This is a genomic window from Zavarzinia sp. (assembly GCF_041650655.1).
GTDB lineage: Bacteria > Pseudomonadota > Alphaproteobacteria > Zavarziniales > Zavarziniaceae > Zavarzinia.
On sequence record NZ_JBAZKR010000038.1, the window covers coordinates 1 to 41,140 of the forward strand.

Annotated in this window: 36 protein-coding genes and 1 pseudogene; 25 read left to right on the plus strand and 12 right to left on the minus strand. The window is 66.7% G+C overall.

What is annotated here, in order from left to right; genetic code table 11:
• The 18 genes from WC493_RS10580 to WC493_RS10665 form a co-directional block, all read left to right on the plus strand.
• Positions 1 to 684, plus strand: a 684-nt coding sequence (locus WC493_RS10580) for a GMC oxidoreductase (protein ID WP_373065357.1), incomplete at its 5' end; no start/stop codon positions are given.
• Complete coding sequence (locus WC493_RS10585) at positions 681 to 2,267, plus strand: aldehyde dehydrogenase family protein (RefSeq protein ID WP_373065359.1); 1,587 nt, start codon at positions 681 to 683, stop codon at positions 2,265 to 2,267. The genes WC493_RS10580 and WC493_RS10585, both read left to right, overlap by 4 nt.
• A 21-nt stretch (positions 2,268 to 2,288) precedes the next feature.
• Complete coding sequence (locus tag WC493_RS10590; RefSeq protein ID WP_373065361.1) at positions 2,289 to 2,963, plus strand: sterol desaturase family protein; 675 nt, start codon at positions 2,289 to 2,291, stop codon at positions 2,961 to 2,963.
• 8 nt (positions 2,964 to 2,971) lie between these two features.
• Positions 2,972 to 3,997, plus strand: a complete 1,026-nt coding sequence (locus tag WC493_RS10595; RefSeq protein ID WP_373065363.1) for an NAD-dependent epimerase/dehydratase family protein — start codon at positions 2,972 to 2,974, stop codon at positions 3,995 to 3,997.
• A gap of 363 nt (positions 3,998 to 4,360) precedes the next feature.
• A complete protein-coding gene (locus tag WC493_RS10600; RefSeq protein WP_373065365.1) occupies positions 4,361 to 5,503 on the plus strand; it encodes an aromatic ring-hydroxylating dioxygenase subunit alpha in 1,143 nt (380 codons plus the stop codon).
• A 140-nt stretch (positions 5,504 to 5,643) separates the two neighbouring features.
• Positions 5,644 to 6,732, plus strand: coding sequence for an ABC transporter ATP-binding protein (locus WC493_RS10605; protein WP_373065367.1), 1,089 nt, complete (start codon positions 5,644 to 5,646; stop codon positions 6,730 to 6,732).
• Positions 6,733 to 6,778: 46 nt separating this feature from the next.
• Positions 6,779 to 7,834 (plus strand): ABC transporter substrate-binding protein, encoded by a 1,056-nt coding sequence (locus WC493_RS10610; RefSeq protein WP_373065369.1) that lies wholly within the window; start codon positions 6,779 to 6,781, stop codon positions 7,832 to 7,834.
• 22 nt (positions 7,835 to 7,856) lie between these two features.
• Complete coding sequence (locus WC493_RS10615) at positions 7,857 to 9,083, plus strand: ABC transporter permease (protein ID WP_373065371.1); 1,227 nt, start codon at positions 7,857 to 7,859, stop codon at positions 9,081 to 9,083.
• A gap of 4 nt (positions 9,084 to 9,087) precedes the next feature.
• A complete protein-coding gene (locus WC493_RS10620) occupies positions 9,088 to 9,903 on the plus strand; it encodes an ABC transporter permease (RefSeq protein WP_373065373.1) in 816 nt (271 codons plus the stop codon).
• The gene (locus WC493_RS10625) at positions 9,900 to 11,006 is read left to right on the plus strand and encodes an aromatic ring-hydroxylating dioxygenase subunit alpha (protein ID WP_373065375.1); all 1,107 of its coding nucleotides are present in this window, start codon (positions 9,900 to 9,902) and stop codon (positions 11,004 to 11,006) included. The genes WC493_RS10620 and WC493_RS10625 overlap by 4 nt, the downstream gene beginning before the upstream one ends.
• Before the next feature lie 10 nt (positions 11,007 to 11,016).
• A complete protein-coding gene (locus WC493_RS10630; RefSeq protein WP_373065377.1) occupies positions 11,017 to 11,802 on the plus strand; it encodes a phytanoyl-CoA dioxygenase family protein in 786 nt (261 codons plus the stop codon).
• Between the two features lie 106 nt (positions 11,803 to 11,908).
• Positions 11,909 to 13,438 carry a 4-hydroxyphenylacetate 3-hydroxylase family protein gene (locus WC493_RS10635; RefSeq protein WP_373065379.1) on the plus strand — a complete coding sequence of 510 codons (1,530 nt, stop codon included), beginning with the start codon at positions 11,909 to 11,911 and terminating at the stop codon, positions 13,436 to 13,438.
• Positions 13,438 to 13,941, plus strand: coding sequence for a flavin reductase family protein (locus WC493_RS10640; RefSeq protein ID WP_373065381.1), 504 nt, complete (start codon positions 13,438 to 13,440; stop codon positions 13,939 to 13,941). Before WC493_RS10635 ends, WC493_RS10640 begins: the two co-directional genes overlap by 1 nt.
• An 8-nt stretch (positions 13,942 to 13,949) precedes the next feature.
• On the plus strand, positions 13,950 to 14,363 hold the full coding sequence (locus WC493_RS10645) for a RidA family protein (protein WP_373065383.1): 414 nt from the start codon (positions 13,950 to 13,952) through the stop codon (positions 14,361 to 14,363).
• 7 nt (positions 14,364 to 14,370) lie between these two features.
• Positions 14,371 to 15,045: a DUF1028 domain-containing protein gene (locus WC493_RS10650; RefSeq protein ID WP_373065385.1), complete on the plus strand. Its 675-nt coding sequence runs from the start codon at positions 14,371 to 14,373 to the stop codon at positions 15,043 to 15,045.
• A 12-nt stretch (positions 15,046 to 15,057) separates the two neighbouring features.
• Positions 15,058 to 16,014, plus strand: coding sequence for a LysR family transcriptional regulator (locus WC493_RS10655; protein WP_373065387.1), 957 nt, complete (start codon positions 15,058 to 15,060; stop codon positions 16,012 to 16,014).
• Between the two features lie 85 nt (positions 16,015 to 16,099).
• Entirely contained in the window at positions 16,100 to 17,332 is a 1,233-nt protein-coding gene (locus WC493_RS10660) for an oxygenase MpaB family protein (RefSeq protein ID WP_373065389.1), read from the plus strand.
• Between the two features lie 172 nt (positions 17,333 to 17,504).
• A complete protein-coding gene (locus tag WC493_RS10665; RefSeq protein ID WP_373065391.1) occupies positions 17,505 to 18,650 on the plus strand; it encodes a Rieske 2Fe-2S domain-containing protein in 1,146 nt (381 codons plus the stop codon).
• Positions 18,651 to 18,758: 108 nt separating this feature from the next.
• On the opposite strand, the gene WC493_RS10670 is transcribed toward WC493_RS10665, so the two are convergent.
• Entirely contained in the window at positions 18,759 to 19,685 is a 927-nt protein-coding gene (locus tag WC493_RS10670) for a LysR family transcriptional regulator (RefSeq protein ID WP_373065393.1), read from the minus strand.
• Between the two features lie 232 nt (positions 19,686 to 19,917).
• Between WC493_RS10670 and WC493_RS10675 the strand changes: the two genes are divergently transcribed.
• Complete coding sequence (locus tag WC493_RS10675; RefSeq protein ID WP_373065395.1) at positions 19,918 to 21,906, plus strand: SDR family oxidoreductase; 1,989 nt, start codon at positions 19,918 to 19,920, stop codon at positions 21,904 to 21,906.
• A 79-nt stretch (positions 21,907 to 21,985) separates the two neighbouring features.
• Here the strand turns inward: WC493_RS10675 and WC493_RS10680 are convergent, their stop codons facing one another.
• On the minus strand, positions 21,986 to 22,723 hold the full coding sequence (locus WC493_RS10680) for a UTRA domain-containing protein (RefSeq protein ID WP_373065397.1): 738 nt from the start codon (positions 22,721 to 22,723) through the stop codon (positions 21,986 to 21,988).
• 86 nt (positions 22,724 to 22,809) lie between these two features.
• Between WC493_RS10680 and WC493_RS10685 the strand changes: the two genes are divergently transcribed.
• Positions 22,810 to 23,619, plus strand: a complete 810-nt coding sequence (locus tag WC493_RS10685) for a phytanoyl-CoA dioxygenase family protein (RefSeq protein WP_373065399.1) — start codon at positions 22,810 to 22,812, stop codon at positions 23,617 to 23,619.
• Positions 23,620 to 23,834: 215 nt separating this feature from the next.
• Here the strand turns inward: WC493_RS10685 and WC493_RS10690 are convergent, their stop codons facing one another.
• Genes WC493_RS10690 through WC493_RS10705 form a run of 4 tightly spaced genes read right to left on the minus strand, consistent with a single transcriptional unit; the run spans position 23,835 to position 28,669 of the window.
• Positions 23,835 to 25,448, minus strand: a complete 1,614-nt coding sequence (locus WC493_RS10690) for an ABC transporter ATP-binding protein (protein ID WP_373065401.1) — start codon at positions 25,446 to 25,448, stop codon at positions 23,835 to 23,837.
• On the minus strand, positions 25,445 to 26,272 hold the full coding sequence (locus WC493_RS10695; protein WP_373065403.1) for an ABC transporter permease: 828 nt from the start codon (positions 26,270 to 26,272) through the stop codon (positions 25,445 to 25,447). Before WC493_RS10695 ends, WC493_RS10690 begins: the two co-directional genes overlap by 4 nt.
• Positions 26,273 to 26,279: 7 nt before the next feature.
• Positions 26,280 to 27,281: an ABC transporter permease gene (locus WC493_RS10700; RefSeq protein ID WP_373065405.1), complete on the minus strand. Its 1,002-nt coding sequence runs from the start codon at positions 27,279 to 27,281 to the stop codon at positions 26,280 to 26,282.
• Complete coding sequence (locus tag WC493_RS10705) at positions 27,278 to 28,669, minus strand: FAD-binding oxidoreductase (RefSeq protein WP_373065408.1); 1,392 nt, start codon at positions 28,667 to 28,669, stop codon at positions 27,278 to 27,280. The genes WC493_RS10700 and WC493_RS10705 overlap by 4 nt, the downstream gene beginning before the upstream one ends.
• Before the next feature lie 254 nt (positions 28,670 to 28,923).
• Here WC493_RS10705 and WC493_RS10710 point away from each other — a divergent pair, with 254 nt between their 5' ends.
• On the plus strand, positions 28,924 to 30,036 hold the full coding sequence (locus WC493_RS10710; RefSeq protein WP_373065410.1) for an aminotransferase class I/II-fold pyridoxal phosphate-dependent enzyme: 1,113 nt from the start codon (positions 28,924 to 28,926) through the stop codon (positions 30,034 to 30,036).
• A gap of 7 nt (positions 30,037 to 30,043) precedes the next feature.
• Here the strand turns inward: WC493_RS10710 and WC493_RS10715 are convergent, their stop codons facing one another.
• A complete protein-coding gene (locus WC493_RS10715) occupies positions 30,044 to 31,042 on the minus strand; it encodes a succinylglutamate desuccinylase/aspartoacylase family protein (RefSeq protein ID WP_373065412.1) in 999 nt (332 codons plus the stop codon).
• Between the two features lie 89 nt (positions 31,043 to 31,131).
• Here WC493_RS10715 and WC493_RS10720 point away from each other — a divergent pair, with 89 nt between their 5' ends.
• On the plus strand, positions 31,132 to 31,929 hold the full coding sequence (locus WC493_RS10720; RefSeq protein ID WP_373065414.1) for a GntR family transcriptional regulator: 798 nt from the start codon (positions 31,132 to 31,134) through the stop codon (positions 31,927 to 31,929).
• A 195-nt stretch (positions 31,930 to 32,124) separates the two neighbouring features.
• Here the strand turns inward: WC493_RS10720 and WC493_RS10725 are convergent, their stop codons facing one another.
• A complete protein-coding gene (locus WC493_RS10725; RefSeq protein ID WP_373065416.1) occupies positions 32,125 to 33,177 on the minus strand; it encodes a Rieske 2Fe-2S domain-containing protein in 1,053 nt (350 codons plus the stop codon).
• A 119-nt stretch (positions 33,178 to 33,296) separates the two neighbouring features.
• Between WC493_RS10725 and WC493_RS10730 the strand changes: the two genes are divergently transcribed.
• From WC493_RS10730 to WC493_RS10740, 3 genes are all read left to right on the plus strand, one after another.
• Positions 33,297 to 34,196 carry a LysR substrate-binding domain-containing protein gene (locus tag WC493_RS10730; RefSeq protein ID WP_373065418.1) on the plus strand — a complete coding sequence of 300 codons (900 nt, stop codon included), beginning with the start codon at positions 33,297 to 33,299 and terminating at the stop codon, positions 34,194 to 34,196.
• A gap of 149 nt (positions 34,197 to 34,345) precedes the next feature.
• A complete protein-coding gene (gene hutH / locus WC493_RS10735; RefSeq protein WP_373065420.1) occupies positions 34,346 to 35,881 on the plus strand; it encodes a histidine ammonia-lyase in 1,536 nt (511 codons plus the stop codon).
• A gap of 22 nt (positions 35,882 to 35,903) precedes the next feature.
• Positions 35,904 to 37,019: an aromatic ring-hydroxylating dioxygenase subunit alpha gene (locus WC493_RS10740; RefSeq protein ID WP_373065422.1), complete on the plus strand. Its 1,116-nt coding sequence runs from the start codon at positions 35,904 to 35,906 to the stop codon at positions 37,017 to 37,019.
• Positions 37,020 to 37,038: 19 nt separating this feature from the next.
• On the opposite strand, the gene WC493_RS10745 is transcribed toward WC493_RS10740, so the two are convergent.
• The 4 genes and pseudogenes from WC493_RS10745 to WC493_RS10760 form a co-directional block, all read right to left on the minus strand.
• On the minus strand, positions 37,039 to 38,394 hold the full coding sequence (locus tag WC493_RS10745) for an LLM class flavin-dependent oxidoreductase (RefSeq protein WP_373065424.1): 1,356 nt from the start codon (positions 38,392 to 38,394) through the stop codon (positions 37,039 to 37,041).
• Positions 38,395 to 38,495: 101 nt separating this feature from the next.
• On the minus strand, positions 38,496 to 40,052 hold the full coding sequence (locus WC493_RS10750) for an ABC transporter substrate-binding protein (RefSeq protein WP_373065426.1): 1,557 nt from the start codon (positions 40,050 to 40,052) through the stop codon (positions 38,496 to 38,498).
• 241 nt (positions 40,053 to 40,293) lie between these two features.
• Positions 40,294 to 40,911: a HutD family protein gene (locus WC493_RS10755; RefSeq protein ID WP_373065428.1), complete on the minus strand. Its 618-nt coding sequence runs from the start codon at positions 40,909 to 40,911 to the stop codon at positions 40,294 to 40,296.
• A 10-nt stretch (positions 40,912 to 40,921) separates the two neighbouring features.
• Positions 40,922 to 41,140: pseudogene (locus WC493_RS10760) on the minus strand (urocanate hydratase); the annotation flags it as partial.

Here is a 41,140-nt window from a genome sequence, read left to right on the forward strand (position 1 = left end):
TGCTACGCCGCCCCCGCCTCGCTTCAGCAGTCGATGCAGCGCATGGTGCCCGTGCTGGCCCTGCCCGGGCGGCTCTACGGCATCAAAGCCCTGCGCCGGCTGATCCGCGGCCTGGTCGACCTCGCCTTCAAGCTGCCGCCGCTCCGCCGTTTCGTCGGCTCGATCTTCGGCATCGTGGTGATCCTGGGCAAGCCGAGTTCGCGCGGCGCGATCCACCTCACCTCGGCCGACCCCGCGGTGCCGCCCCGGATCGATCCGGCCTATTACGCGACCGAGGAAGACCGCGCCGTGCTGCGCGCCGGCATCGCCCGCGCCCGCTCGATCGCCGCCAAACCGTCGCTAGCCGCCGCCGGTGTCCGCCCGCTCTCCGCCGGGGCCAAGCCGGTCTCGGAAAAGGCGCTGTGGAAATGGATCCATGGCGCCACCATGACGACCTTCCATTTCTGCGGTTCCTGCCGCATGGGCGACGACGCCGGCAGCCCGCTGGACGACCGGCTTCGGGTCAAGGGCCTCGCCAATGTCCGGGTCGCCGATGCTTCCGCCGTGCCGGAAATCCCGGTCTCAGCCCTCAATGCGCCGAGCATGATGATCGCCTGGCGTGCCGCCGACTTCATCCTGGCCGACCGGCAGGAAGAGACGTCTTTCGTCCCACAGCGCCGCGCCGTCGCAGGAGAACCGGCATGAATATCGTCCCCCTCCCCCAGGCCGCGGCGAACACCGGCCCGCGTTCTTCGGCGAGCGTGATCCATTGCATCAATCCGGCGACCGGCGAATCCCTCGGCGAAGTATCCGTGGCGAGCCCGGACGATGTCCGCGCCGTGGTCGAGCGCGCCCGGCAGGCGCAAGTGGCCTGGGGCCGGAGCAGTTTCGCCACCCGCCGCGCGGTGCTGAACCACCTGCTCGACGTCGTGCTCGAGCGGATGGACGAGATCTGCGCCGCGGTGGTCGAGGACAGCGGCAAGACCTTCGAGAACGCCCTGCTCGGCGAGGTCATGCCGGTCTGTAACAAGATCCGCTGGGTGATCAGGAACGGCGAGAAATTCCTCAAGCCGGAGCGCGTGCCGTCCGGCATCCTGCTGCACAAGAAGGGACGCATCGAGTATCGGCCGCTCGGCGTCGTCGCCTGCATCGTGCCTTGGAACTATCCGTTCCAGAACATCTTCGGCTCCTTCGTGGCGCCCTTGATGGCGGGCAATGCGGTGGTGATCAAGGCATCCGAGGCGGTCGCCTGGTCCACGATCTTCTTCCAGAAGATCATCGACGAGGCACTGGCCCGCGCCGGCCAGCCGGCCGACCTGGTGCAGATCGCCAACGGCTTCGGCGAGACCGGCGCCGCCCTGGTGCGCGCCCGGGTGCAGAAGATCCTCTTCATCGGCTCGGTCGGCAACGGCCGGCGTATCATCGAGGGCAGCGCCGAGCACCTGACCCCGGTGGTGATGGAACTGGGCGGCAAGGACCCGATGATCGTCTGCGAGGATGCCGACCTCGACCACGTGGTCCATTCGGCGCTGGGCGGCTGTTTCATCAACCTGGGCCAGAATTGCATCGCCTCCGAACGGCTGATCGTGCTCGACGGCATCTACGACCGCTTCGTCAAGGAATTCGGCGCCCGCGCTGCCGCCCTTCGCCAGGGCGTGCCGCAAGCGCCCGGCACGCTCGACGTCGGCGCGATCAACACGCGCCAGCAGATCCGCGTCATCGACGAACTGGTGAGCGATGCCCTCGCTCACGGCGCCCGCGCCCTGACCGGCGGCAAGCTGCCCGATGGTCCCGGCCATTTCTACCCGCCCACCGTGCTGGTCGACGTGACGCCGGAGATGCGCATCGCCCGGGAAGAGGTCTTCGGCCCGGTCGCCCTGATCATGCGGGCGAAGGACGACGCCGAGGCGATCGCGATCGCCAACGGCATCGACTTCGGCCTGCATTCCTCGGTCTTTTCCAAGGACCGCGCGCGGGCGGAACGGATCGCGGCCGCCCTCGACGCCGGGGCCACCTGCATCAATGATTTCGGCCTCTGCTACCTCAATCAGGACCTGCCCTTCGGCGGGGTCAAATATTCGGGCTTCGGGCGCATGAACGGGCGCGACGGGTTACGCGCCTATACCAACGCCAAGGCGGTACTGAGCGACCGCCTGCCCCGCTCGATCCCGCCCAAGCTCTATCCCGTGAAGCCGGGCGACTATGCCAAGGCGCGAAACACCATCCGTCTCCTGTTCGCCCGCGGCATCGGCGCCAAGTTGCGCGCCCTGTTCGCCCTGATGCGTTGACCGTTCCGAGAGGCATTCCCGATGGACACGACTTTCTTCATCGTCTGGGGCGTCACGCTGGGCGTGAACGGCCTGATCATGGCCGTCTTCAACTGGATGTCGAACAACCGGCGCTTCGACCAATACCGGATCCGCATTCCGAAGAGCCCGCAGATCCCGCCCCTGCGGAAGTGGATCAACGTCAGCCTGAACGGTCTGTTCTCGACCGTGCTGATGATCGGCTTCTTCTATTTCTTCGGCGAGAAGATGATCTACCGGGGCTTTCCCACCGTGGCCGGCTTCGTCGGTGAGACGCTGGGCGTCCTGCTGCTCTATGATTTCATGTATTACTTCCTGCACCGCTTCATGCACGCCAGGCTGGTGCTGAAATATGTCCACCGGACACACCACCTGATCCGCTTCCCGACCGCGCCGGAGAGCATCTATCTCCACCCGGCGGAGAATTTCGCCGGCCTGGCGCTCCTCCTCCTCGCCATGTGGGCCCTGGGGCCGGTGTCGCAGACGAGCTTCCTGATCGTCTTCTTCGTCTATTCGGTGATCAACGTGCTGGTGCACACGAACTTCGTTTTCCCGCACCCGGCCTTCCGTCTCTACAACTTCTGGACGACGAAGCACGACACCCATCACTTCCGCATGAACTACAACTACGCCTCGATCTTCCCCTTCTGGGACCAGGCCTTCGGCACCGACAAGTGAGACCGACAATGAAGAAGAAGATATTCGTCACGGGGGGACAGGGCTTCGTCGGACGGGCCCTGGTGGACCGCTTCGCCGACCTCGGCTACGAGGTGACCTGCGGCGACATGAACGACAAGCCGTTCAGGCCCGACGTCCGCTTCGTCAAGCTCGACATCCGCGACGCCGCGGCGGTCGATGCGGCGCTTGCCGGCATGGACAGCGTGATCCACAACGCCTCCCTCGTTCATACCAAGCACAACCGGGTGGAGGACGTCTGGGCCGTGAACCTGGGGGGAACGGAGAACATCCTCGCCGCCTGCGCCAAGAACCATGTGCCGCGCCTCGTCTATATCTCGTCGGCCAGCGCGGTCTACGAGGGCGGCGACATCGAGAACGGGGACGAGAGCCTGCCCTATTCCTCGATCTCCCAGGCCCCCTATGCCGACAGCAAGATCGCGGCCGAGAGGAAGGCGCTCGCCTTCAACGGCACCGGCGGCACGCTGACCTGCGCGATCCGCCCCCATGTCATCTTCGGCGCGGGCGACAACCGCTTCATCCCGGCGATCCTGGACAAGGCCAAGGCGGGCAAGCTCAACCGCGCCGTGGGCAACAGGGACAAGCTCTCCGACTTCACCTATATCTCGAACCTGGTCGATGCCGTGGTCGCGGCCGAGGAGCGGCTGGTGCCCGGCTCGCCCGTCGCGGCCCAAGCCTATTTCATCACCAATGGCGAGCCGATTGCCTTCTTCGACTTCATCGAGAAGCTGATCCTCGAACTCGGCTATCCGCCGATCCGGGGCAAGGTGCCCTACTGGCTCGCCTATGGCGTCGCCGCCGTGGCGGAGGCGATCGATACGCTGAAGGGCGGCACGCTGAATGCCGAGAACGGCCTGACCCGCTTTTCCGTCCGCTACATGGTCACGCACCATTATTTCAACATCGCCAAGGCGAAGCGCGACCTCGGCTGGACGCCCAAGGTCGACCTCGCCGAGGGGATCAGGCTCACCGTGCAGGAACTCGTGAAGCGGCAACCCTCGCTCAAGGTGGCGTGAGGGGGCCCCTGAATCCGTAGCATCGTCAAGGCCGGGCTCGTCCCACGGCTATACGGTTGAGCTGAAGATCACCGTGGCAGGCCAGAAAGCGGGCGGGATTTGCCCCCGCGCATCGACCGGAAAACAATCCTCTATCGTCATGGCCGTGCTTGACACGGCCATCCACGAGAACACCGAGCCGGGCGGAGAGGCGTGGATCGCCGGGTCGAGCCCGGGCATGACGACAGAGGGGCGACTTCCGGCCGCAAGGTCGTAGCCGGCCCGGCAGTTCGGAAAGGCCTCGGCACTGCTTCGTCAAATGCGAATGAGAAAAAGCCCGAGCGCGCCCTAGGCTTCTCTCCGGAACCAGTGAGAGAGGCCGAAATGTCGTCCCTGCGTATCGAACCGACCGTTGCCGATCCCGTCGCCGCCCTGAAGGCGACCGTCGAAAAGCCGTTCGAGGATGCACGGGCGATGCCGCCGGCGGTCTATACCTCGGCCGAGGTGCTGGCCGCCGAACAGGCGCGGATCTTCGCCCGGCAGTGGATCTGCCTCGGCCGGGCCAGCGCGCTGGCCAAGCCCGGCGACTATCTGACCGACGAGATCGCCGGCCAGCCGATCCTGGTGCTGCGCGACAAGGACGGCGAGATCCGCGGCATGTCCAACGTCTGCCTGCACCGGATGTCGACCCTCTTGGAGGGCCGGGGCAATGTCCGCACCATCGTCTGCCCCTATCACGCCTGGACCTATTCGCTCGACGGCTCGCTGCGCGGCGCGCCGATGATGGAAAGGCAGTCCGGCTTCTGCAAGGACGCCTACCGCCTGCCGCAGGTCCGCACCGAAGTCTGGGAAGGCTGGATCTATGCGACGCTGGACGCCGACCTGCCGCCGGTCGCCGAGCAGTTCGCCGACCTCACACCGATGATCGCCCGCTATGGCATGGCCGACTATGTCGAGACCTTCCGCGAGGAGCATGTCTGGAACACCAACTGGAAGATCCTGGCCGAGAATTTCATGGAGAGCTACCACCTCCCCATGCTGCATCGGGCGACCGTCGGGCCGCATTCCAAGCTCGAAGAAATGGAATGTCCGCCCGGCCTGCCGGCCTTCAACTACCATTGGATCACCAAGGAAGCCTCGCTGGCGATCGGCAACGCCCATCCCGACAATACCCGCCTCGAAGGCGACTGGCGGAAGACGACGGCGCTGCTCGCCCTCTATCCCTCCCATCTGATCACCCTGACGCCGGGCTATTTCTGGTATCTTGTGCTGCGCCCCGTGGGCGTCGACCGGGTGCACATCCTGTTCGGCGGCGGCCTGTCGCCCGAATTCGTCGCCGATCCGCGCGGCCCCGAATATATGGCGACGTTGAAGACCCTGCTGGACGAGGTGAACGCCGAGGACCGGCGCGGCGTCGAGGCCGTCTTCCGCGGCGTCAGTTCACCCCTCGCCCGGCCGGGGCATCTGAGCCATCTGGAGCGGCCGAATTACGACTTCGCCCGTTATCTCGCCGGCCGGCTCGGCTGAAATCCCAGGGAATCCGCCAGTTTCGGAAAAGCCGAACCAGGGCTGCGCAAAAGCATATTTTTTCAATTCCAGATCTCCGGGGACGATCGTTGCAGCGCGGCCGATGCCGCGGCGAGCGGCGGATGCAAGTGGTGGGTCAAGTGAAGCCATTCGTTACATTCACCGGCGTGGCCAAGACTTACGACGGGCGCCAGAACGTGGTGCAGAATCTCGACCTCGAGATCGGCCGCGGCGAATTCGTCTCCCTGCTCGGCCCGTCCGGCTCCGGCAAGACCACCACGCTGATGATGCTGGCCGGTTTCGAGACCCCGACCGAGGGCGAGATCGCGCTCGACGGCAAACGGCTCAACGACCTGCCGCCGCACAAGCGGAACATCGGCATGGTGTTCCAGAACTATGCCCTGTTCCCCCATCTGACCATCGCCGAGAATGTCGCCTTCCCCCTCTCCGTCCGCGGCGTGCCCAAGGCGGAGCAGAAGACCCGCGTCGCCCGCGCCCTCGCCATGGTCGAGCTGCCGCAGGTCGCGAACCGGCGGCCCGGCCAGCTCTCCGGCGGGCAGCAGCAGCGGGTGGCGCTGGCCCGGGCGCTGGTCTTCGAGCCCTCGCTCGTCCTGATGGACGAACCGCTCGGCGCGCTCGACAAGCGGCTCCGCGAGACCATGCAATATGAGATCAAGCGCCTGCACCACGAGCTCGGCCTCACGGTCGTCTATGTGACGCACGACCAGGGCGAGGCGCTGACCATGTCGGACCGGGTCGCGGTGTTCTTCGACGGCCGCATCCAGCAGATCGCGGCGCCCGACGTGCTCTACGAAGATCCGCAGAACGCCTTCGTCGCCAATTTCATCGGCGAGAACAATGGGATCGCCGGCACCGTCCGCCATGTCTCCGACGATTGGGCGGTGATGGAGGTGGGCGGCGTCGCGATCAGCGGCAAGACCGGCCGTGACCTCGCCCCCGGCGCGCCGGCCGTGCTGGCGCTCCGGCCCGAGCGGGCCTTCCTGCTGCCGCCCCCGGGGGCGGAGCTCAATCGCCTGCCCGGCACGGTCGCCGACGTCACCTATTGCGGCGACCACCGCCGCCTGCTCGTCCGCCTCGCCGCGGGCGGTGATTTCGTCCTCAAGGCCCCCAATACCGACGGCCATGTCCTGCCCCCGGCAGGCACCGCCGTCGAGGTCGGCTGGCGGCCGGCCGATTGCAAGATCCTCACGCCGCCGCCGGTGGCGTGAGGCGCGTTTCGTTATCCATCGAGTTCCACGACGGGAGAGAGTGACCATGACGATCGAGCGGTTCACGGGCAAAGTGGCGGGAGCGGCGCTGGTCGCCGGTCTCTGCCTGGCAGGCACGGCGCGGGCGGCCGAGACGATCTCGGTCGTCACCTTCGGCGGCGCCTATGAGGCAGCCGCCACCAAGGCCTATTTCGAGCCCTTCACCAAGGAGACCGGCGTCGGCTTCGCCAAGGAAGCCTATGACGGCGGCCTGGCCAAGCTCTCGGCCATGGTCGAGGCGAAGAACACCACCTGGGACCTGATCGATCTCGAATCGAACGACGCCATCACCGGCTGCGACGAGGGGCTCCTGCAGAAGCTCGACCTCTCGGCCCTGGGCGATACCAGCGACTTCATCCCGGGCTCGATCACGCCCTGCGCGATCGCCACCATGGTGTGGTCGACCGTCTTCGCCTATGACTCGACCAAGCTGGCGACGGCGCCGAAGTCGATCGCCGACTTCTTCGACACCAAGACCTTCCCGGGCAAGCGCGGCCTGCGCAAGAGCCCGAAGGCGACCCTCGAATGGGCCCTGCTGGCCGATGGCGTGCCGGCCGCCGAGGTCTACAAGGTGCTGGGTACGCCGGAAGGCGTCGACCGCGCCTTCAAGAAGCTCGACACCATCAAGAAGGACATCGTCTGGTGGGAAGCCGGCGCCCAGGCGCCCCAGCTCCTGGCCGACGGCGCCGTCGTCATGACCCAGGCCTACAACGGCCGCATCTCCAACGCGGTCAAGGAACAGGGCAAGCCCTTCGTCACCGTCTGGGACGGCCAGGTCTACGACTTCGAATGGTGGGGTGTTCCGACCGGCGCCAAGAACGGCGACGCCGCGAAGAAATTCATCGCCTTCCAGGCCAAGCCGGAAATCCTGTCGCAGCTCGCGAAATACATCGCCTATGCCCCGCCGCGGACGAAGGCGGTCGATCTGATCGACGCCGAGACGCTGAAGGGCATGCCCACGGCGCCGGCCAACTTCGGCAATGCGGTGCAGATCGACGTGCCGTTCTGGACCGACAATTTCGACGCCCTGAACAAGCGCTTCACCGCCTGGCTGGCGCAGTGAACCGCGGCCGGCCCGGACGAACATGACAGTCGCGACTGACAGAGACGACCGGGCCGGCGCCTTTCGCCGGGCCCGCCGGCGCGATGCCCGGCGGGCCTTCGCCCTCGCCTTGCCCCTGCTCGCCTTCCTGCTGGTCACCTTCATCGCACCGATCGCGCTGTTGCTGACCCGGGGCGTGCAGAATCCCGAACTCGGCCAGGCCATGCCCGGCCTCGCCGCCGCCCTGAAGAGCTGGGACGGCACCGGCCTGCCGGATGAGCGGATCGCCGCCGCCCTCGCCGCCGAGCTGCCGAAAGCCCAGGCCGAAGGCACGCTCGGCACGCTGGCCCGCCGGCTCAATTTCGACCTGCCCGAATTCCGCAGCCTGCTCCTGAAGACCGCGCGCCGCCTGCCCGCGACGTCCGACAATTGGATGGCGGCCCTCGCCGCGATGGACGAGCGCTGGTCGAAGCCCGAAGTCTGGCACGTGCTGCGCCGGGCTGCGATCGACCCGACGCCGGACTATCTGCTGGCCGGGCTCGACGCCAAGGTGGGCCCCGAAGGGGGCGTGGTCTCCGCCCCGGCGGGCGAGGCAGTCTATGTCGACGCCTTCGCGCGCACCTTCTGGATCAGCGCGGTGGTGACCCTGCTCTGCCTCCTGCTCGGCTATCCGGTCGCCTGGCTGCTGGCCAATCTGCCGCCCAAGCCGGCGGGACGGCTGATGATCCTGGTCATCGTGCCGTTCTGGACCTCGCTCCTGGTCCGTACCACCGCCTGGTACGTGCTGTTGCAGCCGGGCGGCGTCGTCAACAGCCTGCTCCTCTCCCTCGGCATCGTCAGCGAACCATTGGCCCTGGTGTTCAACCGGACCGGCGTGCTGATCGGCATGACCCATATCCTGCTGCCCTTCATGATCCTGGCGATCTATTCGGTGATGAAGGGGATTTCGCCGGTCTATATGCGTGCCGCCCTGTCCCTGGGCGCCCATCCGGCCGTCGCCTTCCTGCGCATCTACCTGCCGCAGACGCTGCCCGGCGTCGGTGCCGGCTGCTTCCTCGTCTTCGTGCTGGCCATCGGCTACTACATCACCCCCGCCCTGCTCGGCGGCGCCGGCGACGAGATGATCAGCCAATTGATCGCGATCCAGACCAACCAGCAGCTCAACTGGGGCCTGGCCGGCGCGCTCTCCGCCTATCTCGTGCTCTTCACCCTGGTCTTCTATTTCATCTTCAACCGCCTGGTCGGGGTCGACCGGCTGCGCTTCGGTTGACGCCATGGCAACGCATAACGTCACGACGACCGAGAAGCTGGCGGCGCGCGGCACGCGCTGGGTCGCCACCCTGGTGGTCGTCTTCCTGATGGCGCCGATCCTGGTGATCGTGCCGCTGTCCTTCAATTCGGGCAGCTATTTCTCCTACCCGCTCGAAGGCTTTTCGCTGCGCTGGTACGAGGCGGTGTTCACCGCCCCCGACTGGCGCCACGCCTTCGCCAACAGCCTGATCATCGGCACCGCCTCGACCCTGTTGGCGACCGCCCTCGGCACGCTCGCCGCCCTCGGCCTGGCACGATCGGAATTCCCCTTCCGCTCGGTCGTGATGCCCTTGCTGATCTCGCCCATGATCATCCCGATCGTGGTGGTCGCGGTCGGTCTCTATCTCGTCTTCGCGCCCCTCGGCCTGATCGACAATTACCTGGGCGTGATCCTGGCCCATACGGCGCTGGGCACGCCTTTCGTGGTGATCACGGTGACCGCCACCCTGCTCTCCTTCGATCGCAGCCTGACCAGGGCGGCGGCCAGCCTGGGGGCCAATCCCTGGACCGTGTTCCGCCGCATCACCCTGCCCCTGATCACGCCCGGCGTCGCCACCGGGGCGATCTTCGCCTTCGCCACCTCCTTCGACGAGGTGATCGTGATCCTGTTCATCGGCGGCACCGACCAGCGCACCGTGCCGCGCCAGATGTGGACCGGCATCCGCGACCGCATCGATCCCTCGATCCTGGCGGTCGCAACCTTGCTGATCCTCTTCGCGATCGCGCTTTTCCTCACGCTGAACCGGCTCCGCGCGGGGGCCGAACGGACCCCCTCATGACCGCCATCCTGGACCATCTGAACGCCTTCGCGGCTGGCAAGATCGCGCGCAGCCACGCCATGCCGGGCGCCTTCTACACCGATCCGGCCCTGCTGGAGATCGAGAAGGAGAAAGTCTTCCGGCGCGAATGGATCTGCATCGGCCATGCCGACGAGGTGAAGACGCCCGGCGACTATTTCACCACCGACCTGGTGGGCGAGCCGCTGCTGGTCACGCGCAATGCCGCGGGCGAGGTCAACGTGCTCTCCAACGTCTGCCGCCACCGCGGCAATATCGTGGCCGAGGGGCGCGGCAAGCGGAACCTCCATGTCTGCGCCTATCACGCCTGGAGTTACGACCGCGACGGCCGCCTGGTGCGCGCGCCCCTGATGGAACAGGTGGCGGATTTCGATGCCGCCGCCTGCAGCCTGCCCAGGATCCGCAGCACCGTCTGGCAGAAGTTCATCTTCGTCAATCTGGACGGCTCGGCCTCTCCCCTCGAAGGGCGGCTGGCGGCGCTGGAGCCCCAGGTCCGCAACTATCACAACGAGGAGCGCCACCTCTATTTCGAGCGCGAGGAAGTCTGGGCCACCAATTGGAAGTGCCTGGCCGAGAATTTCATGGAGGGCTATCACCTCGACGCCACCCATCCGCAGACCCTGAAGCCGGTGACGCCGACCGGGCTTTGCGAGCGGGTGCCGGGCAACGGTTTCTTTTCGGCCTACAAGGCGCATTACACGCCGGAATCCGAACAGCGCCGGCCCTTCCATCCGGACCTGACGCCGGCCGAACAGCGCTACAGCTTCCTGTTCAGCGTCTTCCCCGCCTTCGTCGTCACCTATATGCCGCATCTGACGGTCTATCTGTGCCTGCGGCCGGTCGACACCGATCACGTCGCCATCCGCTGGGGCATCGCCGGCCATGCCGAGACGATCCCGGCCGAGGCCCTGGCCGCCCATGTGAAATTCGCCGACGACTTCAACGCCGAAGACCGGGTGAAGCTCGAAACCCTGCAGCGCGGCCTGAAGTCCCGCTTCTACCGCCCGGGGCCGCTCGCCGCCGACGACCTCGAAGGCACCATCCGCGATTTCTACGATTACATGGCCCGCCTGCTGACGGCCTGAGGAGAGTGCGATGCTGAGCCCGGAAACCGTCGAACGCTACGAGGCCGATGGCGCCGTCATCCTGCGCGGGTTGTTCAAGGATTGGATCGAGCCGCTGCGCGCCGGTGTCGAACGCAATCTGGCCGAACCCGGCCCCCTGCACCGCGACTATACCAAGGGCGGCGGCCGCTTCTTCGGTGACTACTGCAACTGGCCGCGCATTCCCGAATATCGCGCCTTCGTCGAGCAGGGGCCGGCCGCCGCCATCGCCCGCGACCTGATGAAGTCGAGCGTGGCGCGGATCTTCCACGAGCATCTGCTGGTCAAGGAACCGGGCGCCGACGTGCCCACCCCCTGGCACCATGACGAACCCTATTACTGCGTCGAGGGTCCGAAGACGGTGAGCTTCTGGCTCCCGCTCGACCCGGTGCCGCGCGACATCTGCCTGGAACTGGTCGCCGGCAGCCACAAATGGGGCAAGCTGTTCCGGCCGCGCCGCTTCAACGGCGTCGCCTACGACCACAAGTCCGACCGGCTCGAAGAAATGCCGGATATTTCCGGCAACCGGGCGGATTACACCATCCTCGGCTGGGATCTCGAGCCGGGCGACTGCATCGCCTTCAACTTCATGACCGTGCATGGCGCGCCGGGCAATCTCTCGGCCGGGCGGCGGCGGGCTTTTTCCAGCCGCTGGTTCGGCGACGACACGGTCTATGCCGATCGCGGCGGCGAAACCTCGCCGCCCTATCCCGAACTGGCGGGGAAGCTGAAGGCGGGCGACGCGCTGCCCGTCGATCTCTTCCCGGTGATCGCCTGACGCTTCCGCTTTCCTGAAGCCGAAGCTCCGAAACCGATATTTTCCATCATCGACTGCCAGGCCCAGGATGGAAGCCTGAACACAGTCGGAAACGAGAGGCGAGACGATGATCCGTACCGGCGCAGAATACAGGGACTCGATCCGCGACGGGCGCGAGGTGCACATCAACGGCGAGCGGGTGAAGGACGTCACCACGCATCCGATGTTCAAGCCGCTGGTCGACATCCGTGCCCGCATCTACGACCTGCAGCACGATGCCGAGAAGGCGCATATCATGACCTATCGCGAAGGCGACGAGGTCAGCGCGATCGGCAACAAGCTGCCCCTCGTGCAGAGTGATTGGTGGGACAAGCGGCGTGCCACCGATACCGTGCTCGAAGAAATCGGCGGCGTGGTCACCCGCGTCGGCGACGAGACGGTGGGCGAGATGTGGTCGCTGTTCGACGGCCAGGACGTGCTGAACGAGGTCGACCCGCAGTTCTCGGTCAACATCCGCAACCACATCCACAAGGTCGTGCATCACGACCCGTTCCATGTCTCGGCCAATACCGATCCCAAGGGCGACCGTTCCAAGCCGCCGCAGGACCAGGACCCGGACATGCTGCTCCATGTCGTCAAGGAGACGGATGCCGGCATCGTGGTGCGCGGCGCCAAGTTCGAGACCGCGGCGGCTTACGCGAACCAGGCCTTCACCAAGCCGACCATCGCCAATTGGGGCAATGCCGCCTATTCGGATTATGCCGTCGGCTTCGTCTGCGACCTCGGCTCGCCCGGGCTCAAATACATCTGCCGCACCGGTTTCGCCGGCCGGGCACCGGCCGAGGATTACCCCCTGTCGAACCGTTTCGACGAGGTCGACACCCTGGTGATCTTCGACAATGTCCTGATCCCCTGGGAGAACGTGCTGTTCTACCGCCACACCAAGGCGGCCATGTTCATCCGGGCGACCCTGCACCGCTATTCGGCCTTCGCCTTCGTCCAGCGCAACCTGAAGCTGGCCGACCTGATGATCGGCGCCGCCCTGTTCAACGCCCGCCAGACCGGCCTCGACAAGCAGCAGGCGGTGCAGGAGAAGCTGGCTCAGCTCGCGGTCTACCGCGAGGGCATCAATGCCCATCTGACCGCGGCCATCGCATTGGCCGAGCGGAGCCCGGGCGGCCTTCTGATGCCGAACCAGTCCCTGCTCTATACCGGCCGGGTGCTGGCCTGTTCGCAGCTTCACGAGATGATGCATATCGCCCGCGAACTGTGCGGCGGCCAGATCTGCATCACGCCGGATGCCGCCGCCTTCCGCGATCCGGAATCCGGCCCGTGGCTAGAGAAATACTACACGATCAACGAGGACTGGGTGGCCGAGGACCGGCGCAAGCTCCTGGCCTTCGCCCGCGACCTGCTGAATTCGGACTATGCCGGCCACCGGCTGACCTTCCAGCTCTTCGCGCAGAGCCCGCCCTTCGCCCATCTGGCCGCGGTCTACCGCAATTTCGACTGGGACGGCCCCCTGGACCTCGTCCGCAAGTCGGCCGGCCTTTCGGACAAGGTGCTGGGCCAGACCACCCGCACGCCGGGCGATTCCGCGGTCAGCCAGTGGTTCAACACCGATCCCGCCGCGGTCGGCAAGAAGGCGGCCGAGTGATGGACGGCTGCCGCAGCGCCTTCCTCGACGGAATGAGCCGGGCCGCCTGCACCGTCTCGGTGGTGACCACCGACGGGGCGGCGGGCCGCGCCGGGGTCACGGTTTCGGCCATGGCCTCGGTCTCGGCCGATGCGCCGGGGCCTTGCCTCCTGGTCTGCATCCATGAGAAGAGCCCCGCCGCCGCCGCGATCGCGGCCAACGGCGTCTTCTGTGTCAACGTGTTGGGGGCCGGCCAGGCCCATGTCTCCGACACCTTCGCCGGCCGCATCAAGACCGCCGACGGCGACAAATTCGCCCCCTTCGACTGGGGCACCATCGAGACCGGGGCGCCTGCGCTGGACGACGCGATCACCGTCTTCGACTGCCGGGTGAAGCAGGTGGTCGAGATGGGCACCCACAAGGTCGTCTTCGGCGATGTCGTCGCCGTCCGCAACGGCACGACGGAACTGCCCCTGATCCATGTGAACCGGCATTATGGCGCCCCGGCGCCGCTGAACCCCTGAGCGAGACCATGTTCCACAAGCGCATCCGCACCTTCAACACGGCCAAAACCTATCCCGAGCAGAAGCTGGACAACGACCTTTGCCAGGTCGTGGTCGCCAAGGGCACCATGGTCTTCGTGCGCGGCCAGATCGGCCAGGACCTGGACACCTCGGCCAATGTCGGCGTCGGCGATGTCGAGGCCCAGGCCGAACAGGCCATGGCCAACATCAAGATGCTGCTCGACGAGGCCGGCTCCGAACTCGGCCATATCTGCAAGATCGTGATCTATCTGGTCGATCCCCGTTACCGCGAGACGGTCTATCGCGTGGTCGGCAAATGGCTGAAGGGCGTCTTCCCGGTTTCGACCGGCGTCGTCATCTCCGCCCTCGCCCGGCCGGAATGGCTGGTCGAGATCGACGTCACCGCCGTCATCCCGGAGTGAACCGCCCATGACCTTCTCGATCGCCGCCCGCTGTGCCGAGACCGGCATGTTCGGCATCGCCATCGCCTCGTCCTCACCCGCCGTCGCCTCGCGCTGCGCCTGGGTGCGGGCCGGCGTCGGCGCGGTGGCGACCCAGAATGTCACCGACCCGACCCTGGGGAACCGCGGCCTCGACCTGATCGCGCTGGGCGCAAGCGCCGCCGACGCGCTGAAGGTGATCGTCGAGACCGCCCCCTTCGTCGAATACCGCCAGCTCGCCCTGATCGACACGGCGGGGCGGACGGCGGTCTATTCCGGCGTCCGGGCGCTCGGCACCTTCGCCACGGCGGAGGGGCGTGACTGCGTCGCCGCCGGCAACATGCTGGCGACCGAGAAAGTGCCTGCCGCCATGGTCGCCGCCTTCGAGGGGGCCAAGGGCCCTCTGGCGGAGCGCCTGCTGGCCGCCATGGATGCCGCGCTCAGCCTCGGCGGCGAGGCCGGGCCGATCCATTCCGCCGGGCTCGAAGTGGTCGACAAGGCGAGCTGGCCTATCGTCGATCTCCGCATCGACTGGGCGGAGGAAGCCCCCCTCGCCCTGCTGAAGCGGGCCTGGGAGGTCTATGCGCCGCAGATCCCCGCCTATGTCACCCGCGCGCTCGACCCAAGGGACGCGCCCAGCTATGGTGTCCCCGGCGATCTCTGACGACGGGCCTCGATGCGTTTCACCCTGCGGCATCTCGAATATTTCGTCGCGGCCGGTGAAACCGGCAGCGTGACCCTGGCGTCGGAACGCATCAATATTTCGCAGCCGTCGATCTCGACCGCAATTTCGCACCTCGAAACCGAGTTGGGCGTGCAGCTCTTCGTGCGCCACCATGCCCAGGGCCTGTCGCTGACGCCGGCCGGCCACCGCCTGCTGCGCGAGGCGAAGAGCCTGCTCGACCAGGCGCACAATCTCTATACCGTGGCCTCCGAGACGACGACCGAGGTGCGGGGCGAGCTGACCGTCGGCTGCATGCTGACGCTGGCGCCGATGATCATCCCGGAACTCTGCCATTCCTTCATGGCCTCCTTCCCGCGCGCCATGCTGCGTCAGCAGGAAGGCAACCAGGAGGAACTGATCGACGGCTTGCGCCGGGCCAAGCTCGACGTCGCCCTGCTCTATGATCTCCAACTGCCCAAGGACATCGTGCTCGAAGGCCTGGTCGACCTGCCGCCCTATGTCTTGGTCAGCGAAATCCACCCGATGGCGACGCGGACCACGGTGAGCCTGAAGGAACTGTCGGACGAGCCCTTGATCCTGCTCGACCTGCCGCTCAGCCGCGAATATTTCCTCGCCATGTTCGAGCGCGACGGGCTGCAACCCCGGATCGCCGCGCGCTCCGCCTATCCTGACGTGATCCGCACCATGGTCGCCAACGGCTATGGCTATACGCTGGTCAATGTGCGGCCGCGCTCCGACTTGGCGCTGGACGGGCGGCGGCTGGTGCGGCTTCGCCTGGCGGGCGGCCACCGGCCCATGAAGATCGGCATCGCGACCCTGGACGGGGTCCAGAAATCCCGCCTGCTCCAGGCCTTCGAGACCCATTGCCGGACCTATATCTCCGACGGCTACATCCCCGGCATGGTCCCGCCGCGGCTCGACGCCAGGATCGGCGAGGAAGTCGGCTGAGGCGGCGGCCGTCAGGTCCGACCGGAATGCGATTTGAATATGAGTAATTGATCATATTATCCTCGGGCAAAGGGGAGGAAAGCCGATGCCCGAGGCCGCGACGATACCGAAACGCCACGCCGGGCCGACCCCGGTGGCACGCCGTGCCGTGGCGCGGCTGAAGCTGCTGATCCGCGGCAATCCGGAACCCAGCGTCGAAGACTGGCGCGAACTCGGCCAAGCGCTGACCCGCGGCGACCCGGCGGCCGACGCCCTGGTCGCCTGGATGGCGGACTATGGCCCGGTCCCAGCCCGCGCCCTGTTCGAGCGGGCGCTGGCCGAAGGGATCGACGCCCTGCCCGACGCGCCTGTGCCCTTACGCGATTTCTTCCGCACGGCGGAAGCCGATCCGCCCTGGCTCGACCGCGCCCTGCTCGAGCGCGGCGCCGAGGCCTGCCGCCTGTGCGGCAACGTCGGCTCGCAAGTGTTGCGCGACGGCGCCCTGATGGGCGGCTATCAGGCGGCCGGGCTCAATCGCGTGCTGATGCTGACCGGCGCCTTGGAGAAGGGCGCCGGCAAGAGGATCGCCGAAACCAGCCAATGGTGGATGGATTGCACGGCACCCGGCGGCATGGCCTGTTTCGGCACGGGCTGGCGCCAGTCGCTGCGCGTCCGCCTGGTCCATACGCTGGTACGCCGCCATGTCGCCGCCCTGCCCGGGTGGGACCCGGCGCAGGATGGCACGCCGATCAACCAGATGGACATGGCGGCGACCCAGCTCGCCTTTTCCGCTCTGTTCCTGGTCGGCGCACGCGCCCTCGGCATCCTGCTTTCGGCCGCGGACGGGCGGGCGGTGATGCACCTGATGCGTTACGCCGGCTGGCTGATGGGGATCGAGGAGCGTTTCCTGCCGGACTCCGAGCAGGAGGGTCGCCGCCTGCTCTACCAGATGGGCCTGTCGCTGACCGCGCCGGACGATTCCGGCCCCCGCCTTGCCCGTGCCCTGGCGGACGAGCCGCTGGGCCGCCCCTACCCCCGCTTCCGGGCGCTCCGCCGCTTCTACGAACGTGAGCGCAACCTGTCGATCAACCGATTCTTCGTGGGCGGCCAAGGCATGAGTATCCTCGGCCTGCCCTGGCGGCCGCTGCCCTGGTATCCTGTGCTGGCGCTGCCGGTGAACACGCTGCGTTTCCTGGCGGGGACGCGAAACGCCGCCGCACGGCAGCGTTTCGCGGCGGCCGGCAGGCTCGCCCAGGAAGCCTGGGTCGCCTCCCTGGTGGGGGCCATGACACATGAGATCGGCGGCGCCGTCCGCCACATCACGGAGGCGGCGCCCTGACCTCGGCGCCGAACCGAAAAGGCGGCGAAACACAGCGTTTCCGTGCGGCGCCGAATAGGTAAATACCCCTAGTCCATATAGGTGATGATGCCTGTTGCGGGGGCTCTTACCTTCGCCTCAAGTAGATGACGGCCCCGGAGACGGGCCCATCCACGGTCTGTGGGAGGACGACATGGCTGCAGTCGAAAATGACGTCAGGATCATCAAGGCGGACCGCCCGCCCCAGCGCTTCGCCCGCGGTTGGCACTGTCTGGGCCTCGCCGACAGCTTCCGGGACGGCAAGGCCCATGCCTTCGACGCCTTCGGTACCCGGCTCGCCATCTTCGCGGACTCGACCGGCAAGCTCCATGTCGTCGACGGCTACTGCCCGCATATGGGCGCCAGCCTGGCCGACGGCGAGGTCAAGGGCGACAACCTGGCCTGCCCCTTCCACGGCTGGCAATGGGGCGGTGACGGCAAGTGCAAGGCGATCCCCTATGCGACCCGCGTGCCGCCGCGCGCCCGGGTGAAATCCTGGCCGACGATGGAAGAGAACAAGCAACTCTTCGTCTGGCACGACGTCGAGGGCAGCCTGCCCGATCCGGCGGTGAAGATCCCCCGCATCGAAGAACTCTTCACCGGCGAATATTCAGAATGGATCTGGGAAACGGTGACGATCAACACGAATTGCCGTGAATTGATCGACAATGTCGCCGACGTCGCCCATTTTTATTACGTGCACGGCGCCCGCGCGACCTACTTCAAGAACACGTTCGAGAAGCATGTCGCCCGCCAGGAAATGCGCGGCAAGCCGCGCGCCGACCAGCAGGTGGCCGGCGCCACCGAATTCGGCGGTTCGGCCGTGACGATCGAAGAACTCTATTCGGTCGCCACCTATTACGGCCCGGCCTACATGATCGATCAGCTCTCCTCGACCGTGAACGGCATGAAGGTCGAAGCCTATCTGATCAACTGCCACGTACCGATCGATCACGACAGCTTCATCCTGCACGTCGGCCTGGCGGTCAAGAAGCTGCCCTTCCTCGACGACGAGATGAACGCCCAGATCGCCCAGATGTATGCCAAGGGCAATCGCGACGGCTTCTTCCAGGACGTCGCCGTGTGGAAGACCAAGTGCCGCATCGACAATCCCCTGCTGTGCGAGGTGGACGGCCCGATCTACCAGCTGCGCCGCTGGTACGAACAGTTCTATGTCGATGTCGCCGACATCGCGCCGGACATGGTCGACAAGTTCGAGGTCGAGGTCGACCTCGCCAAGTCGAACCAGCTCTGGGACGTCGAAGAGGCGGCCAATGCGGCCGCCCAGGCGGCGGAATGATCTCTCTTCGGTAGTTGTACGCGTCGCTTTTCTCTCACTGGCTCCCTGACTACGCCGCCCCTCACCGGGCGGCGTCTTTTTTGGCCGGCAGCGAGAGGCCAGCCCCGCTCAGTCGACCATGTCCTGCCAGTCCTCGGGCAGGGGCTGTTCCGGACGCTGGTGGGTCTTCTGGAAGCGCTGGGTCAGGAAGTTCAGCAGGAGCTGGACCTTGAGCGAGAGATTCTGCTTGTGACCATAGACGACCCAGACGTCGCGGTCGTAAAAGGTCCAGGGCTCTTCGAGGGCGATGAGCTGGCCGGTACGCAATTCCTTGCGGACGAAGATGACGGGCAGTTGGGCGAGGCCGAGGCCGCAGCGCGCGGCGGCCAGGATCCCCGAGCCGTCGTCGCATTTCCAGGTGCCGTTCACCTTCACCTTCATGGTGCCGCCGGTCGAATTGAACTGCCAATAGCCGGTCCGGTTGGTCAGGCAATTGTGTTCCTTCAGCTCGGCCAGATTGGTCGGCTTGCCGAATTTCCGGAAATAGGCCGGCGTCGCGCAGAGGCAGAAGGACTGGTGCCCGATCGGCCGGGCGTAGAGGCTCGAATCCTCCTGCTGGCCGTAGCGGATGGTGACGTCGATGGCGTCGCCCACGAGATCGCTGTCGGTCAGTGAGGTCACCACCTCGACCGTCAGACGGTCGTAGATCGAGGCGAATTCGGCGACCGCGGTGGCCATGAATTCGACACCGTAAGTATTGTTCAGGGCGATGCGTAAGAGCCCCGTGGGCTTTTCCTGCATCTCGGAGACGAGGTTCTGCGCCCGCTCGAAGGCACCCACCATCTCGCGACACTGGCGATAGAAGACCTCGCCCTCGGGTGTCAGGGAGACCTGGCGGGTGGTGCGCTGCAATAGCCGCACGCCCAGCCGGTTCTCGAGATCGGTCACCTGTTTCGAGATGAAGGATTTCGACACGCCGAGGTTTTCGGCCGCGCGGGTGAAGGAGCCGATCTCCACCACCTGCACGAATTCGTGCACGCCGTCCCAAGGTGTCATATATCGTTGCCTCCCGCCCCGTGATAACAAGGACAGAACGTCCTTGCACCCCCCAAATGGACGGGCCCGCCAGACCGCCGCGGCATGCGGTTGACTCGCGCGCCGTGGCAGGCCAGACCTGCCGAAGTTGTACCGCGTCAGCGTCCACCCCCGATTTGCGTATACCCTCTCGTGCTTGCCCCGTGTTGCGCGGGCGAACCCGATCCCAGAAGAATCACAGAGGCCTTCCGCGATGAACTATTTCGTCACTGGCGCCACCGGTTTCATCGGCAAATTCCTCCTCGAGCGGCTGTTGGCCAGGCCGGGCGCGCAGATCTACTGCCTCGTCCGGGAAGGCTCGCGCGAGAAGTTCGACGCCCTGGCCGAGCGCTTCGGTGACGAGGCGGAGGGCCGGCTGCACATGGTCGAAGGCGACGTGACCCGGCCGGGCCTGGTCTCCGACGCCGATCTCGCACGGCTGAAACAGGCCGGGATCGACCATCTCTTCCACCTCGCCGCCGTCTATGACATGGGCATGGACGACGAGACGGGCGACCGCATCAACAACGAGGGCACGCGCAACACTGTCCAATTCGCCGAGGCGCTGGGCGGCAAGGTGATCCTGCACCACGTCTCCTCCATCGCGGTGGCCGGCGACGGCTATGCCGGCGTCTTCACGGAAGACATGTTCGACGAGGGCCAGGACGTCTCCCACCCCTATTACCGGACCAAATTCCAGTCCGAGAAGATCGTGCGGGAAGAGTGCAAGGTGCCCTTCCGCATCTATCGCCCGGGCATCGTGGTGGGCGACAGCCGCACCGGCGAAATGGACAAGATCGACGGCCCTTACTACTTCTTCAAGACGATCCAGCGCCTGTCCCACGCCATTCCGAAGTGGCTGCCGCTGCTCGGCGTCGAAGGCGGGCGGATCGCCCTGGTGCCGGTGGATTATGTCGCCGCTGCCATGGACGCCATCGCGCACAAGCCCGGGCTGGACGGCAAGGCCTTCTTCCTGATCCAGTCCCCCTCGCCTTCCGTCGGCGAGTTGCTGCAGACCATGATGACGGCCGCCCACGGGCCGGAATTCGCCAGGCGCCTGGAGCTGCCCGTCGTCTCGCGTGTCGCGGGCGAGGTCACCAAGCGCTTCGGCAAGCTGATTCCGGACGGTATGAAGCGCCAGGTTTCCAAGGCGATCGGCATGCCCGTCTCCGTGCTGGGCCAGGCACTGAACCGCACCGTCTTCGACGACAAGCAGGCCCGTGCCGCCCTCGAAGGCACCGGCATCCGCTGCCCGGACCTGCGCGACTATGCCGACAAGCTTTGGCAATATTGGGAGACCAATCTCGACGTCGAGACCAACATCTCGCCCCGCCTGCTGAAGAAGCTCCAGGGCAAGGTCGTGATGGTCACCGGCGCCTCCTCCGGCATCGGCTTCGTCACCTCGAAGAAGCTGGCGGCGGCCGGTGCCAAGGTGATCCTGGTGGCGCGCACCCGGGAGAAGCCGGAAGCGACCCAGAAGGTGATCCAGAAGGCCGGGGGCGAAGCCTATGTCTACCCTTGCGACCTGAACGACCTCGAGGCGATCGATGCCCTGGCCGAGCGGGTGCTGGCCGATTTCGGCCATGTCGACGTGCTGATCAACAACGCCGGCCGCTCGATCCGCCGCGCCGTGTTCGAGAGCCTGGATCGGTTCCACGATTTCGAACGCACCATGCAGCTCAACTATTTCGGGCCGGTGCGCCTGATCATGAAGCTGCTGCCCTCCATGTCGGAGCGGAAGGACGGCCATATCATCAACATCTCGTCGATCGGCGTGCTCTCCAACATGCCGCGCTTCTCGGCCTATGTCGCTTCCAAGGCCGCGCTGGATGCCTTCAGCCGCTGCCTCTCGGCCGAGGTGAAGGCCAAGAATATCGAGATCACGGCGATCTACATGCCCCTCGTGCGCACGCCGATGATCGCACCGACCAAGCTCTATGACTATATCCCGACCTGGAGCCCGGAACGCGCCGCCAACACCGTGATCAAGGCGATCGCCGAACGGCCGAAGAGCATCGCCACCGGGGTCGGCACCGCGGCGGCGCTGTCCTATGCCGTGTGGCCCAAGCTGAACGACTATATCCTGTCTCAGGGCTTCCGCCTGTTCCCCTCTTCCGCCGCCGCCAAGGGGATGAAGGAAGGGGCGAAGCCATCGGTCGAACAGGTGGTGTTCTCCAATGTGTTCAAGGGCGGTCATTGGTAAGACCGCACGGCAAGCATCATGGCGTCATGTCGTTGAACACCCCGGGGGTTCCCACGAGTCAGCCCTTCGTGAAGCCGGCCTAAAGTCGAGGCAGCGAAGCCGCCAGCGGCGGCAACGCGCCGCTCACGCCGGAAAAGCGGTAGCGGCTGCTCGGGGCCGTGATGCGGGCGATGGAGGCCACCCGGTCGAAGGACCAGGTGCGCCGGCGCAAGACGATGCAGGGCTCCCCCGCCGGCATCTGCAACAGGCGGGCGAGGTCCGGCCCCGGCAGATCCGCCTCGAAGACCTGTTCCGCCGCCTGAAGGGGCCCGAGCGACATCAGGTGGTCGTAAGGCGTCACGCGGGTGAAATCCTGGTCGAGGAATTCCGGCGCGAAGGCGAGATTGGCGCAGCGATCCTCGTGCTGGACCGGCACGCCGTCGGCCAGGTGCAGCAACACGGCGCGGCCGTAGCGCTCGCCCGGGGCGAGGCCCATGGCCGCCGCGACTTCCGGTGCCGCTTCGGCGCCGAGATGGACCACCCGGCAGGCGTAGGCGCGGCCGCCGGCCCGGATCGCGGCCGCCACATTGCTGATCTCGAACAGCGCCTGTTCGGTCTTGGGCGTCGCCACGAAGGAGCCGACGCCCTGTAGCCTGGTGACCGCCCCCGCCTGTTCGAGCTCGCGGAGTGCCCGGTTGGCGGTCATGCGCGAAACGCCGAAGCGGCGGATCAGCTCGAGTTCCGAGGGAATCCGGTCGCCCGGGCGGAGCCGGCCGGCCGCAATTTCGCCGGCGACGAAATCCTTCAGGCGCTGGTAGTGCGGCAGCGGATCACTCATCGGCCCATCCCGGTCGAGCACTTGACATGACATGTATATACATGTTCCGATCCCTGACAAGTGCCGCCTTGCAAAGGAACTCCGCCGTGGCCCATGCCGAGATCACCCTGCCCGATGCCGCAACCGTTGGCTCCTTCGCCCGCGACGGTGCCGTGGTGCTGCGCGGCGTGTTCAAGGATTGGGTCGAGGAATTGCGGGAAGGCACCGCGGCCCTGATGGCAGCGCCGAGCCCGCTCGAACGCTCCTACCAGCCGAAGGACGGCAGCGCGCCCTTCTTCCAGGACCTGTGCAACTGGCAACGCATTCCGGAATACCGGCGCTTCGTCGAAACCTCGGGCGCCGGACGGGTCGCCGCCGCCCTGATGCAGTCGACGAGCGCCCGCTTCTTCCACGACCATATCCTGGTCAAGGAGCCGGGCAATTCGATCGTCACCCCCTGGCACCAGGACCTGCCCTATTATTGCGTCTCGGGCGAGCGCAGCGTTTCCATGTGGATCCCGCTCGACCCCGTGCCGCGGGAGATCACGCTCGAACTGGTCGCCGGCTCGCACCGCTGGGGCCGCAGCTACAAGCCGATGCGCTTCGACGGCACCGAACTCTATGCCGGCGATCCGGCGACGCCGATGCCGGACATCGACGGTAATCGGACCGATTACGATATCCTGGGCTGGGCGGTCGAGCCGGGCGATGCCGTCTGCTTCCATTTCGGCACCGTGCATGGCGCCCCGGCCAATCTCTCGACGCAGAACCGGCGCCGCGTCTTCTCCGCCCGCTGGGTCGGCGACGGTGCCGTCTTCATCGACCGCGGCGGCAAGGGCTCGCCCCCCTTCAAGCACCTGAGCCTGAAGACCGGCGACGCGCTGGACGGCCCGGATTTTCCGGATCTGGCGGCCTGATCGTCCAGCGCCTGCGCCCCACACCCGACCGTCATGCCCGGGCTCGTCCCGGGCATCCACGTCGAAAACGACAGCCCTAAATCGACATCGCCGGGCTCGACCCGGCGATCCAGGTCTCTCGGCCAAGCTCGGTGTTCTCGTGGATGGCCGTGTCAAGCACGGCCATGACGCCGGCGGGGTGAGTGTCACCAAACCATACGGCGGATCGGGGCCGGTCAGCCGCGCGCCGCCAGCAGGTTGTCGAGCCAGCGGGTGTCCATCTCGGGGACCGAGTCGAGCAGGGTCCGCGTGTAGTCGCGGCGCGGCGGGAACAGGACTTCGGCCTTGGTGCCACGGTCCACGACCCGGCCGTGGCGCATGACCACGACGTCGTCGGCGATCGCCTTCACCGTCGCCAACTCGTGGGTGATGAAGAGATAGGACAGCTTCATCTGGCGTTGCAGCCGCATCAGCAGCTTCAGGATGCCTTCCGCCACCAATTGGTCGAGGGCGGAGGTGACCTCGTCACAGATCACCACCTCGGGCTCGGCCGCGAGCGCCCGGGCGATGCCGATCCGCTGCTTCTGCCCGCCCGAAAGCTCGCCCGGATAGCGCCCGGCGAAATCCGCCGGCAGCTCGATCATCTCCAGCATCTCGGCGACCCGGGCCTTCACCGCGGCGGGCTCCAGCCCCAGGTAGAATTCCATCGGCCGGCCGATGATGTCGCCGATCTTCTGGCGCGGATTGAGCGCCGTGTCGGCCATTTGATAGATCATCTGGATGCGCTGGCGGTCTTCCCGGTTGCGTCCGGCGAGATCGGGCGAGAGCGGCCCGCCGTCGATCGTCACCTCGCCCGCGACGGGCGGCAGCAGGCCGGCGATGACACGGGCCAGGGTCGACTTGCCGGAACCGGATTCGCCCACCACGGCGACCGTGCGGCCCCGGTGCAGGTCGACGCTGACATCGTCGAGCACGGTGACGCCGCGGCCGTAAGCCGCCGTCACATTGCGGACCGAGAGCACGGGATCCAGTTTCGGCGCCGCTGCCGCCGGTTTTTCCAGATGGCGCACGGCCCAGAGCGAGCGGGTATAGGCTTCGCGGGGTTCGGCCATCATGGTCGCGGCCGGCGCTTCCTCGACCTCGCGGCCATATTGCAGGACCTTGATGCGGTCGGCCATCTGGGCCACGACGGCGAGATCGTGGGTGATATAGATCGCCGCCGTGTCGAACTGGCGGACCACGTCCTTGATCGAAGCCAGGACCTCGATCTGGGTCGTCACGTCGAGCGCCGTGGTGGGCTCGTCGAAGATGATCAGGTCGGGCCGGCAGGCCATGGCCATGGCGGTCATCGCCCGCTGCAACTGCCCGCCCGAGACCTGGTGGGGATAGCGATAGCCGATATGCTCCGGATCCGGCATCTGCATCCGGCGGTAGAGCGCCTTGGCATCCTCATAGGCCTGGGCCTTGGTGCGCACGCCGTGGCGGACCGGCGCCTCGGCATATTGGTCGATCAGGCGCTGAGCCGGGTTGAAGGCGGCCGCCGCACTCTGCGCCACATAGGCGATGCGGGCCCCGCGCAGGCGGCGCTTCGTGCCCTCGCCCGCGGTGGCGAGGTCGACGCCGTCGAAGCGGATGGAACCCCCGGCGATCCGGCAGCCCTCGCGGGCGTAACCCATGGCGGCGAGGCCGATGGTCGACTTGCCGGCGCCGGATTCGCCGATCAGGCCGAGGATCTCGCCCCGGTGCAGGTCGAGGTCGACGCCGTGGACGATCTCGTTCCAGGCGCCGCCGGCCGTGCGTGCTTCGATGCGGAGGTCGCGGATTTCGAGGAGGAGGCCGCCCTTGGTCATGCCCGTCCCCCGCTCGCCTTGCCCAGCACCCAGTCGACGATGAAATTGACCGCGATGGTCAGGATCGCGATGGCGAGGCCGGGCAGCACCGGCGTGATGTCGCCGAAGGTGATCAGCGTCGCATTGTCCCTGACCATGGAGCCCCAGTCGGCCGTCGGCGGCTGAATGCCGATGCCGAGGAAGGACAGGGCCGAAATGAACAGGAAGACGAAGCAGAAGCGGACGCCGAATTCCGCGATCAGCGGCGGCAGCACGTTGGGCAGCACCTCGCGCCGCACGATCCACCACAGCCCCTCGCCCCGAAGCCGCGCCGCCTCGACGAAATCGAGCACGACGACATTCATGGCGACGGACCGGGCGAGGCGGAACACCCGGGTCGAATCGAGCAGGGCCACGACGGCGATCAGCACCGGGACTGCCGTCCCGAAGATGGTGAGCAGCAGGAGCGCATAGATGAGCTGCGGGATCGCCATCAGGATGTCCACGAGCCAGCAGAGTGCCGTGTCGATCCAGCCGCCGCGCACCGCCGCGAACATGCCGAGCAGCCCGCCGGCCGAAAAGGACAGCAGCGAGATCAGCAAGGCGATGCCGACCGTGTTGCGCGCGCCGTAGATCAGGCGGCTGAACATGTCGCGGCCGATATTGTCGGTGCCGAGCAGGAAGGCACCGCCCCAGGGATCATATTGGCTGCTCACCACTTCGGATTCGCCGAAGGGCGCGATCCAATGGGCGAAGACGGCGACGAAGCCATAGGCGAAGACCACGGCCATGCCGAGCAGCGCCGTCGGCGGGATGCGGAGGATGCCGCGGAACAGGGGGATCATCGCCGCCTCAGCGCGGATGGAGCAGGCGCGGGTTGCTGACGATCGACAGCACGTCCGCGAGCAGGTTGAGCAGGATATAGGTCGCCGCGAAGATCATGCTGGCGACCTGGACCACCGGAAGATCTCGCTTCGAGACGGAATCGACCAGCAGTTGGCCGAGGCCCGGATAGACGAAGACGACCTCGACCAGAACGACGCCGACGATCAGATAGGCGATGTTGACCGCGATCACATTGATGATCGGGGCCAGCGCATTGGGCAGCGCGTGCTGCACGATGATGCGCCAGGGCGCTATCCCTTTGAGCCACGCCATCTCGATATAGGGCGTCGACAGCAGGTTGATGATGGCGGCCCTGGTCATCCGCATCATATGGGCCGTGGTCACCATGGTCAGGGTCACCGCCGGCAGCAGGCAGACATAGAGCCGCTCGCCGAAGGGCATGTCGGCCGAGACCTGCGCGAGGCTCGGAAACCAGCCGAGCTGAATCGCGAAGACCAGCACCAGGACATAGGCGACGAAGAATTCGGGAAAGGAGATGGCGCCCAGCGTGACGATGTTGATCACGCGGTCGAGCAGGCTGTTCCGATGGAGCGCCGCGACGATGCCGAGGCTGACCGCGAGCGGCACCGCGATCACCGCGGCATAGGCCGCCAGGAAGAAAGTGTTGAACAGGCGCCCGCCCAGGATGTCGGCGATGCGGATCTCGCCCGAGAGCGAGGTGCCGAGATCGCCCCGCAACATGCCGCCGAGCCAATGCAGGTAGCGGATATGGGCCGGCAGGTCGAGGCCGAGGCGGCTGCGCAGGGCCGCCACCGTCTCCGGCGTGCCGGACTGGCCGAGCACGGCGGCGGCGAAATCGCCCGGCAGCAGCTCGACCCCGAAGAAGATGACGAGCGAGACCATGAACAGGGTGATCAGCCCGATGCCGAGCCGCCGCGCCACCATGACGGTGAGCGGCGACAGGGTGAAGCCGCGGAAGCCCGCCGCGCGATCGCCCCTTGCACTCACGGCAGCATCTTCCCCGGGTTCATCAGGTTGTGCGGATCGAGGGCGGCCTTGATCGCGCGCATGGTGGCGACCGCGGGATCGCCCAATTCCTCGATCATGAATTTCCGCTTGCCGAGGCCGACGCCATGTTCGCCTGTGCAGGTGCCCTCCATGGCGATGGCGCGCGCCGCCAGGTCTTCGCTGATCCGCATCGCCTCCGCCGCCTCGCGAGGGTCGTCGGGATCGAACAGGATGTAGAGATGGAAATTGCCGTCGCCGACATGGCCGACAAGGGGCGCCGGCAGGGACGAGCGATCGAGATCCGCCTTGGTCGCGGTGATGCATTCGACGAGGCGCGAGATCGGCACGCAGACGTCGGTCGACATGCCACGCGCGCCCGGCTTCAGCAGTTTCGAGGAGGCAACCGCCATGTAGCGTGCGTGCCAGAGGGCGCGGCGCTCCTCCTCGTTGGCGGCCCAGCGGAAATCGCTGCCGCCGTTCGTCTGGGCCAGATCGCGCACGATCTCGATTTCGGCCGCGACACCCTTGGCGTTGCCGGCGAATTCGAGGAACAGCATCGGCTGCTCGGGGAAGGCGGTCTTGCAGTAGAGGTTGATCGCCTTGAGCTGAACCTCGTCGGCGACCTCGATGCGCGACATGGCGATGCCGCATTGCAGGATCTCGACCACCGTGCGCACCGCCCGCTCCATGTCCGGGAAGGAACAGGTGGCGGCCGAGACCTGCTCGGGAATGCCGGCGAGCTTCAGGTTGAGTTCGGTGATGATGCCGAGGGTGCCTTCGGCGCCGATGAAGAGACGGGTCAGGTCATAGCCGGCGGAGGATTTCTTGGCCCGCTGGCCCGTGCGCAGGATGGAGCCGTCCGGCAGCACGGCGCGGAGCGACAGCACCATGTCCTTCATCGTGCCATAGCGGACCGCATTGGTGCCGGAGGCGCGGGTCGAGGCCATGCCGCCGAAGGTCGCCTCCCCCGCCGGATCGACCGGGAAGAACAGGCCCTGGTCGCGGATGAAATCATTGAGCTCGACCCGCGTCACGCCGGGCTCGACCGTGCAGTCCATGTCGTCCGGACGGACGGCGATGATGCGCTTCATGCCCGAGAGATCGATCGAGACACCGCCCTGCACCGCCTGCACCTGGCCCTCGACCGACGTGCCGGCACCGAAGGCCACGATGGGCACGCGATGGGCGGCGCAGATCGAAACCGCATCCGCCACCTCCGCCTCGCTCGCGGCGAAGAAGACGGCGTCGGGCAATGCCGTCGGGTGCCAGGATTCGCCATGGCCGTGCTGGTCGCGGATCGCGGCGGCGGTGCTGACCCTGTCGCCGAACCGCGCGGACAATGCGGCGATCGCCGCCCGCCTGTCGCCCGTCATCCCGTCACCCGCCATTCCGTCACCCGTCGTCCTGCCGCAGCCCTCGACAGCGGCCGCGGGCGCGATCTTCGCACCCGCGGCACCCGCCGTTCAATCCCGGGCCGCCGCCCGGGGCACGGTCAAATCTTTGGCCAGGGCATTAGAATTGTAAATACATAAATCTGCGAAACACCCGCATGAATCCTCTGACAGCCCGTCACGATACGGTCGACAAGCGCTTTATTGTCCGTACAATGAAGCGGCAACGTGCAGCGTGAAGGATCGATGCCATGGCGCCCCCCACCCCGATGATCCGCGACGAGGTCTCCTCGCTGCCGGCCTATAATGCGGGGATGCACCCGGAGAAGCTGCGCCGCCAGCTCGGCCTCGACCGGATCGTGAAGCTGGACAGCAACGAGAGCCCCTTCGGCCCCTCGCCCACCGCGATCGCCGCGGTGACCGCTGCCGCTTCGGGCTTCGGCCGCTATCCCGACCGCGACGAATCGGCCCTGCGCGGCCTGATCGCGGCCGACCTCGGGGTCGATCCCGAAACCCTCGCCTTCGGCGACGGCTCGGAGGATCTGATCGGCATCCTCTATCGCATGGTGATGCGGCCGGGCGAATGCGCGGTCACCACGGTGCCGAGCTTCGGCCTGCATCAGATCTGGGCCGAGGTGCTGGGCGCCCACGCCCTGCTGCTGCCCTTCGAGAAGGATTGGCGCTTCCCCATCGAGGCGATCGAGCGGGCGCTGACCGATAATCCACGCGTGCTGATCCTGGCGAGCCCGTCCAACCCGGTGGGCGCCGTGATGACGGAAGCGGATGTCGACCGCGTGCTGGCCGCCTGCGGGCCGGACACGCTGCTGATCTTCGATGAAGCCTATGTCGAATTCGTCTCGCCCGCCGCCCGGGTCGACGTGCTCGCCAAGCTGCGCCGTCGCCGGGCGCCCTGGGTGGTGCTGCGGACCTTCTCGAAGGCTTATGGGCTGGCGGGGCTCCGCATCGGTTACGGCATCGCCCATGACGCCGGCTTCGTGCGCGATCTCTACAAGGTGCGGGCACCCTTCTCGGTCAATGCCGCGGCCCAGGCGGCGGCGGCGGCGGCCTATGCCGACGGCAAGCACCTGGACATGGTGACGAGCGCCATCCGCAAGCTCCGCGGGGAACTGGCGGCTGCCCTCCAAAAGCGCGGCCTCGCGGTGGCGCCGAGCGAAGGCAATTCCCTGTTCTTCGAGACGGGCCTGGACAGCCGCGCGGTGGCCGCCGGGCTTCGCGAGCGGGGCGTGCTGGTCAAGCCCTGGCTCGAACCCGGTTACACCAGCTTCGTCCGCGTCTCGATCGGCACGCGGCGCGACAACGAGGCTTTCCTGGCGGCCCTCGATGCTGTCCTGGCCGCGGCCTGAGGCCGCCTCAGAGGGCGTCCGGCGCCCTCGGCTCGGCCAAACTGGCCAGGATGGCGCCGGCCGGCACCAGGGCCGGGCGATAGCGGTTGACCACGATGCCGCCGGCCGGGAAGCGCAAGTCGAGCGGCGGGCGCAGCGGCTCGTCGAGGTCGAACAGCCGGCCAGCCAGCGCGCCGGCCACGACCGTCTCGCCCGCCTCGAACAGCGGCTCGAACAGACCGGCGCGGGGCGCCAGCAGGCGGCCCGCCGGCACGCTGTAGATGGTGCCCGGTGCCGCGACGTCGCCGTGCCAGACCCCGGCCCAATGCAGAATGCGGCGCAGACCGGCGACCGCCCGGCCGACCGAGGTGGGCGAAGCCAGGGCGCCACCACCGAATTCGCTCGACAGCAGGGAAACGCCCCGGGCCAGCACGGCGCCGTCGAAATCGCCGTAGTCGGCATCGGCCGGAATGGCATAGGTGACCGGGCAGCCGAGCCAGGCCGCCGCCTCGATCCCCTTCGCCCGCAGCACCGGATCCTCGGCCAGGCAGAGGAAGGCCTGATCGCAGTAGAGGCCGGTGGCACCGCCCGAATGGAGGTCGAGCACGAAATCGGCGAGCGGCACCAGATGGTCCAGGATGAAGCCGGCCAGTGCAGCAGTCGGCCCGCCGGCCGCACTGCCGGGAAAGGCCCGGTTCATGTTGGCGCCGTCGAGCGGCGAGCAGCGCATCGCCGCCCTGACCGCCGGGGCGTTCACCGCCGGCAGCAGGATGATGCGGCCGGTGAGTTCGCCGAGCGGCAATTCGTGCACCAGGCGGCGAAGCGCGATCTGCCCCTCGTATTCGTCGCCGTGTATGCCGGCGGTCAGCAGCACCGTGGGCCCCGCACCGTTCCGCAGCACGACGACCGGAACCGGGACCAGCGTCGCGGCATGGGCGTCGTCCGAATGATCGAGATAGAGATTGCCGGCGGAAACGCCGTCCCGCCCGAAGTCGAGGTCGCAAGAGACCGGACCATAGGAAATCATCTGCCGCCTGCTCCTCGATACATGCCCCGCGCGCCGCTTGATCCGGACGGGGCAACCATTCCATCCTGTCCGACGGCCGGATCACGCCCATGAAACCGATCGCCCCGAGCACCAACCGCGAGTCTGTGAAGAGCGACATGCCGAAAATGCCCAGCTTCGTCCTCGATGGCCAGGGCCCCCTGTTCAAACAGATCGGGCGCGCGGTGACCGAACAGATCCTCAAAGGCCGCTATAAGCAGGGCGAGAAACTGCCCTCGGAAGCGGAACTGACCGAGATCTTCAACACCTCGCGCCAGACCGTGAACAAGGCGATCACCGAACTCGCCAAGAGCGGCCTCGTCGAGCGCAACCGGCGCGCCGGCACCGTGGTCTCCTGGCAGTTCCAGGAGCGTTTCGTGCTGCCGCTCCGCGACATCTCGGACGAGATCGAAGAAGGCCGGCAGATCTACGAATACCGCATCCTGGAGCGCAAGGTGCTGCGGAACGGCAAGGGCGGCGTCACCTGGCCGGCCCTGGCGACCGATGCCCGCCTGCTCTACATCGAGGCGATCCACCTGGCGGACGGCCTGCCGGTCCAGCTCGAAACCCGCTACATCAATTTCGACGCCTTCCCGGAAGTGGAACACGAGAGTTTCCAGGACGTGCCGCCCAGCAAATGGCTGCTCGACAACATCCCCTGGTCCGAGGTCGAACATACGGTGCGCGCCACCAACGCCAGCGCCGACCTCGCCCACAAGCTGGGGGTCAAGGTCGGGGCCGCCCTGCTGGTGGTCGATCGCCAGACGTTCCACCGCGGCCAGCCCATCACGGTCGTCCATCTGACCTATCCGGGCGACCGCTTCTCGATCAAGGGCCGCTTCACCCTGGACCACCAGTCCAAGGATTGACGCGCAGGCATCACTCCCACCGTCATGCCCGGGCTCGTCCCGGGCATCCACGTCGGGACGTGCCACGGTCGTCGACGCAGGAGGCGGCGTAGCGGCGTGGATGGCCGGGACTTCGCCCGGCCATGACGACAGAGATTGGTGACCGGACGTCGTGAAACACCCGACGTCCCGCTGCCGAACAGATACCGAGCCCACCTATTCCGCCGCCTCCCCGGCGGCGCCGGGCGGCGTGTTTTCGGCCGCGATCATCTTGTCGAGCAGGCGGCGGAAGCGGAGCGGGCCGCCGTCGATGGCGAGGTCGATCGGCCGGTTACGCGCCTCGTCCAGCCCCTTCTGAACCGCGTTCAGGATCGCCTTGTCTTCGTCGAAGGCGGCCTTGATGCCCTTCGACATGAAGGCCGAAGTCTCGGCGCAATCGGGCTTCACATTGCGGAGCTGGAACCAGTAGTAACGCGTCTGGCGCTCGTTCACCGGCGTCATCAGGTTATAGGATTCCATGATGAAGGCATCGTCCGGCACCGGCTTGCCGCGGCCGCCTTTGCCGGCCGGGGTGAACAGCGCCTTGATCACCGCGAGGCTGGGGAAACGCACCTCGTAGTGCTGCAGCCGGTCGCAATTGCCGGCGAAGGGCACCAGCGGCTGGTAGAGCGGCGCCACCTCGACATCCGTCATCCAGCGCGAAACCGTGACGCCGTCGGCGGCGATGTCGATGTCGAGCGGGGTCTCCTCGCAGGCGGCCTGGGCGAAAGAGGTCTGATGCACCCAGGAGACATGGGAGGGGTCGAGCAGATTGTCGGTCACCAGGAGATAGTTGCAGTCGAGCTCCATGACCGGGCCTGTATTGTAACCCCAGGCGGGATCGCCCCAATGCTCGACCTTCAGGATCTTGTCGGGATCGGCCAGGGCGGGATCGCCCATCCAGATCCAGATCAGGTCGTAACGCTCCACGACCGGGTAGGAGCGGATATGGGCCTTGGCCGGGATCAACGACTGGCCCGGCACGCGGACGCAGGTGCCGGCGCAATCGAAGGTCAGGCCGTGATAGCCGCATTCGACCTGGTCGCCCTTCAGCCGGCCCATGGAGAGCGGCAGCTTGCGGTGCGGGCAGGCGTCTTCCAGCGCCGCCGGGGCGCCCGCCTCGGTCCGGTAGATCACGATCTTCTCGCCCATGATCTCGATCCGGCGAAGCTCCCGCGTCACCTCGGGACCCGAGGCGGCGACATACCAAGTGTGATTGCGGAGATACATGGGGAACCTCGCGAGGGAAGCGGCGATCAGCTTTCGGAATTCATCATTGCTAATGATTGGGCCGCAGAAAATGGAGAAATCCTGTGATATCACCTTAGATAAACTAAAATGAGTTCACCATGGCCCGCCGCCTGCCTCCGCTCCGCTCCCTCGAGACTTTCGAGGCGATCTGCCGCCTGGGCGGGGTCGCCCGCGCGGCCGAGGAACTGGGCGTCTCGCCCGGTGCCGTGAGCCAGCAGCTCCGCCTGCTCGAGGATCATCTCGGCCGCCCGCTGTTCCGCCGCGCCGGTCGCCGGCTCGAACCGGCCGAAGCCGGCAAGGCCTATTTCGAAATGGTGTTCGAGGGTTTCGAGCGCCTGCGCGACGCTCAGAAATTATTCGACCGCGACGGCGAGATCGTCGGCCTGTCGGTCAGCGCCCTGCCCTCCCTGATGCTGAAATGGCTGGCGCCCCGGGTCTATGGCTGGCAGCAGTCGCGCGCCTTCGTCGATCTCCGCTTGGAGGGCAACCACCGGGAGGACGGGCTCGAAGCCGGCAGCGTCGATTTCCGCCTGACCTATGGCCCGCGCGTCACCCTGCACCGTCATTCGGCCGAGCTTTTCGTCGACCGGGTGGTGCCGGTCGCAGCCCCTGCGCTCGCCGCCGGGCCACTGACGCCGGAAGCGATCGCCTGCCTGCCCCTGATCCATATCGACTGGCGGCCCGATCACCAGAACGGGCCGACCTGGGCCGAATGGTTCCGCGCCGCCGGCCTCCGGCAGGCACCGGCACCGGCGGAACGGCTCTATTCCCTCTCCAGCGTGGCGCTCGATGCCGCGGCGGCGGGTGAAGGCATCGCTCTCGGCCAGCATAGTTTCGTCGCCGACGACCTGGCGAGCGGCCGGCTCGTCGCCCTGTCGGATATTTCGCTGGCCCTGCCCGTGCCCTATTTCGTCGCCTGGAACGATGCCACCATCGCCAAGCCAGGGGCGCGCGACTTCCTCGACTGGCTGCTCAGGACCGCCGCCGACTTCCGATAATGACACGACATAAAGATGCCATATCGGCGTGTCGATCCACGATCTCGTGACATCACGCCATTTTATGTCTGTACAAAATAAGCCATCTGCGCGAGGCTTCGGGAAATGAATTCGCCGGCCCGGCCCGGCGCCTTCCGGAGGCCCTCGACATGTCCGCCATCACCCTGAAGCCCGGTGCCGTCAGCCTGGACGAGCTGCGCCGGATCTACCGGGGCGAGAGCACCGCCGTGCTCGACCGCGCCATGCGGCCGGCGATCGAGGCGGCCGCCCGCGTGGTCGCCGCGGCGGCGGACGGCCCGGCGGTCTACGGCGTGAACACCGGTTTCGGCAAGCTGGCGAGCACCAGGATCGCGCCCGAACAAACGGCGACGCTCCAGCGCAACCTGATCCTGTCCCACTCCTCCGGCGTCGGCACGCCTTTGCCCGAGGGCATCGTGCGCCTGGTCATGGCGCTGAAGCTGACCTCGCTCGGTCGCGGGGCCTCGGGCGTGCGCTTCGTCCTGATCGAACTTCTCGAAGCGATGCTGACGCGGGGCGTGCTGCCGGTCATACCGGGCCAGGGCTCGGTCGGCGCCAGCGGCGATCTCGCCCCCCTCGCCCATATGACCGCGGTGATGATCGGCGAAGGCGAAGCCTTCTTCGAGGGCCGGCGCCTGCCCGGCGCCGAGGCGCTGGCCGCCGCCGGCCTCGCCCCCGTCGTGCTCGGCCCCAAGGAAGGCCTCGCCATGATCAACGGCACCCAGGTCTCGACCGCCATGGCGCTGGCCGGGCTGTTCGACGCCTGGGTGCTGGCCACCACGGCCCTGGTCACCGGGGCGCTCAGCGTCGATGCCGCCATGGCCTCGATGGCGCCGTTCCGGCCGGAAATCCATGCGCTGCGCGGCCACCGGGGCCAGATCGACGCCGGCGCCACGCTCTATGCCCTGGTCTCGACCTCCGGCATCTGCGTCTCCCATCAGACCGGGGACAGCCGGGTGCAGGACCCCTATTGCATGCGCTGCCAGCCCCAGGTGACCGGCGCCTGCATCGACCTCTTGCGCCAGGTCGCCGTCACCTTGCAGGTCGAAGCCAATGCGGTGACCGACAACCCCCTCGTGTTGACGGCCGACGGTTCGATCGTCTCGGGCGGGAATTTCCATGCCGAGCCGGTGGCCTTCGCGGCCGACCAGACCGCGCTCGCCATCGCCGAAGTGGGCGCCATCGCGCAGCGCCGCGTCGCCACGCTGGTCGACCCCGCGCTGAACTTCGGTCTGCCCGCCTTCCTGAGTCCCCGGCCCGGGGTCAATTCCGGCTTCATGATCGCCGAAGTGACCACCGCCGCCCTGATGTCCGAGAACAAGCAGCGCGCCGCCCCCTGTTCGGTCGACTCGACACCGACCAGCGCCAATCAGGAAGACCATGTCTCCATGGCCGCCCATGGCGCCCGCCGGCTGATGGAGATGAACGCCAATCTCTCGGTCATCCTGGGCATCGAGGCGCTGACCGGGGCGCAGGGCATCGAGCTTCGCGCGCCCCTGCAGACCTCCACGCCCTTGGCCGCCGTGGTCGCCGCGATCCGCGCCGTGGTGCCGAGCCTGGGCGACGACCGCTTCATGGCCCCGGACCTCGAAGCCGCGGCCGCCCTGGTCCGTTCCGGCGGTTTGCTCGATGCCGCCGCGGGCGTAACCTTCCCTACCCTGTCCTGAGTTCTGGAAAGGTCCGGTTCCGATGTCCGACGCCGCCGCCATCCGCCGCTCGCTCGATCCCTATCTGGCCGCCGGCACCGGCATGGCCCACGCCATGCCCGGCCCCTTCTATACCGATCCCGCCTTCCTCGAGGTCGAGAAGGAAGCGATCTTCCGGCGGGAATGGGTCTGCCTCGGCCATGCCGGCGAAATCGCCAATCCGGGCGACTATTTCACCACCGAACTGGTGGGCGAGCCCCTGCTCGTGGTGCGCGGACGGGACGGCGCCGTGCGCGTGCTCTCCAACGTGTGCCGGCACCGGGGCAATATCGTCGCCCAAGGCAAGGGCAATGCCCGCCTGTTCTCCTGCGCCTATCACGCCTGGGGTTACAAGGACGACGGCGCCCTGGTGGCGGCGCCCCTGATGGACAAGGTGGCGGGCTTCGACAAGGCGGACTGCGGCCTGATCCCGTTCCGGACCGAGCTCTGGCAGAATTTCGTCTTCGTCAATCTGGACGGCAAGGCGTCACCGCTCGCCCCCCGGCTCGAAGGATTGCTGCCCCATATCGAGCCCTTCCAGCACCAGGACCGCATCTCGGTCTTCACGGCGGACGACGTCTGGGCGACCAACTGGAAATGCCTGGTCGAGAATTTCATGGAGGGTTATCACCTCTCGGCGACGCATCTGCGCACGCTGCATCCGATCACGCCGACCGCGCTTTGCCGCAAGCTGCCCGGCACGGTCGATTACACGGCCTACGAATCCCATTATTCGCCCGAGACGCCGGAACGGACGCCCTATCATCCGAATCTGCCGGCCGAATACCGGCGCCATTCGACGCTGTTCTGCGTCTTCCCCTCCTTCGTCGTCTCCTATGCCTCGCACTTCACGCTCTATATGTGCATCCGGCCGAAGGGCGTCGGCGAAGTCGCGATCCATTGGGGTGTGGCGGGTTACGTCGACAGCGCCGAAGCGCCCGAAGTGGCGCCCTATGTCGCGCTGTGCAACGCCTTCAACGCGGAAGACAAGGAAAAGCTGGAGACGCTGATCCAGGGGCTGCGCTCGGCCGCCTATGTGCCGGGTCCGCTCGGCCCCGACGACGTCGAAGGCACGATCGCCGATTTCTACCGCTTCATGGCGGACCGGCTGGCGCGCTGACCGCGCCAGCCTTCCGTCTTCAGCCCGCCGCCTTCATGGTTTCGCGGGCATAGCGGCTCGCCGGCCGCTTCAGGCCGAGATGCTCGCGGAGCGTCCTGCCCTCGTAAGCGGTGCGATAGAGGCCGCGGCGCTGCAGTTCCGGCACCACCCGGGCGACGAAGCTTTCGAGCCCGCCGGGCAGGGTCGGGAAGATCATCATGAAGCCGTCGCAAGCGCCGGCCTCGAACCATTCCTGCATGGTGTCGGCAACATCGGCCGCCGTGCCCAGCACGCGCTTGTTACCTCGCTCGTAACGCTGCCAGAGCTGGCGCAGGGTCAGCTTCTGGTTCTTGATCATGTCGACGATCTGCTCGAAATAGCGGGTGTGCAGATTGGCGGATTGCGGAATGCGGTCGAGCGGGATCGGCTGGTCCGGATCGAGGTCCGAGACATCGGCCTCGAGGTCGGAAGCGACGCGGACCTTGCCGACCAGCGGGTGGATCAGTTCCTGGAGCTGGCGGTATTTGTCCTCCGCCTCCCATTTGCTCTCGCCGATCGTCGGGGTGAAGCCGGCGAGCACGCGGATGTCGGCCGGCGTGCGGCCGAATTTGGCGGTACGCCCCTTAACGTCGTCGCAATAGGCCTTGGCGTCGGCCAGTTCGTCGTCCGAATTGAACACCACTTCCGCCGTCTCGGCCGCCAGTTCCTTGCCGGCATTGGAGGCGCCGGCCTGGATGATCACCGGCTGGCCCTGCGGGCAGCGGGCGATGTTCAGGGCCGAATGCATCTTGAAGAATTCGCCCTGGTGGTCGAGCACATGGAACTTGGCGGGATCGAAATAGACGCCCCTCTCGCGGTCGTAGACGATCGCATCGTCGTCATAGGTGTCCCACAGCGCCTTCACCACCTCGACGAATTCCTTCGCCCTGGCATAGCGCTTGGCATGGGGCGGCAGCTTGTCCTCCCCGAAGTTGCGGGCGGCGTAATTGTTGCCCGAAGTGACGACGTTCCAGGCCCCGCGCCCATGGCTGATGTGATCGAGCGAAGCATAGAGGCGGGCGATGTTATAGGGTTCGTAGAAGCTGGTCGAAGCGGTGCCGCCGAGGCCGATCCGGCTGGTCACGCCGGCGAGCGCGGTCAGCAGGGTGATCGGCTCGAAGCAGTTCATATAGGGGGTGTAGCGGCTCCAGGCGTCGAGATTGTCGGTCCGGGCGGCCGGCGTGTCGGCGACGAAGAAGAGGTCGAACAGGCCCTTTTCCGCAAGCCGCGCCATGTCGGCGAAATAGGAAATATCGTTCGAACAGTCGGTCGGGCCGCCGGCCGCGATCCAGCTCGCGGGATGCAGGCCGTTACCCTGCGCCAGGAGTGCCAGCGCCATCCGCTTGCGCGCAGCCATCGCTTGTGTTCCTTCAAAGGTTACAATGGGAGACAAGAAAATGGGGAAGGGCGATTGCCGCCGCCCTTCCCCCGAAAGTCACCGAAACGCCAGCCGGCGCCTCAGGAAGCGAACCACCAGCGTTCCGCGAAGCGGCCGCCGTCCATCGAGAAGTCGGAGGCGAGCTCGCCGTGCTCGACCTTGGACGAGGTCGCGTCGACGAAATTGGCCACCACCGGGCTGACGCAGCCGCCCGTCTCGGAGATCAGGGTCTGCATGTCGTAGTAGAGCTGACGGCGCTTCGCGACGTCGAACTCGGTCCGCGCGGCGATCAGCATCTGGTCCAGCTTCGGATCGGACATGTGGGTTTCGTTCCAGCCGGCGGCGATGCCGTCGGTCGAATAGGCGAGCGAGATCATCGCGTCTTCGTTGGCGCGGCCCGACCAGCGCGCGGCGCAGAACGGCTTCTTGAACCAGATGTCGTTCCAATAGCCGTCTTCCGGCGTCTTGGTCACCTTGATGTCGATGCCGGCCTTGGCCGCCTGCTCGCGGTAGAGAACGGCCGCGTCGGTGGCGCCTGCGAAGGGGGTTTCCGAGACGAAGAGTTCGACCGAGAGCTTGTCGTGGCCGGCCTTCTTCAGGTGGAACTTGGCCTTGTCCGGGTCATAGGCCTTGGGCTTCAGGTCCGGGTTGTAGAACTGATAGGACGGCGTGATCGGCTGGTCGTTACCGACCGAGGCGAAGCCGCCGGCGATCACCTTCACCATCTCCTCGCGGTTGACGGCGTATTTCATCGCCGTGCGCACGTCGATATTGGTGAAGGGGTCGGCATCCATCAGCATCGGGAAGGTGTAGTGCGACTTGCCGGCGACCGAGATCAGCTTCACCTTCTCGTTCCGCTTCAGCAGGTTGGCCGTCTTGAGATCGACGAAGTTACAAGCGTCGATCGAGCCGGAGACCAGTGCCGCGGTGCGTGCCGCCGCATCCTTGATGCAGATCATCTCGACCGAGTCGAAATGGGCGCGGTCGGCCTTCCAATAGTTGGGATTGCGCTTGACCACCGACTTCACGCCGGGCTCGAAGCTCTCGAGGATATAGCCGCCGGTACCGATGCCCTTGGCGAAATCCTTTTCGTCCTTCTGCACCATGCCCAGCGTCTCGAGGGTCATGATGTCGGGGAAGCCGACGTTGCCGTCCTTGAGGACGATGGTCAGCTCGTATTTGCCGGTCGCCTTGACGTCGGTGACCGGCTTCAGGATCGGCGCCGCCGAGGAAGTGGTGCCTTCGACCCGGTGGCGGTTGATCGAATAGACCGCGTCTTCGGCATCGAATTCCTTGCCGTTGTGGAACATGACGCCCTGGCGCAGCTTGAAGGTCCAGGTCTTGGCATCGGCCGAGCCTTCCCAGCTCTCCGCCAGTTCGGGCACCAGCACGCCGCCCGGGCCGAATTCGATCAGGTTGTTGCGGAGCTGGCGGAACAGGAAGAGCTGGAAATAGGTCTCATACATCGCGGGGTCGAGCGAATCCGTCGCGGCGAAATCGCCGACGCCGACCTTCAACGTGCCGCCCTTCTTCGGCGTCGCCGCAAGAAGGCGGCGCGGCATCAGCCCGACCAGCCCGGCCGCTGCCGCCGAACCGATGAGAAATTCGCGACGCCCTATGCCATTGGAAAACGCCATCTCGGCCTCCTCGTCGTGCCATCCCGGCCCCGGCCCCCGCGGGGTTGCCATCCGGATCGGCCGAAATCGTCCCACATCCCGGCGATTTGTAAAGACATAAAGGAGGAAAATTGATCAGCCTTTCGGCAATCCCGACGGGAGCGCCGGGGCGCTGCCGAAAATTCAGGCAGAAAGCCGCGGAAATCGGCGCCAGGCAAAACCCGTCCGGGATGCACGCCAGAAATCGACGCAACACTAATGTTCAGACATGAGTGAAGAGCGCCCGGGAAGGCGCATCAGCGGCGACCCGCACCAGCGTCACCGCCGCAAGAATGCCATTGCCCGCGAGGCTTAGCCACCCCTCGCCGCCCTCGGGCGCCAACAGGGCGTCGCGCGGGCCGAGGGGCCGCCCCTCGACCGAGACGGCACCTTCGAGGCCGACGAGTATCAGCACAGCCCGCCGCTCGATCCTCACCTGACCGTCGACGGGAAGGATGTCGATGGATGCAAGCCAGCGCCCGCGCCGAGTCATGACGTTGAGATCGTCGATCGGCCCGCCGTGGAGCCGTGCCGCAATTGCCCAGTCGCCCGGGAATTCCGCCTTGGCATAGGCGCGGTCCAGCACGAAACGCCCCTGCCCCGCCGCCTCCAGGGTGATACCCGGCCCCGCCATCAGGGTCAGGATACGGTCGAAGCCCGGCAAGGCGGAAAAGGGGCCGTCGCCTTCGACCCGCGCCATGCTGATGCGCCAGTCGAAATCGCGGGCGGATACGCTGGCGCCGGGCGGGAAGATCGCCACTTCCGCCGTGCTGCCGCCGCCGTTCGCCCAGGGCATGACCCGGTGGCCGGCGGCGGGCAGATAGAGGAGATCGCCCGCCACCGCCACGGCCTCAGTTGCCCAGGATGCCGGGCAGGCGCAGGCCCTTTTCGCGAGCACAGTCGAGGGCGATGTCATAGCCGGCGTCGGCATGGCGCATCACGCCGGTGGCCGGATCGTTCCACAGCACGCGGGCGATCCTGGCATCCGCCTCGGCCGTACCGTCGCAGCAGATGACCATGCCGGAATGCTGGCTGAAACCCATGCCGACTCCGCCGCCGTGATGGAGCGA

Coding starts and splice junctions, on each gene's coding strand:
- WC493_RS10585 (WP_373065359.1), top strand. CDS start 681: ATGAATATCGTCCCCCTCCCCCAGGCCGCGGCGAACACCGGCCCGCGT.
- WC493_RS10590 (WP_373065361.1), top strand. CDS start 2,289: ATGGACACGACTTTCTTCATCGTCTGGGGCGTCACGCTGGGCGTGAAC.
- WC493_RS10595 (WP_373065363.1), top strand. CDS start 2,972: ATGAAGAAGAAGATATTCGTCACGGGGGGACAGGGCTTCGTCGGACGG.
- WC493_RS10600 (WP_373065365.1), top strand. CDS start 4,361: ATGTCGTCCCTGCGTATCGAACCGACCGTTGCCGATCCCGTCGCCGCC.
- WC493_RS10610 (WP_373065369.1), top strand. CDS start 6,779: ATGACGATCGAGCGGTTCACGGGCAAAGTGGCGGGAGCGGCGCTGGTC.
- WC493_RS10615 (WP_373065371.1), top strand. CDS start 7,857: ATGACAGTCGCGACTGACAGAGACGACCGGGCCGGCGCCTTTCGCCGG.
- WC493_RS10620 (WP_373065373.1), top strand. CDS start 9,088: ATGGCAACGCATAACGTCACGACGACCGAGAAGCTGGCGGCGCGCGGC.
- WC493_RS10625 (WP_373065375.1), top strand. CDS start 9,900: ATGACCGCCATCCTGGACCATCTGAACGCCTTCGCGGCTGGCAAGATC.
- WC493_RS10630 (WP_373065377.1), top strand. CDS start 11,017: ATGCTGAGCCCGGAAACCGTCGAACGCTACGAGGCCGATGGCGCCGTC.
- WC493_RS10635 (WP_373065379.1), top strand. CDS start 11,909: ATGATCCGTACCGGCGCAGAATACAGGGACTCGATCCGCGACGGGCGC.
- WC493_RS10640 (WP_373065381.1), top strand. CDS start 13,438: ATGGACGGCTGCCGCAGCGCCTTCCTCGACGGAATGAGCCGGGCCGCC.
- WC493_RS10645 (WP_373065383.1), top strand. CDS start 13,950: ATGTTCCACAAGCGCATCCGCACCTTCAACACGGCCAAAACCTATCCC.
- WC493_RS10650 (WP_373065385.1), top strand. CDS start 14,371: ATGACCTTCTCGATCGCCGCCCGCTGTGCCGAGACCGGCATGTTCGGC.
- WC493_RS10655 (WP_373065387.1), top strand. CDS start 15,058: ATGCGTTTCACCCTGCGGCATCTCGAATATTTCGTCGCGGCCGGTGAA.
- WC493_RS10660 (WP_373065389.1), top strand. CDS start 16,100: ATGCCCGAGGCCGCGACGATACCGAAACGCCACGCCGGGCCGACCCCG.
- WC493_RS10665 (WP_373065391.1), top strand. CDS start 17,505: ATGGCTGCAGTCGAAAATGACGTCAGGATCATCAAGGCGGACCGCCCG.
- WC493_RS10670 (WP_373065393.1), bottom strand. CDS start 19,685: ATGACACCTTGGGACGGCGTGCACGAATTCGTGCAGGTGGTGGAGATC.
- WC493_RS10675 (WP_373065395.1), top strand. CDS start 19,918: ATGAACTATTTCGTCACTGGCGCCACCGGTTTCATCGGCAAATTCCTC.
- WC493_RS10680 (WP_373065397.1), bottom strand. CDS start 22,723: ATGAGTGATCCGCTGCCGCACTACCAGCGCCTGAAGGATTTCGTCGCC.
- WC493_RS10690 (WP_373065401.1), bottom strand. CDS start 25,448: ATGACCAAGGGCGGCCTCCTCCTCGAAATCCGCGACCTCCGCATCGAA.
- WC493_RS10695 (WP_373065403.1), bottom strand. CDS start 26,272: ATGATCCCCCTGTTCCGCGGCATCCTCCGCATCCCGCCGACGGCGCTG.
- WC493_RS10705 (WP_373065408.1), bottom strand. CDS start 28,669: ATGGCGGGTGACGGGATGACGGGCGACAGGCGGGCGGCGATCGCCGCA.
- WC493_RS10710 (WP_373065410.1), top strand. CDS start 28,924: ATGGCGCCCCCCACCCCGATGATCCGCGACGAGGTCTCCTCGCTGCCG.
- WC493_RS10715 (WP_373065412.1), bottom strand. CDS start 31,042: ATGATTTCCTATGGTCCGGTCTCTTGCGACCTCGACTTCGGGCGGGAC.
- WC493_RS10720 (WP_373065414.1), top strand. CDS start 31,132: ATGAAACCGATCGCCCCGAGCACCAACCGCGAGTCTGTGAAGAGCGAC.
- WC493_RS10725 (WP_373065416.1), bottom strand. CDS start 33,177: ATGTATCTCCGCAATCACACTTGGTATGTCGCCGCCTCGGGTCCCGAG.
- WC493_RS10730 (WP_373065418.1), top strand. CDS start 33,297: ATGGCCCGCCGCCTGCCTCCGCTCCGCTCCCTCGAGACTTTCGAGGCG.
- hutH (WP_373065420.1), top strand. CDS start 34,346: ATGTCCGCCATCACCCTGAAGCCCGGTGCCGTCAGCCTGGACGAGCTG.
- WC493_RS10740 (WP_373065422.1), top strand. CDS start 35,904: ATGTCCGACGCCGCCGCCATCCGCCGCTCGCTCGATCCCTATCTGGCC.
- WC493_RS10745 (WP_373065424.1), bottom strand. CDS start 38,394: ATGGCTGCGCGCAAGCGGATGGCGCTGGCACTCCTGGCGCAGGGTAAC.
- WC493_RS10750 (WP_373065426.1), bottom strand. CDS start 40,052: ATGGCGTTTTCCAATGGCATAGGGCGTCGCGAATTTCTCATCGGTTCG.